We start from the raw sequence: 44,859 nt of genomic DNA on the forward strand, positions 1-44,859 counted from the left end.
ACCGGCCGGGGCTGAAGGCGGGCGAGCGGGTGGCCACGCTGGCGTCGAGACCGTCACGCCGGGGTGGAGCGGACCACCACCGCCTCCGGCGCCGGTGGCGGCGGCGTCGGCGTCGGCCGCTGCCGGGACAGCCGACGCACCGCGGTGTTGAGCACCGCGATCAGCGGCACGGCGACGAGCGCGCCGACGATGCCCTCCAGCACCACTCCGGCGGTCACCGCCAGCACCACGGGCAACGGATGCAGCGCCACCGCCCGACCCATGATCCACGGTTGCAGGACGTTGCCCTCCACCTGCTGCACCACGATCACCGCACCGAAAATGATCAGTGCGGTAACCCAGCCGGCGTCGACCAGGGCCACCAGGACCGCGACCGCGCCGGACAGCGTCGCGCCGACGATCGGAATGAACGCGCCGAGGAACACCAACGCCGTCAGCGGGAAGGCGAACGGCACGTCGAACAGCACCAGGGCGATCCCGATGCCCACCGCGTCGATGAACGCCACCAGCACCGTGGCGCGTACGTAGGCGACCAGGGTCCGCCAGGAGGCACGCCCGGCGTCGTTGACCCGCCAGCGCGCGGCGACCGGAAACATCCCGACCAGGAACCGCCAGATCCGGTCGCCGTCCCGGAGGAAGAAGAACGTGGCGAACAGCACCAGCAGCGCGCCGGTGAACACCTCGACCACGGTGCCGGCGGTCGCGATCGCGTTGCTGGTCAACGCCTGCGAGTTCTCATTGATCCAGTTCTGCCCGGCCTCGATGTACCGGTCGAGCTGCCCGTCGGAGAGATTCAGCGGGCCGTCGCGCAGCCAGTCCTGGATCTGCCCGATGCCGGCCGCGGCGCTGGCGCTCAGCTCCGGCAGGCCCGCGATGAACTCGTTGACCATCAGGGTCAGCGTGCCGACCACCGCGGCCAACCCGCCGATGAGCACCACGGCGGTGGCCAGCGTACGCGGGAACCGGGCGCGCAGCAGCCAGCCGACTGCCGGTGCCAGCAGGGCGGCGAGCAGCAACGCCACAAGCAACGGGACGATGACGACGCGGATGGCGCCGAAGACCCGCAGCAACGCCCAGCCGACGATCCCGATGACGATGAGCCGCCACGACCAGGCGGCGGCGATGCGCAGACCCCTCGGCACGTCCGCGTCGTCGCGGCTCGTCGTGGACACCGCCGCGTCGTCCGCCGGCACAACCAGTTCCGGAATCAGCCGATCCCGCTCGGCCGCCCGCTCGGCGCGCCGCGCGTTCTCCCGCTCACGGGCCGCACGCACCGACTCGCGTCCCGTCGCGTACGCCTGACGCAACCGCTGTCGCAGCTGCCCTAACCGGCTCACGTGCGTACCCCCGGGGTGGTAGGGACCAGGCCGTTCACGGTAGCGGTCGACGACCGCGCCGGCGGGGCCGGCGGGTCAGTCCGGTTCGGTCACGAAGTCGATCAGCCGCTCCATCGCGTTGATCAGCGGCGTTTCCACGTCGGCGAAGCTGTTCACCCGGGACAGGATGCGCCGCCACATGTCGGCCGGTTCGGCGACACCGAGCGCGGTGCATACGCCTTCCTTCCAGGGCCGTCCCGGTGGCACCACCGGCCACGCCGCGATGCCCAGCGCGGCGGGTTTCACCGCCTGCCAGACGTCGACGTAGGGGTGACCGGTGACCAGGACGTGCGGCGAGTTGACCCGGGCCACGATGCGGCTCTCCTTGGAGCCGGGCACGAGGTGGTCGACCAGCACACCGAGCCGGCGGCCCGGGCCGGGGCCGAAGTCGCGTACCTCGGCGTCGAGGGCGTCGATGCCGGACAGCGGTTGCACCACCACACCCTCGATGCGCAGGTCGTCACCCCAGATCCGCTCGACGAGGGCGGCGTCGTGCACGCCCTCGACCCAGATCCGGCTGGCCCGGGCGACCCGGGCGCGTACCCCGTCCACCGCGACCGAGCCCGACGCGGTACGCCGCCGCGCCGCCGGCACCGACGGCCGGGTGGGCCGGCGCAGGGTGACCGGGCGGCCGTCGAGCAGGAACGCCGCCGGCAACAGCGGGAAGTTGCGCCGCCGGCCGTGCCGGTCCTCCAGCACGACCGCACCGGTCTCGAATCCGACGACCGCCCCGCAGAAGCCGGATTCGGCGTCCTCGACCACGAGGTCCGGTTCGGCGTCGACCTCCGGGGTCACCTTCCGCCGCCGCCAGTCCCCCGCCAACACGTCCTCGCCGTACCGCCGCCCCATCCCGTCACGCTAAGCCCGCGACCACCACGCCCCAACCCCGACACACCTCGCCCTACCCTCCCGATCGCGATCATGCAGTTGTGGCACCTGACAAAAGCCGTGAACATCGGCCAATCACCCACCACAACTGCATGATCGGCGCGACGGGGAGGCGGCGGCGCGGCAGTCGAGACACGGACGGGCGTCACCACGTACTCTTTCGGCATGTCCACCCCCGCTGCGGGTGCGGCCATCCTCGCGCCGCGCCGGTCGAGCCGGTTCGTTGCCTGGGTGCGCGCGTGGCGCGCCGGGCTGGTGCCCTTCGACGAGGTCGCCGACGCCGTCGCCGGCACCGAGGAGCACCTGGTCGCCGACGCGCCCGGCACCTGGACCGACGTACCGCTGCGGGAGGCGCTACCCACCCTGGCCAAGCTCTCGCCGGACGAGATCCGCCTGGTGCTGCCGGCGCCGGGTGACCCGCGCGGCCTGCCCGGCCCGGGTGACTTCGCCGGTGCCGCACTGCTCGCCGGCGAAGCCGTGATAGCCGGCCCACTGGGGCTGATCCCCGAGGTACGCGTACACACCTCCGGCTCCGGCGACACCTTCGAGACGGTGCTCTGGCGGGTGCATCCGCTACCGGCGAACGCTCCCGCAGCCTGCCTCACCCTGCCCGGCGCCGCCGAAGCGGAGGCGGAGCTGGCCGCCGCGCTGGCCGACACCACCGCCGCGCTCACCCGCCTCGACGTGGCCCAGTGGCGCCCGGAGCTGGCCGGCGCCCTGGAGGCGTTGCGTCGCCCCGACGGCACCACCGACCTGCCCCCCGGGTTCGACCCGCGCTCGCGCCGGCTGTTCGCCCGCGCCGCCGTGCTAGACCGGGTGCTCGCCCTGGCCGGGCACGCGGCACCCGGCGGCGCGGTCAACAACTACGAGGCCCAGCAGCGTGACGCCGCCCTGCGCCCGCTCACCGCCGCCTGCCGCCAGGCCCTCGTCGCCGCCTGCAACGCCCCCCTCCGCCCCTGACACCCCAGCACCCCAGCACCCCAGCACCCCAGCACCCCAGCACCCCAGCACCCCAGCACCCCAGCACCCGCGCGATCTTGCACTTTTCGTCAGGACAAGAGCGGGTGAATGCCGCATTGCGGCGACCAGAAGTGCAAGATCGCGGGGCTGCGGGGCTGCAGGGGTGGGGGGTGGGGTGGTGTTCAGGGGGTGTGGGCGGTGAGGAAGATCCGGACTGCCTCGTCGGCCCAGCGGTGCAGCGCCGCCTCGGGGAACGACGTGCGGACGGCGAACATCGCCTCGTTGAGCGGGATCGACAGGATCAGGTAGTTCAGGTACTGCGCCGCGAGCATCGGGTCTGACACGCGTAACCGGCCCCGCTCGGCGAGACGGGTGATGGCCCTGGCGAGGGTGGCGTGGCCACGTTCCGGCGCGGCGCGGTGCCACGCCCGGGCCAGTTCAGGAAAGCGGCCCGCCTCGCCGATCAGCATCCGACGCAACTGGAGCAGGTGCGGGGCGGTGACCGTGGCGATGTGCTCGCGGGCGAAGGCCCGCAGGTCGTGCGGCAGGTCGTCGGATTCCGCCAGGGCTTCGACGTACGCCGAGCCGGCCCGCTCGGCCTCGGCGATCGCGCCGGTGAACACCGCCTCGAAGAGGCCGTGTTTGCCGGCGAAGTGCGCATACACGGTCACCTTGGAGACACCGGCGCGGGCGGCGATCCGGTCCATTCCGGCGGCCACGTAGCCGTGTTCGAGGAACTCGGCCAGGGCCGCGTTGAGGATCCCGCGCCGGTTGACGTCCTTTCGCACCCTGCAACTGTACTGTACGGTTCAGTTCATGCCCACGGTCACCGCACAGGACGGCACGCGCATCGCGTACCAGCGCGAGGGTGCCGGCCCTCCGCTGATCCTCATCGACGCCGCCGGGCACTTCCGCGCCAACAGCCCACTCGGTGAACTCGCCGACCTGCTTACGACCGACTTCACCGTCTACCGCTACGACCGTCGTGGGCGTGGGGGCAGCGACGACACGCCGCCCTACGCCCCCGAGCGCGAGGTCGAGGACCTCGCCGCGCTGATCGCCGAGGCCGGCGCACCCACCGCGCTGTACGGGTACTCCTCGGGCTGCCTGCTCGCGTTGCACGCGGCCGCCGCCTGCCTCGACGTGCGACGGCTGGTCCTGTTGGAGCCACCGCTGAACGTCGACGGCGACGAAGCCGACCAACGGGCCTTCACCGCCGAACTGCGCCGACTGACCGGCACCGAGGCGGTGACGTTCTTCCTGACCTCCATCGGCGTACGCGAGCAGTTGCTCGCCGGGATGCGCGACACGCCACACTGGAACGCCATGGTCTCGGTGGCGCACACTCTGGCGTACGACAGCCTGCTCAGTGAGGCCACCGGGCCGACGGTGCTCGCCCGGGTGAGCACCCCGACGCTCGTCCTGCACAGCGCCGGCAGCACCGACGACCTGACCGAGATGGCCGCCGCCACGGCCGGCCTGCTGCCCGCCGCCGAGCAGCGCAGCCTGCCCGGCGAGTGGCACGGTGTGCCGGCCACCACCCTCGCCCCGGTGCTCACCGACTTCCTTCGCCGCGACGCGGCACGCCAGTGACCAGGCGCCGGCTCAGACCTCGTCGATCAGGTCGGCGACCGAGTTGACGATGCGGGAGGGGCGGTACGGGTAACGCTCCGCTTCCGCCCGGGAGCTGATCCCGGTCAGCACCAGGATGGTCTCCAGCCCGGCTTCCAGGCCACAGAGGATGTCGGTGTCCATCCGGTCACCGATCATCGCGGTGCTCTCCGAGTGTGCGTTTATCGTGTTCAGGGCCGACCGCATCATCATCGGGTTGGGCTTGCCGACGAAGTACGGCTCCACCCCGGTGGCCTTGGAGATCATCGCGGCGACCGAGCCGGCGGCCGGCAGAGCGCCCTCCACCGAGGGCCCGGTGGCGTCGGGGTTGGTGCAGATGAACCGAGCCCCGTCGTTGATCAGTCGGACCGCCTTGGTGATCGCCTCGAAGCTGTAGGTGCGGGTCTCCCCCAGCACCACGTAGTCGGGGGCGAAGTCGCTGAGCACGTAGCCCACCGCGTGCAGGGCGGTCGTCAGCCCGGCCTCCCCGATGACGTACGCGGTGCCGCCCGGCCGCTGATCGGCCAGGAACTGGGCGGTGGCCAAAGCGGACGACCAGATCGCCTGCTCCGGCACGTCCAGCCCCATCCGGGCCAACCGGGCCTGGAGGTCGCGCGGGGTGTAGATGGAGTTGTTGGTCAGCACCAGGAAGGGCTTGCCGGAGGCACGCAGCCGCTTGACGAACTCCGGCGCGCCCGGCACCGGCTGGCCCTCGTGCACCAGCACCCCGTCCATGTCGCTGAGCCAGCTCTCGACGGGCTTACGATCCTGCATGTTCATCCCCAGGGGTGTCGTCGGGTTCGCCGCGGCGGTCAGGACGGACGGCGGGACGGGACGCAGCAGACCGTGGGACAGGTGTCCCACATCGGCAGCTCACCCAGCCGACGGCGCAGCTCGGCGCCGTCCGGGTCGATCCGTTCCCGCACCAGTTCCCGAACCATGGTCACGTAGCGCTGGTCGGTGCCGGGGGTACCGGCGCGGACGAAGTCCACCCCGAGCCGCTTGGCCGTGTCCGACGCCTCGGTGTCCAGGTCCCACACCACCTCGAGGTGGTCGGAGACGAAACCGATCGGGCTGACCACCACGCCTGTCACGCCCTGTTCGGCGAGCGTCTCCAGGTGGTCGTTGATGTCCGGCTCCAGCCACGGCACGTGGGGCGGGCCGGACCGGCTCTGCCAGACCAGGTCGTACGGCAGGTCCGGGGCCGCTGCCGCGTGCACCAGCCGGGCCGTCTCGGCGAGTTGGGCGGTGTACCGGCCGCCGTGCGGGCCGGCGCTGTCGGCCGCCGAGGTCGGCACCGAGTGTGCGGTGAAGACGAGCCGGGTGCTGTCCCGCCGCGCCGGGTCGAGCTGGGCGAGCGCGGAGCGCACCGCGTCGACGTGCGGCTCGATGAACCCGGGATGATCCCAGAACTGGCGCAGCTTCTCGATCACCGGCGCGTCCGGGCCGACCGCCGCCCGCGCGGCGGTGATGTCCTCCTGGTACTGCCGGCACGAGGAGTACCCACCGAAGGCGCTGGTGACGAACGCCAACGCCCGTCGTACGCCGTCGTCGCGCATCTGGGCCACCGTGTCGGCGAGCATCGGATCCCAGTTCCGGTTGCCCCAGTACACCGGCAGGTCGAGCCCGTTGGCGGCGAAGTCGGCGCGGACCGCCGCCAGCAGGTCCCGGCACTGCTGGTTGATCGGGGAGACCCCGCCGAAGTGCTGGTAGTGCTCGGCGACCTCGGCCAGCCGCTCCGGCGGGACGCCCCGCCCCCGGGTCACGTTCTGCAGGAACGGCAGCACGTCGTCGGGCCCTTCCGGGCCACCGAAGGACACCAGCACCGCCGCGTCGTACGCCATGGGCCCATTCTTGCCGGTGGCCTGCGGCGTCCCGGCAACGCCCCCGGGTCCCGGTCGTAAACAGACGGGCGACCGCCGCGTCAGGCGCCGACCGCGTGGTAGCCGCCATCGACGTGCACGATCTCGCCGGTGGTCGCCGGGAACCAGTCCGACAGCAGCGCGAGACAGGCCCGGGCGGCCGGTTCCTGGTCGGTGAGGTCCCAGCCCAGCGGGGCACGTCCGGCCCAGGCGTCCTCGAACTGCTCGAAGCCGGGGATGGACTTCGCGGCCATGGTGCGCAGCGGCCCGGCGGCCACCAGGTTGCTGCGGATACCCTGCTTGCCCAGGTGCAGGGCGAGGTAGCGGGAGGCGGACTCCAGCCCGGCCTTGGCCACGCCCATCCAGTCGTACACCGGCCACGCCTGGCTGGCGTCGAAGGTCAGGCCGACCACCGAGCCGCCCGGCGACATCAACGGCAGCGCCGCGACGGCCAGGGACTTGTAGGAGTACGTCGAGACGTGCAACGCCGTCGCCACGTCCTCCCAGGAGGCGTCGAGGAACCCGCCACCGAGGCAGCTCTGCGGGGCGAACCCGATCGAGTGGACCAACCCGTCGAGACCGTCGACGTGCTCGCGGACCTTGTCGGCCAGTCCGGCGAGATGCTCGGGGTCGGTCACGTCCAGCTCGATCACGGGTGCCGGCTCGGGCAGCCGCTTGGCGATCCGCTCCACCAGTGACAGTCGGCCGTAGCCGGTGAGCACGACCTGGGCGCCGTTCTCCTGGGCGAGCTTGGCCACCGAGAAGGCGATCGAGGCGTCGGTGATGACGCCGGTGACGAGCAGCCGCTTACCGGCCAGCAGTCCGGACATTACGCTCATTCCTCCGTGCTCAGGATTCAGTGACCCATGCCCAGGCCACCGTCGACCGGGATGACCGCGCCGGAGACGTACCCGGCACCCTCGCCCGCCAGCCAGGTGACCACCGCCGCCACCTCGTCCGGGCTGGCCATCCGACCCGCCGGGATCGACTTGAGGATCTCGGCCTTGCGCTGGTCGGTCAGCCCGGCGGTCATGTCGGTCTCGATGAAGCCCGGCGCGACCACGTTCGCGGTGATGTTCCGGCCGCCCAGCTCCCGGGTGATCGAACGGGCCACCCCGACCAGACCGGCCTTGCTGGCCGCGTAGTTGACCTGACCGGCGCCACCGGAGAGGCCGACCACCGAGGAGACGAAGATCATGCGCCCCCACCTGGCCCGCAGCATCTTCCCGGAGGCCCGCTTGGCGCAGCGGTATGCGCCGGTCAGGTTGGTGTCCAGCACCCGGGTGAACTGCTCCTCCGACATGCGCAGCAGCAGCGTGTCGTCGGTGATGCCCGCGTTGGCGATCAGCACCTCCACCGGCCCCAGTTCCGCCTCGACCGCCGCGAAGGCCGCGTCCACCGAGTCGGCGTCGGTGATGTCGCAGCGCACGCCGAACAATCCCTCCGGCGCCCCGCTGCCCCGGTGGGTGATCGCCACCCGGTCACCCTGCTTGGCGAAGGCCTGGGCGATGGCCAGACCGATCCCCCGGTTGCCCCCGGTAACCAGCACAGTTCGCGACACGGTGCGTCCCCTCCCAAAGATCGCTGCGGCTTGGAGACTAGGCGCTACCGCACGGTAATCACTAACCGCCGCACGTCATACCGCGGTACCACTGGATGGATCACTCCCTGGTCGCACGACGGAGCCGGCCACTCGAACTACCCTGCCGGGATATGGACCGCAGTACCGTCCGTGCCGCCCTGGCGGGGCTGCGCCGCACCGTGGTGGGACCGGACTATCCGGCACGACGCCGACCACTGGACCGGTTGCGACACCGGCCCCGCACCGCCGCCGTCCTGCGGACGACCGGGCTGCTGGTGCTCCTCGGGCTGGCCCTGATCACCGCGCAGTTCCTGCTGGACACCCGGCGCCTGCCCATCGCCACCGCATGGGTCATCGCCCTGCTCACCGTCGCACCGCTGCCCCTGCTGCCCACCCGACCACTGCTGGCCTGGCGGATCATGTTCATCGGGCAGTTTTTCGGCACCTTCAACCGGCGCACGACGGACGACGCCGTGGTGCTCGGCCCCGCCACGTACGAGTTCTGGCCGTGGAACCCGACACAGATCCTGGTCATCATCGTCGTTCTGACCACCGTGGCGGCCCGGGTCGACCGGGTCGTGCTCGCCTGGACGGGACTGTTCAGCCTGCTCCCGGTCTGGATATTCGTGCCGCCGAGCAACCAGGTGGGCGTCACCCTGCTGTTCGTGGTGCTGCTCATCGTCGGCGACCTGCTGCGGCACAACCTGCTCACCCGACGGGCGCTGGCCGAGCAGGCCGAGGTGAGTGAGTTGGAGAAGGCCCGGCGGGCGGTACTGGAGGAGCGCACCCGCATCGCGCGGGAACTGCACGACGTGGTCGCGCACCACATGTCACTGATCGCGGTGCAGGCGGAGACCGCGCCGTACCGACTCGCCGTGCCCGAGCCGGCCCGGGCCGAATTCAGCGCCATCGCCGAGGCCGCCCGGGCGGCGCTCACCGACATGCGGCGGCTGCTGCGCGTACTGCGCAGCGAGTCGGAGGACCCCCGGACCGCCCCACAGCCGACGCTGGCTGAACTACCCGCGCTGGTCGCTGCCGCGCAGCGGGCCGGCATGACCGTGGAACTGGACAGCGACATCGCCGCCGAGCCACCAGCACCGGTCGGGCTGGCCGCCTACCGGATCGTTCAGGAAGGGCTGGCCAACGCGGCCCGCCACGCGGCCGGCGCCGAGGTGCGCGTCACCGTCCGCGATCGCCCCGGTGCCCTGACGGTACGCGTCCAGAACGCCGCCGGCGGGACCCCGGCCGGCCCGGACGCACGCGGTGGCGGACAGGGACTGACCGGCATGCGCGAGCGGGTCCTCGCCCTCGGCGGCAGCTTCACCGCCTGCCCCACCGCCGACGACGGCTACACGATCGACGCGCTGCTGCCGGCCGACCCGCCGCCATCCGACGAGCCGAAGGACCCAACATGACGATCCGGGTGCTGATCGCCGACGACCAGGCGATGGTCCGGCAGGGCTTCGGCGCCCTGCTGGCCGCTCAGCCGGACCTGCTGGTGGTCGGCGACGCCGCCGACGGCGCCCAGGCGGTCGCGCAGGCCCGCCGACTCGACCCCGACGTGGTGCTGATGGACGTGCGGATGCCGGTGCTCGACGGCCTCGCCGCGACCCGCAAACTCCTCGGCGACCGGCCGAGCGACCGACCACGCGTGCTCATCCTCACCACCTTCGACCTGGACGACTACGTCTACGAGGCGCTGCGCGCCGGGGCCAGCGGCTTCCTGCTCAAGGACGCCCCCGCCGCCGACCTGATCCACGCGGTACGCGTCGTCGCCGGCGGCGACGCGCTGCTCGCCCCGACGGTCACCCGCCGCCTGATCGCCGAATTCGCGGCCCGGCCACACCGACAGCGGCCCCGACCCACGGTCCTCGCCGCGCTCACCCCACGCGAGACCGAAGTGCTGCGGCTGATCGCCCAGGGACGCTCCAACGCCGAGATCGCCGCCGAACTGGTCGTCGCGGAGCAGACCGTCAAGACCCACGTCGGCCGGATCCTGGCCAAGCTCCAGTTGCGCGACCGCGCCCAGGCCGTCGTGCTCGCGTACGAGACCGGACTGGTCGCCGCCGGGGAGTAGCCCCCCGGTGCCAGGTCATCAACGGCTCCCCGGGTTGACGACCGGCACCACACCGCCGACACATCCTGCACCCCACGACCGGGTGGAGGGAGCGCGTGATGGTGGGCAGGGAAGTGGTCCGGCTGTGCCTCGCGGCGATGCTGGCGACCGGACTGGTACGGCCACCGACGGTCCCGCCCGACCCCGCCCCGGCCGGCTTCGTCGAGGCGTACCCGTCGACTGCCGCCGCGATGGAGGCCGCCGGAGCGCCGTACGCCCGCTGGGCCGCGCAGGGTCGGCAGTTCCTGGCCTTCGATTCGCACGGTGACGGCCGGGCCGTCGAGGTCCTCGGTGACCTGGCCACCGCCGATCGGATCGCGGTGCTGGTTCCGGGCGTCGGTACCCGGCTCGCCGACTTCGACCGAGGGCTTGGCGGCGTGCCCCAGCGCGCCCCGGCCGAGCAGGCCCGAGCCCTGCACGCCGCGCTGCGCGCCGCTGATCCGCACGCCCGCGTGGCCGTGCTGGCCTGGCTCGGCTACGACCCGCCCGACGGCGTCACCACGGCAGCCACCCCGGCCGCCGCCCGCCGGGGCGCCGACCAGCTCGGTGACCACCTGCGAACACTGGCCGGGCGGCTACCGGCCGCCCGCATCACCGTGGTGGGGCACAGCTACGGCGCGCTTGTCGTCGGGCTGGCCGCCATGGACGCCCCGCCGCAGGTCACCGACGTGGTCACCCTCGGCGGTGTGGGTGTCGGCGCGGAGCACGCCGACCAGTTCGGCCCGGTCCGCGTCTGGGCGGCCGAGGCACCGGACGACTGGATCCGACGCGTGCCCCAGCTTCGCCTGCCCGGGTTGGGACACGGGGTCCGGCCGGCCGACGACTCCTTCGGTGCGCGGCCGCTGCCGGCCGCCTCGACCGGCCACGACGGCTACCTGCTGCCCGGCGGGCCGACCCTCGCGGCAGTCGCCGAGGTGGTGCTGTGTGGTGCGACCGGCACGGGCCACGCCCGTCCGGACGTCACGGTCACCGCCAGCGACGGTCGCCGCTCCGGCACCGGCGTAGCGGGCAGCGACTCACGATCCGCTGACGCCATCAGCCCGACAGCCTCACCCGGGTGCACGTGGCCACCATCCGGCGGAGATTCGGACCCCGTGGATACCCGCACGGCGGCGGGACCGGCCCGATGAGCGGCCAACACACCGCCCACCGGTCGGCTCGGGATCCCCTCGTCGACGGGCTGCGCGCATTCGCCGTCGCCGGAGTGGTGCTCGGTCACTGGCTCGTCACCGGCCTGGTACTCGACGCGGAAGGCGCGCTGGACCTGGCCAGCCCGCTCACCACGATGCCGACCCTGGCACCGGTCAGCTGGGTGTTGCAGACCCTCGGGCTGTTCTTCTTCACCGCCGGCCACGCCTCCGCCCGGTCGGCTGACCGGCATCCCGGACCCGGTTGGCTGGCGCACCGGCTGCGGCGGCTGCTCCTGCCGGCGATCGCCCTGCTCGGCACCGGGTCAGCCGTACTGCTGGCCGCTGCCGTCGCCGGTGTCCCCGACGGCACCCTGTCGGTGGCGCTGACCCTGGCGATCAGTCCCCTGTGGTTCCTGGCACCCCTGCTGGCCCTGGTGGTGCTCAGCGGTCCGCTGCGCGCGGCCGTACGCCGCTGGGGCGCTCCGCGCTGCGCGGTCACCGCGGCGGCCGTGGTGGCCGGCGCCGACCTGGCTGTGCGGCTGCTCCCGGCCGGCACCTGGATGCCACCGGTGACGGTGCTGGCGGCCTGGGCGGTGCCGTATCTGCTGGGACTGGCCCACGCCGACGGCCTGCTGAGCCGACGGCGTGACGCCCGGTGGCTGGCCGCCACCGGGGCGGTCGGCCTGGCCGCCGTACTCGCCTTCGGCTACCCGGTCAGCGCGGTCGGGGTCCCCGGCGACGGCCGATCCAACCTCGATCCCCCGTCGCTGCTCGTGGTGGCGCTCGCGGTCACCCAGACAGGTCTCGGCCTGATCGCCCGACCGGCGCTGGTCCGACTGCTGTGCCGACCGCTGCCCCGCCGGGTGATCGGCGAAATCAACCGGCACGCGGTACGCATCTACCTCTGGCACCAGCCGGTGCTGGTCGCGGTGGTGGTGTCCGCCGCGCACGGCGGTGCCCCGCTGCCGGGGCTGCACACCGCCCCGGACGACCCGACCTGGCTGCTGGCCCGGATCGGTTGGCTGCCGGTGCTCACCGCCGTGCTGATGCTCCTCGTCCGGCGCCGCGATTCCCGGCTGACCTCGGCGTCCGTCAACGCCGGCCGGCCCGCCGTCGACAGATGAACGGCCCCGGTCCGTCGGCCGGTCGACCGAGTGGGCCGGGCACACAACCCGGGTGTACGATGATCCGCGTTTGCGGGTCGCTCGGCGGCCCGCGTCGCCCCGGAACCGACCCCAGGAGGTGATCGCTGTGCCAGATAGCGATCCTCCCAGTCGTGGCCGGGCCGACAGCCAGCCACGCTGAGCCCCGCTCCGCCTGAGCTGGCCCGCTCCCCCCGCACACCCGTCCCACCGCCCGGTATCGCTGTCGTGGCGGCCGACCGGACGGGTGCCGCCGGAAAGCAGCCCGGTCACGACTTCGCGTGCGCGCGTCCTGATCCACCCCTCTCGCGGTCCGCCCTGCCCGGGCCGCCAAGCCGCCACGTCGGAGCTGTCATGAGCCGCTACGTCGCCCCGCTGGGCTTCACCCTCGCCGCCGTCTGGGTGGCCATCCTGTTCGTCCTGGCCAGCGGCAACCACTAACCCCCGCCGCACCCCCCACCCACCCGCCCACCCCGACCACCCACCCGACCGCCTCCGTTGATCATGAGGTTAGCGGTCGGTTCGATCTTCAAAAGTGCCGCTAACCTCATGATCAACTAGGCTCTGGCGGTGGTCAGATCATGCGGGAGGACCAGAGGAGGCTGAAAGCGCCGGCGCAGAGGGCGAGCAGCAGGGCGATGCCGGCGTACCACTGGGTGATCTCTCTCGGCTCGGTCCGGAAGCCGATCGAGCTGCCCATGTCCTGGTAGACCTGCTTCAGCTCGTTGACCGTGGCCGCCTCGTAGAAGAAGCCCTCGGTGGTCTCGGCCAGCTCGGCCAGGGCGAGCCGGTCCACCGGCACCCGCTGCAACTGACCACCGATGTCGACATGCCCGGAGTCGGTGCCGAAGGCGATGGTGGAGACCGGTACGTTCGCCGCCTGCGCCGCGGCGGCCGCCTCCTCCACCGACCGCCCGGCCGTGCGGAAGCCATCGGAGAGCAGCACGATCCGGGCCGGCGGGATACCGGCCGCCCCGTCGGCCGGCACCGACCGGATCGCCTCCAGACAGGTGAAGACCGCCTCGCCGGTGGCCGTCGCCTCAGCCAGCACCAACCCCTCGATGGCACTGGTCACCGCCGGGCGGTCCTTCGTCGGCGGCACCAGCACGTTTGCCGACTTGGCGAACGAGACCAACCCCAGGTTGTACGTCTCGGGCAGTTCCGCCACGAACTGCATGGCCGCCTCCTGAGCCGCCTCCAGCCGGTTCGGTGGCACGTCGTCCGCCTGCATGGACAACGACACGTCGATGGCCAGCATGATGGTGGCCCGCTCCAGCGGCTCCCGGGTGTCGACCGCGGGTCGGGCCAACGCACCGGCCAGCACCAGCAGGGCCAGCAGGAACGCAGTGGCCGGCAGGTGCCGGCGCCAGCCGAGACCCTTCGGCGCCACGGTACGCAGCAGGTCAACGTTGGTGAACCGCAGCGCGTAGTCGCGCCGGCGCAGCTGCCGCCAGACGTACAGCGCGGCGAGGGCGAGCACCGGCAGCACGGCCAGCAGCCACCAGGGTTGCAGCAGTCGAATCATCGTGTCGTTCCTCGGGTGCGGGCGTGCCGCTGGGCGGCCACGAAGCGCACCATGTCCAGCAGCCAGTCTCGGTCGGTACGCAGTCGCAGGTGGGCGGCGCCGGCGGCGCGCAACGCGGCGGAGATCTCCGCCCGCTGGGCCGCGGCGGCTGCCGCGTAACGGTGCCGCAGGCTCGGGTCGGCGGTCTGCACCTCGTGCAGTTCGCCGGTCTCCGGGTCGATCACCGGGAGCACCCCGACGTCCGGTAGTTCCAGCTCCCGCGGATCGACCACCTCGATCGCGAGCAGGTCCTGTCGGACCCGCAGCTTGCGCAGCGGACGAGCCCACTGGGCCGGCGGGGCGAGGAAATCGGAGATGACCACGGCGACACCGCGCCGCCTGGGCGGGCGGTTGAGCATGTCGATGAGCGCCCCGAGGTCACCGCGGCCGGGCCGGATCTCGGTGCCGGCGATGGCCCGCAGCATGCCCTGGGCCTCCTTGCGTCCGGACCGGGCGGGCAACCGGACCAGTCTCCCCGGGCCGGCCGGGGGCGGCTCCCGCCGGCCACGGCGGGGCACCGGGACGTCGCCGCCGCTGCCGACGACCGCACCGATCCGGTTGCCGCCCCGCACGGTCAGGTGCGTGATCGCGGCGGCCGCCGCGATCACCACGTCCCGCTTGAGCCACCGGCCGGTGCCGAAGTCCAGGCTTGCCGACAGGTCCACCGCCAGCCACGTCTCCAGTTCACGGTCGGCCACGGTACGCCGTACGTGCGGGGTGGTGGTTCGGGCGGTCACCGGCCAGTCCATCCGGCGCACGTCGTCGCCGGGGCGGTACTCGCGCGACTCGCCGGCCTCGCTGCCCGGCCCGGGCAGCAGGCCGGCGTAGTCACCCTGAAGGAGGCCGTCGAGTTTGCGGGTCACCAGCAGTTGCAGCCGGGACAGCACGGCACCGGAACGGTTGGTGGCCGCCAGGCGGTCCGGCTCACCGGGTCGAGGGGTGGTTGAGGTCACGGCCGCTGCCCGGGCCACCCTGAGGTAGGTGCCACCGCTCCGGCGGGCGGGGTGGCCTGCTGCCGGGGTGCCACCGACGGCAGCGGGATGGTCGACATCACCCGGTGCACCACGTGGTCGGCCGGTACGTCATCGGCGAGCGCGTCGTAGCTGAGCACCAGCCGGTGCCGCAGGATGTCCGGTGCGATGTCCTGTACGTCCTGCGGCAGGGCGTAGTCGCGGCCGCGGAGCAGGGCCAACGCCCGGGTGGCCCGGACCAGCCCGAGCGAGGCCCGGGGGCTGGCACCGTACTGGATCAGTTGCGCGACGTCGGGCATGCCGTGTTCCGCCGGCGTACGAGTGGCCAGCACCAGCCGGACCGCGTAGTCGACCAGGGCGTTGTGCACGAATACCTGGTCGGCCTTGTGTTGCAGGGCGATCAGGTCCTCGGTGTCGAACACGGCGGTGGGCTCGGGCGGCGCCACGCCCATCCGGTAGACGATCTCCCGCTCCTCGGCGTCGGTCGGATACCCCACGATGATCTTCATGAGGAAGCGGTCCCGCTGCGCCTCCGGCAGCGGATACACCCCTTCCTGCTCGATCGGGTTCTGCGTCGCCATCACCAGGAACGGGTTCGGCACCCGGTGGCTCTCGCCGCCGATCGACACCTGCCGCTCACTCATCACCTCCAGCAGCGCGGACTGGACCTTCGCCGGCGCCCGGTTGATTTCGTCGGCGAGCAGGAAGTTGACGAAGACCGGACCCAGCTCGACGTCGAACTTCTCGCTGGACTGCCGGTAGATCCGGGTGCCCATGATGTCGGCCGGCACCAGATCCGGGGTGAACTGCACCCGGGCGAACGAGCCGCCGACCACCTTGGCGAGGGTCTCCACCGCGAGGGTCTTGGCCACCCCCGGTACGCCCTCCAGCAGACAGTGCCCGCGGGCGAGCAGCGCGACGAACATCCGCTCGACCATCCGATCCTGCCCGACGATCACGCGCTTGATCTCGAACAGCGCCCGTTCCAGCAGGGTGGCGTCCTGCGCCGGGGTGGTCGGCGGTGTGGTCGCCTGCGGTTGCGCCCCATTCGGCGGCGGGGCGTCGGGCGTGGTCGGCTGGGCCACTGGTCCTCCACAGCGTGATCGGTCGTCGCGGCGTGTGCGGTACCAAGCCTCGCATGCCCGACTGAGTACCGACGGAGGGAGCGACCGATTTCCGCCACGCCGTTCCGGGACGGAGGAATCGCCGATCGCCAGTGGACAAAAGCCGCCCCGGCGTGTGTACCATTCATCCGTCGCCGGGCGGCTTCCCCCGTGGCCGCCCGGCGCTCACTCTTCCCCGCCGTCCTAGACTGAGCGGGATGACCCACCCCGACAGTCCCGCCGAAGCGCTGCCCTGTTCGGCCCGTGGGTGTCGTGTCGCAGCCCGATGGGCACTGCGTTGGAACAATCCCCGCCTGCACGCGCCGGAGCGGCGCAAGACCTGGCTCGCCTGTGACGTGCACCGGTCGTCGCTCGGCGATTTCCTCGGCGCGCGAGGCTTTCTGCGTGAGGTCACCCCGCTGCCGGGATCGCCTACGCTCGAAGAGTGGACGCGTACAACGAAAAGCCGGCCCCGTGAGCGCGAGGAGTGAGCTTGCGAGCCCCACAGTCGCGAACGAAAGGTCGGCACCGTGAGCGCGAGGAGTGAGCTTGCGAGCCCCACAGTCGCGAACGAAAGGTCGGCACCGTGAGCGCGAGGAGTGAGCTTGCGAGCCCCACAGTCGCGAACGAAAGGTCGGCACCGTGAGCGATGACGCGTCTGAGGTCCGGCCGCCGGCTGCGCCGACCAGCCCGCTCGAACCGTGGCCGGACACCGTCCAGTGGCAGTCGATATCGACGGACCTGATCTGGGTGGAACTGCTGCGCCTGGCGGCCGGGGTGGCCGTCGTCTCGGCGGTGCTCGGTGTCGGTTGGGCGCTTACCGGTTCCTGGCCGTTCGGTTTGGCGCTCGGTGCCGTCGGGCTGTTCGCTCTCTGGCGGGTGGTGACCATCGTCCGGGCGGTACGGGCCTGGGGCTACGCCGAACGTGAGGACGACCTGCTGGTCCGGCACGGTCTGCTGGTCCGTCGGCTGTCCATCGTCCCGTACTCGCGGATGCAGTTCGTCGACGTGAGCGCCGGCCCGCTGGAGCGGGCATTCGATCTGGCGACCGTGCAGTTGCACACCGCGGCCGCGGCGAGCGATGCCCGGGTGCCGGGGCTGCGTCCGGCGGAGGCGTCCCGGCTGCGGGACCGCCTGACCGCGCTCGGCGAGGACCGGGCGGAAGGGCTGTGAGCGGGTCGGCCGGACCGGGTCCGGACCGGACCCCACCCACCGCGGACGAGCGGGATCAGGTCGGGGACGCGATCGGCGGCCAAGCTTCCGGCCAGCCCGTCGACCACGCCGAGCCGACGGTGCCCGCCGAAACACCTGCACCCGGCCACGCCCTGCCAGGCGAAACACTTCCACTTGGCCACGCCGTGCCAGGCGAAACACCATTGCCCGGCCACGCCGTGCCAGCGGTGCCCGCCGAGGTACCACCGCCCGGGGCGGGCCCGCCGCTGGGTCCGTACCAGGTAGCCGGGCCGTCATCGCCGTCCGGTCCGCCGCAGCCGCCCACCGGGTGGGCCGGTCCGCCGCCGCAGGATCCGTCGGCACGGCAACGGCTGCATCCGTTGAGTCCCGCGCTGCACGGCGCCAAGTCGCTGGTCGTGGTCATCGCCGGGCTGTCCTGGTCGACCCTGTCCCGGGTCGGGTTCGGCTGGTTCGTCGCGATGGTGATCGTGCTCGCGCTCGGCGCGAGCGTGCTGGCCGTGGTCAGTTGGTACAACACCGGCTACCAGGTGGTGGGCCGGGAACTGCGCATTCACGAGGGGCTGCTCTGGCGGCGTACCCGAGCGATTCCGCTGGAACGGCTCCAGGCCGTCGAGGTGGTCCGGCCGCTGCTCGCCCAGCTCACCGGGCTGGCCGAGCTGCGATTGGAGGTGGTCGGCGGCGGCAAGACCGAGGCACCGCTGGCGTACCTCAGTGTGGCCGAGGCCGCAGCGCTGCGGCAGCGCCTGCTGGCCCTGGCCGATTACCCCTCCGGCGCGGTGCCGGCGCCCCCGGCGCAGCCGGTGCCGGCGGGCGCCGAGCCACCCCCGCCAGCCGGCCGGCCGCTGCACGCGGTGAACAACCGGGACCTGCTGATCAGTCAGCTGCTGACCCCGCAGGCGTTCCTGCTGCCCTTCGGGGTGGCCTTCGTGGCGACGCAGTTCCTGTCCGAGGGGTCCTGGTCCTTCATCGCGGTGGCGAGCACGCTCACCGCGATGGCCGGTGTCCTGCTGCAACCCGTCCGCCGGGTCCTCGACGACTGGCGGTTCCAGCTGGCCCGCGACGACGACCGGCTGCGCATCCGCAACGGCCTGCTGGAGACCAGGTCGCAGACCGTCCCGTTGCACCGGGTGCAGACCGTACGGGTGACCTGGCCGTTGCTCTGGCGGATGAAGGGCTGGCTGCGGCTGCGGCTGGAGGTGGCCGGTTACGCCGCCGGCGAGGCCGACGAGCGCAACCGGCCGGACCGGCTGCTGCCCGTCGGTGACCAGCCGACGGGCGAGATGATCGTTGCCGAGGTGCTGCCCGGGGTGGCGTTGTCGTCGTTGCCGCTGCGGCCACCACCGGCCCGGGCCCGCTGGGTGAACCCGCTGAGCCGCCAGGTGCTCGGTGCCGGCCTGACCGAGCAGGTGCTCGTCGTCCGTTCCGGCCTACTCACCCGCCGGCTGACGATCGTGCCGTACGCCCGGTTGCAGAGCGTCCGGGTGGTGCAGGGTCCGGTGCAGCGGCTGCTCGGGCTGGCCACCGTACACGCCGACACCGCTGGTGGGGCCGGTGCGGCGGCGGCGGACCGGGACCTCGCCGACGCCTGGGCGTTGGCGGCGGAGTTGACCGCCCGCGGCCAGGCCGCCCGCCGCCCCGCCTGACCACCCCACCCCCACCCCACCCCACTCCCCGCGATCTTGCACTTTTCGTCTCGACAAGCCCGACAAAAGGGTCGTGTCGGCGACCGAAACCGCAAGATCGGCGAGGCGTGGGAGGAGGGGCGTAGGCGTGGGCGCGGTCAGCGGCGGGATGGGATGGGGGGTGCCGGTGGGGTGGCGGGGTCGGGGTCGGTGGCGGGGTTGGTCGGGGTGGCGGGGTTGGTCGGGGTGGCGGGGTTGGACGGGGTGGTATGGGCCTTTCGGCGGGCCCACCAGCGTTCGGCCCATCCGACCGCCAGGAAGGTCATCCCGACGTACGCCCAGCCGACCAGCACGTCGATCACGTAGTGCTCGCCGCTGTAGACCAGCGTGAAGGTCATCGCCAGCGGGTACGCCAGCAGCAGCGGCCACCAGCGACGCCGGACGTTAGGCAGGAAGAACAGCACCACGAACAGGGCGAAGGCGGTGTGCAGCGACGGCATCGCGGCCACCGGGTTGGAGGCCAACTGCCCGGCGTTGAGCAGGTTTCCCGCCCCGTGCATGCCGAACGCCTTCCAACCCCGGGTGGAGATCCGGGCGACCTCCTCGATCAGCCCGTTCTGCGCCGCCCACCACGGCGGCGCGGCCGGGTAGAGGAAGTAGGTGATCAGGCCGGTGGCGCAGAGGAAGAACCAGCGACGCATGAACGCCGCCCACCGGCTGCGCTCGACCATCCAGAGCACCGCCGCGGCGGCCAGCGCCGCCACGAAGTGGGAGAAGTACACCCAGCTGACCAGCACGTCCCACCAGCGCACCTCCGGCTGGTACAGGTGCTGCTGCAACCAGACGGTCGGCACCTGACCGTCCATGGCCCAGCCGAACATCAGCCGGTCGGCCAGGATCAACTCGTAGGCGTGCGGCACGGTCCCGTCGTGGTAGGCGAACCCACGCGACAGGTTGTAGGCCACCAGCAGCAGGACCACCGGGACCCAGTCCCGGGCGAAGCGCAGGTGGCTGCGCCACGGACGGGCGGAGTACCAGGCGATGGTGCCGGCCCAGATCCAGAAGAACGCGTACACCGGGTCGGTGGGCAGGCCGATGACGAGCCAGCCCACCACGAAGGCGACGCCCCAGACCGACATCGCGATCACGCGGCGGCGCCCGCCGTCGCGCGGGGTGGGCGGCTCGGTCGAGGCTGGGGGCTGGGGGTCGGTCACGGCAGACATCGCGGACAAGGTTAGCGGCGACCCGCGCCCGACCGGCGGCAGGAGCACCTGCGACGTCGTGGCGGACATGGCGCATCTGCCCGGCCGCGTGGCCCGGGCTCCGCCGAGCACCTACGCTGTGGCCATGCGGGAGCTACCGGATCAAGCCCTGGCCCCGGGTCTGACCGCCCGGGTCGAGTTGACCGTCACCGACGCCGACACCGCCCAGGCGGTCGGCTCCGGCGACGTTCCGGTGCTCGGTACGCCACGGGTACTCGCCCTGGCGGAGGCGGCGACCGTGGCCGCGACCGCCCGCCACCTGCCGAGCGGCTCGACCACCGTGGGCACCCGGGTGGAGCTGGAGCACCGGGCCGCGACACCGGTGGGTCGCACGGTCGCGGCGCAGGCCCGGCTGACCGAGGTCGACAGGCGTCGGCTGGTGTTCGAGGTCGACGTCACCGAAGGCGGGCAGACCGTCGCCGAGGGACGCGTGGAGCGGGTCCTGGTCGACCGGCTCCGGTTCATGCAACGCGCCGGTGGGGCAGCATGACGACCACGGGTCGGTTCGTCGAGGTCGCCGAACGGGTGCTCGTGCTACGTGAGCCGGTGCTCGCGGTCAACGTCACGTTGGTGCTTGGCGACGGCGCGGCGCTGCTTGTCGACACCCTCTCCACCGTCGGGCAGGCGGCCGAACTGGCCGCCGCCGTACGCGCGGTCACCACCGACCCGCTGACGCTTGTGAACACCCATCACCACTTCGACCACTGCTTCGGTAACGCCACGCTCGCCGGTGATCCGCCCCGCCCGGTCTGGGCGCACGAGTTGGCCGCCGCGGCGATCCGCGACGAGCCGGACCGGCTGCGCCGGGAGGCGTACGCGGAGTTGCACCCCGGGCATCCGGAACTCGCCGCCGAGCTGGCCGACACCGCGCTGCTGGCGCCCACCCACACCGTGCGCACCGAGGCGGTCCTCGATGTCGGTGGCCGACAGGTGGTGCTGCGCCATCCGGGGCGAGGCCACACCGACGCCGACCTCGTCGTGCAGGTACCCGACGCCGACCTGCTGGTGGCCGGTGATCTGGTCGAGCAGGCCGGTCCCCCGGCGTTCGAGGACTCGTACCCGTTGCAGTGGCCCGACGCGCTGGCCGAGCTGTCGCGGTCGATCTCACCGGCGACGGTGGTCGTGCCCGGGCACGGCGAACCGGTCGACGCGGAGTTCGTCCGGGCCCAGCACGCCCAACTGGTGGAGCTGGCCTGGCTGATCCGGGCCGGGCACACCGGCGGCGCACCGCCGGAGCGGGTGGCCGCCGACGCCCCGTTCCCGGCCCGCCACGCGCTGAGCGCCGCCCGGCGTGGGTACGCCGAACTCGACGGCACCGCCTGACCTCGTCCCCGCGATCGACGCCGCCGGCCAGCCGGTCGGTGGATTCCCCGGCCAGCCGGGGCTGGCCGTCAGTCGCCGAAGCGCTGGCGCACCTCGGCGCGGGTGGGCATGGCGACCGCGCCGCCGGGACGTTCGCAGACCAGGCCGGCGACGCGCAGGGCGTAGCCGACCCGCTCGTGCCAGCCGGACGGCCCGACCGGCTCGCCGTCGGTCAGCAGGTCGGCGACGAGGGCGGCCATCACCGAGTCACCTCCGCCGGTGGCGTCGATGGCGTCGACCTTCGGGGCGGGTACGCGTACCGGATCGGCATCTGCGGCGGCGACCACCGCGCCGGCGGCGCCGAGGGTGACCACGACCGTGGTCGCGCCGAGTTCGCGCAGGTAGACCGCTACCGACTCGACCGGCTCACCTGGATAGAGCAGTTCCGCGTCGGCGGCGCTGAGCTTGACCAGGTGCGCCCCGGCGGCGAACTCGGCGACCACCTCGCGCAGCCCGGCCAGCGCCTGCGGGCCGGCCAGCAGCCGGGGACGGACGTTCGGATCGAACACCCGCAGCCCCGGGGCCGCCGCCCAGGCCCGGCGGGCGGCGGCAAGCGTCGTCGGTGCCAGCAGCACGATCGAGCCGCAGTAGAGCACGTCGGCGCCCTCGACCAGCGCGACGTCGAGTTCGTCGGGACCGAGCAGCGCGTACGAGGGCGGCTCGCCGTAGAAGCGGAAGTCCGGCTCTGCGCCGGAGAAGGTGGCCACCGCCAGCGTGGTCGGTACCGCGGCGGTGACCGCGCCGGCCAGTCCCACCTGTTCGGTGGTGAGGAAGTCACGGATCCGGTCGGCGAGCACATCGTCGCCGAGCGACCCGACGAACTGCACCGCGCCACCGAGCCGGGCGACCCCGACGGCGACGTTCAGCGGTCCACCGCCGATCGCCTGCCGGTAGACCGGCGCACCGTCGCACTCGGTGTCCAGCAGGTCGACGAGCGCCTCGCCGAGCACCACCGCGTATCCCATCGTCAGGTCCTTCCCTTGGCCGTACGTGATGCCCAGGCTGGCACAGCGGGTGTGCCGGGGCGTGGAAGCCACGGTATTGGCGCGACCTGGGCACTGCGCACCGGGTCCGTCTCACACATCGAGAGGTGGCTATTGCATCCCGCGACCCGGCGTGGTGGGATGATGATGCCGGGTGGCGCGGGGCTGCGCGTCCACCGGCGCCGGGCTTCACATCGCGCGAGGGCATTCACGCGTCGACACTCCGCTGGCGACAGCGTGCCGGCTGGGCCATCCGTCCCCATCCGCACGGTCGCCGCGTAGTCGCATCCGCCCCAACAGCGGGGGCGGCACCAATCCGCCACCCCGCGCGTTCGGCGGGGCGCACCCACGTAATGCGCCCCGCGAGTCAGGAGAACCCGTGCAACGTCCACGTTTGGCCGCGCTCGTCACTGCGGCTTTCACTCTTCTCGCGGGGGCGGTCGTCGTGATCGCCACCCCGAACCCGGCCGCCGCGCACGGCGCGGCGATGACGCCGGGCGCCCGTACCTTCCTCTGCTGGCGCGACGGCCTCACCCAGACCGGTGAGATCAGGCCGAACAACCCGGCCTGCGCCGCCGCCGTCGCGCAGAGCGGGACGAACTCGCTCTACAACTGGTTCAGCGTGCTGCGTTCGGACGCCGGCGGTCGGACCACCGGCTTCATCCCGGACGGCCAGCTGTGCAGCGGCGGGGCCACCGGCTTCCGTGGCTACGACCTGGCCCGCAACGACTGGCCGCTGACGCACCTGACCGCCGGCCGGTCGATCGAGTTCAAGTACAGCAACTGGGCCCACCACCCGGGCACGTTCTACTTCTACGTGACCCGCGACAGCTGGAGCCCGACCCGGGCGCTGGCCTGGAGCGATCTGGAGGCCCAGCCGTTCCTGACGGTGACCAACCCGCCGCAGCGCGGCGCGGTCGGCACCAACGACGGCCACTACTACTTCACCGGCAACCTGCCGTCGAACAAGAGTGGCCGGCACATCATCTACTCCCGGTGGGTCCGCTCGGACAGCCAGGAGAACTTCTTCGGCTGCTCCGACGTCGTCTTCGACGGCGGCAACGGTGAGGTGACCGGCATCGGCGGCAACCAGACCACGCCGCCGCCGAACCCCACCACGCCGCCGCCGAACCCGACCACCCCGCCGCCGAACCCCACCACCCCGCCGCCGAACCCGACCACCCCGCCGCCGGGTCCGGGTGGCTGCACGGCCACCGTCAAGGTGACCAGCAGCTGGTCCGGTGGGTTCCAGGGTGAGGTCGAGATCAGGAACACCGGCAGCTCGGCATTGAGCGGGTGGACCGCGAACTGGAGCTGGCCCGGCGGCCAGCAGATCAGCCAGGTGTGGAACGCGACCCAGACCACGTCCGGATCGTCGGTGACGGCCCGCAACGTGTCGTACAACGGCTCCGTCGCGGCCAACGGCACTACGAGCTTCGGCTTCCTCGCCAGCGGCAGCGGCGCGACGCCGACGGCGACCTGCGCCAGCAGCTAACCACCAGCACCACGAAGGGGGCCCCAGCTGGGGCCCCCTTCCGCTTGTCCGCGTGTCTGTCGGTCAGCGCACCATGGAGCCGACGACGGGCTTGGTCAGCAGGGCCGACTGGTTGCGTTGGATGCCCGGGTCGAGGGTCTTCGCCACGAAGATCGCGTGCCAGATGCAGAAGATCAGCACGGTCCACACCTTGCGGGAGTGGTCGAACTCCTCCCGCTTGTGCTCCTCCAGCAGGCGCAGCGCGTACGACAGGTCGAGCAGGTCGCCGGCGCCGGAGGTGGAGAGCACGTGCCGGGCCCACTCGTACATCTCGCCGCGCAGCCAGACCCGGGTCGGAGTCGGGAAGCCCAGCTTCTTGCGGTTGACGATGGCCGGCGGCACCACACCCTGCAATGCCTGGCGCATGGCGTACTTGGTGGCGTCCGAGCGCGGCGGCAGCTTCAGCTCGACCGGGATCTTCGCCGCCACCTCGAACACCGCCCGGTCGAGGAAGGGCACCCGCACCTCAAGCGAGTGCGCCATGGAGATCCGGTCCGCCTTGACCAGGATGTCGCCGCGCAGCCAGGTGTAGAGGTCGACGTACTGCATCTTGGTGACGTCGTCCAGCTCGGTGCACTCGGCGTAGATCGGCGCGGTCACGTCGGTGTAGCGCACCGACGGGTCGTAGCGGCGCAGCAGGTGCTGCTTCTCCTCCTCGGTGAACATCCGGGCGTTGCCGTAGTAGCGCTCCTCGATCGGCGTGGTGCCACGCTCCAGGAAGCTCTTGCCCTTCACCCCTTGCGGAATCGCCTTGGAGACCGCCCGCAGGCCCTTCTGCACCCCGTCGGGCAGCCCGTTGACGCTGCTCAGCGAGAGCGGCTCCCGGTAGATCGTGTACCCGCCGAAGAACTCGTCGGCGCCCTCGCCGGAGAGCACCACGGTGACGTGCTCGGCGGCCTTCTTCGCGACGAAGTAGAGCGGCACCAGCGCCGGGTCGGCGACCGGGTCGTCCAGGTGCCACACGATCTTCGGCAGCGCCTCGATCATGTCCTGCGGACCGATCTTGGTCGGGATGGTGGTCACGTCGAGGTGGCGGGCCGAGTCCTGGGCGACGTCGATCTCGGAGTAGCCCGGCACGTCGTAGCCGACGGTGAAGGTGAGGATGTTCGGGTTGAACTCGCGCGCCAGGGCGACCACCGCGGTGGAGTCGATCCCGCTGGACAGGAACGAGCCGACCGGCACGTCGGAGCGCATGTGCATGCGTACGCTCTCGCGCAGCGTCTCGCGGATCTCCTGGTAGAGCTTCTGCTCGTCCGAGACCGGAGCGGGCCGGAACACCGGCCGGTACCAGCGCCGCACGTCGATCCGGCCGCCCGGGGTCCAGGTGAGGTACTCCCCCGAGCCGATCCGGCTGATCCCCCGGTGCAGGGTGCCGGGCTCGGGCACGTACTGCAGGGTCAGGTAGTGGCTGAGGTTGGCCGGATCCACCCCGGCGTCCCCGGCGTACGCCGACTGGGCAAACGGCAGCAGGGCCTTCTTCTCCGAGGCGAGATAGAGCCCGTCGGCGGTCTCCAGGTAGTGCAGCGGCTTGATGCCGTAGTAGTCGCGGGCACCGAACGCGCGACGCTCCTGCCGGTCCCAGATGACGAAGGCGAACATGCCACGCAGTCGGGTGAGCACCTGCTCACCCCAGTAGTGGTAACCGGCGACGATGACCTCCCCGTCGCCGTTGGTGGCGAACCGGGCACCGAAGTCGCGGATCAGCTCCTCGCGCAGCTCGATGTAGTTGTAGATCTCGCCGTTGAAGGTCAGCAGGTAACGCCCGTCGGCGTAGGGCAGTGGCTCATGGCTGAGCGCGACGTCGATGATCGCCAACCGCTTGTGGGCGAAGACCCCGTCCGCGTACCGGCCGGAGGCGTCGCCGACCACCTCGACCCCGGTCTCGTCCGGGCCGCGGTGGTGCAGGCATTCCAACGCCCCGGCGATGTTGTCGCGGTGGGCGGCGGCATCGCCGCGCGCACTGAAGAAAGCCAGGAGTCCGCACATGTCCGTCATCTTTCCACGCGTGCTGATCGGCCGTCGCGGCACTGCCGGGCTCACCGCGACGGCCACCGGCGGCTCGGCCCGCGACCGGGTTCGCGGTACCGTCGGACCAGCAATGAGGCGAAGGGAGCGGGGCATGACCGAGGAACAGGAACGCACCGACGGCGAGCCGACCGACGGCACCGAGTCACACGACCCGGATTTCCCCCAGGCGTTCCTGTCGTTCATGCGGCAGGGCTGGCGGGACACCACCCTGCCGGTCGGCCCACGGCCGGAGGTACCCAACTACGCCAAGCGCCGGGCCGCCCTCTCGGCGGCCTTCCCGGGTGAGACGTTGGTGATCCCCACCGGCGGCGAGAAGGTACGCGCCAACGACACCGAGCACCGGTTCCGGCCGGGCAGCGACTTCGCGTACCTGACCGGGGACCACGACCCGGACAGTGTGCTGGTGCTGCGGCCGAACGGCTCCGGCCACGACGCCACGCTGTACATGCGTCCCCGCTCGTCCCGGGAGAACGACGAGTTCTTCCGCAGCCGTCACGGCGAGCTGTGGGTGGGCCGGCGACACACCCTGACCGAGAAGTCGACCGAGCTGGGCCTGCCCACCGCCGACCTGACCGAGCTGGACGCGGCGCTGGCCGAGCTGGCGCCCGCGCGTACCCGGGTGCTGCGTGGCTTCGACACCCGGGTGGACACCGCGGTGCGGCCCTGGGACGGCCCGCGCGAGGAGGGGCAGCCGGCCCGCGACCGCGAGCTGGCCATCGCCGTCTCGGAGCAGAAGCTGGTCAAGGACGAATGGGAGATCGCCCAGCTCCAGGAGGCAATCGACGCCACCGTACGCGGCTTCGAGGACGTCGCCCGGGCGCTGCCGGCCGACCGGGGTGTCTCCGAGCGGCTATTGGAGGGCATCTTCGCGCTGCGGGCCCGACACGACGGCAACGACGTCGGCTACGGCTCGATCGTCGGCGCCGGCGAGCACGCCACGATCCTGCACTGGGTGCACAACCACGGCGTCACCCGACCGGGTGAGCTGCTGCTGATGGACATGGGCGTGGAGGGCCGCAACCTCTACACGGCGGACGTGACGCGGGTGCTGCCGGTCGACGGGCGGTTCACCCCGTTGCAGCGCCAGGTTTACGACGTCGTGTACGCCTCGCAGCAGGCCGGCATCGACTTCATCAAGCCGGGCGTGACCTTCAAGGACGTCCACCTGACCTGTATGCGGGTGCTCGCCGAGGGGCTGGCCGACCTGGGGCTGCTGCCGGTGAGCGTGGACGAGGCGATGGACGAGAACTCGATGGTCTACCGCCGCTGGACGTTGCACGGCTTCGGGCACATGCTCGGCATCGACGTGCACGACTGCTCGAACGCCCGCAAGGAGATGTACCGCGACGGCACCCTGGGCGAGGGGTACGTGCTCACCGTCGAGCCGGGGCTGTACTTCCAGCCGGAGGACGAGCTGGTGCCGGAGGAGCTGCGCGGCATCGGCATCCGGATCGAGGACGACGTGCTGGTCACCACCGCCGGCGCGGTGAACCTGTCGGCGGGTCTGCCGCGCCGGGCCGACGAGGTGGAAACCTGGCTGGCCGAGCAGCGCGAAGCCGGGCCACGGCTGCCTGGCTGACCCCGACCGACACGAACACCTGGCGGGCCCCCGCCGGCGGCGACGACACTGTCGCTCCCGGTGCGGGGCCCGTCCCGGTCTGTCCCGTGCATTGGCGTATGAAGCTGGTCACCCGCTTTCGCCCCGGCCCAACGGACCGACGCACGATGACCCGATCGATACCCAATGCGGGGCTTCTTCGGATACGTCCTTCTTGCGAGGATCCTTCTCATACGGTGGTCATCGGAGGCTGCAACCCGTTTGCAGCTGCTCACACCCGTCCGCACGGTGCGGGGCCAGCCTGGTAGCAGGAAAGGGCGGAAAGCTCTGATGTCTGATGACGTGACCACTTCCAGCGGTGAGCCGTCCCCGGCTTCACCGCGATCAAAGCGAAGCAAAATCTGGGCGACAGCCGGCGTCGCGGGATTGGCCGGCATCGTCGGCCTGGCCGCGCTAGGTGGCCTCGCCGCACGTGACAAGGACGACGGCACGGAGCGCGCGTCGGACGCTTCTGCCTCAATGCCGAAGCAGAACGTCAGCGACGCCGGCAAGGCCGAGGCAGACGCCACGGCCAAGGGTCACGAGGCCGACCCCGCCAAGGGCGAGCACGACTGGGGCGGTCGCGACTGGGGCGGCAAGGACAAGGGCAGAAAAGGCGAAGACGAGCACGGCCGGGCCAAGGAGGTGCCGTGCCGGGCCGAGGCGCTGGTCGAGGCGGTGCACAAGGCCCTCAGGACGCGCGATGACGTGTTGAAGTTGGCCCCGCGCTGCGAGTACAAGCTCACCCGGGAGAGCGACTTCAACGCGTTCCCCGTCATCGACGGGAAGATCAAGATTCTTGGCAGTGACGCGACCCTCGTACACGAGGGCACGCGACTCTTCCGGTTCTTCGAGGTCGCCGCGGGGGGTGACCTGACGCTGAAGGATCTCACTCTTAAGGGCGGCCAGGTCAGCGGCCCGCCGCCGCAGCAGGGCCGGGGCGGCGCCCTGCTCGTGCAGCGGGGAGGTAAGGCCGTCTTGCACAAGACGACGCTGGTGCACAACCGGGCCACCGGACAGGGCAACAGCGGCAACGGTGGCGCCATCTACAACTCCGGCCACGTCACGCTCGAGAACAGCGTCGCCAAGGACAACCACGCCCGAGGACTCGGCAATGGCGGCAACGGCGGCGTCATCTACAACGAGGGCAAGCTCGACATCCGCGACTCCGAGTTGGCGAAGAACACCGCCACGTCGAACGCTGACGGCGTCGGTGGCAGCGGCGGCGCCATCGCCAACTTCGACGGTGGCCACGTCACCGTCTCCCACACCACCATCAAGGACAACGCGGCCAGCAACGATGGCGGCGGCATCAACAGCGAGGCCAGCAACCTTACCGTCACGTTCACCAAGGTCGAAGGCAACACCGGTGGCGACGAGGGCGGCGGCATCTACACCGCCGGGGACCGAACGGCCGAACTCCGCCACCTGCTCATCGCCGGCAACACGGCCAGCGCGGACGGCGGCGGCGTCTGGTACGGCGGCAGCGGCGGCGTCGTCACCGACAGCAAGTTCCTCGACAACATCGCCGGCTTCAACGGCGGCGGGTTGTTTACCGGCATTCTCGTAGACGACGCCACCGCGACCGATGGGGTCCTCCTCAACGGCTCCGGTCTGCTCATCGCCAAGAGCGAGTTCGATGACAACGACGCCCGACAGGGCGGCGGCATCTACCACGACGCCGGTGACCTGACGATCCGCGACAGCAAGATCACCAAGAACTTCGCCGGCGAGGCGGAAGGTGCCGGTGGCATCTTCCGGAACGGCGGCGAGGTCAAGCTCGACAGGACCACCGTCAAGGCGAACCAACCCACCAACTGCGCCGGGACCGTCGAAGGCTGCTTCGGCTGAGCCAGCACAGGAGGCTTCGGGTCCCCTTCCCCTAGTGGAAGGGGACCCCTTCGCTGACCATTGTGATCTTCGGCGGCCCGTCCACGTGCCTCCCGCCCTGTTGGTGCCCTGCGAATGAGATGAGGCGAATGCGGGGTTTTTTCGTATAAACACCTCTCGCGAAGATAACTCCCATACGGTGGTCCTTGGAGGCTGCAACCGGTTTGTGCCTTCTCGCACTGACTTCGGGTAGTGCGACCCCTTCTGGGTAGCAGGAAAGGGCGGAAGGCTCTGATGTCTGATGACGTGACCACTTCCTACGGTGGGCCGCCCCCGGCACCACCACCCCCGGCACCGCCGGGACTTCGACGACGAAAACTATGGCTGGCAGCGGGCGTCGCCGGTCTGACCGGCGTCGTCGGTCTGGCCGCCCTGGGCGGGGTGGCCGCCCGCGACGACGGCTCCGGCCCGTCGAGCAGGACGGACGCGCAGTCCAACGCCCGGCAGAACGTCAGTGACGCCGGGAAGGCCGACGCGACCGAGAACGGCGGCGCCATGAAAGATTCGGCCGGCAACCACGCCGGCCGCAAGGGTGCCGGCCGAAAGGACGGCGGCGCTGGCGACAAGGACGGGGCCCACGAGGTGCCCTGTGACACCGACAAGCTGATCCAGGCCATCGTGCACGCCAACCAGAACCACGGCGCCGTACTCGCCCTGGCCCGGCACTGCACGTACGAGCTGACCCGCAGCGACGACGGCAACGGGCTTCCCGTGATCACCAAGCCGATCACCTTGAAGGGCGACGACAGCAAGATCGTTCGGGCCGCGAACGTCGAGCGGTTCCGCATCCTGAACGTCGGTCGAGGTGGTCACCTGACCCTGAAGGGCGTGACGGTCAAGGGCGGCCAGACCGCTCCGGGCATGACGATCGCGGCACCGGTCAAGGGACTGGAACTCGGCACCGTGAAGCCCGCCGGGGCCGCCCCGGCGGCCGGAGCCAAGGCCAAGGCAGCCGCGGCGAAGCCCACGGCCGACGCGGCCAAGGCAGCCGGAGCCAAGGTTGCCGGGGCCAAGGTTGCCGGGGCCAAAGCGGCCGGGGCCAAAGCGGCACCGGCGGCGAAGCCGTCGCCGGCGGCCAAGACCGGGGCCGCCGGAGCGGACGTTGCTCCGCCGAGCATCGCCGCCGACGGCGTCGACGGGGGTGGAATTCTGGTGCAGCGGGGCGGCACCGCAGACCTGGAGCACAGCCGGATCGTGCAGAACCAGGCGACCCGCAACGGCGGTGGCATCGCGAACTACGGCACCACCACGATCCGCCACAGCACCGTGGAACAGAACAATGCCGGCAGCTTCGGCGGCGGCGTGTTCAGCACGGGCAGTTTGCGGGTCGAGGAGTCGAAGATCGTGTACAACAACTCGGGTGCCGGGGGCGGTGGCATCGCCAACGGTTCCACGCCCAACGGCTTCGCCGGCACGGGTGGCACCGTCTGGATCTGGAAGAGCACGATCAGCCACAACCGGACCGGTGTGCTCGGTGGCGGCGTCTTCATCAACGGCGGCGACACCACCGCCGTCCAGAGCGAGCTCGCCGACAACACCAGCAGCCTCGACGGCGGCGGCCTGGTCGCCCTCGGCGACAGCCGGTTGAGCCTGGAACACACGGTGGTCGCCCGGAACTTCGCGAGCGACGACGCCGGCGGTGTCGGGATCGCCGAAGACTCCACCGCGGTCATAGCCCACAGCGCTCTCAAGGAGAACGTGGCCGCCAACGGAGCCGCCGGCGGCCTGTTCAACGACGGCGCTTCGGTGACCCTCCGGGATTCCGAACTCTGGGCCAACCAGGCGTCGGGTACGGCTGGCTTCGCGGGCGGCATCGCCAACCAGGACGGCGTCACCACGCTGATCCGGACCAAGGTCGCCGACAACGTGGCCACCAACCAGCCCGGCGGCATCTACACCGACAACAACCAGGTGGAGATCGACGACAAGTCCGCGGTCACCGGTAACCGGCCGACCAACTGCGTCGGCAGCCCGGTCATCCCCGAACGCTGCTTCGGCTGAACCTTCGCCGAGGCGAGCGACAGGCAACAGGACAGCACCACCACATAGAGGGGCTCCTCCGTGCCGCTCGGCGCCACGGAGGAGCCCCACCTTCTTCCCACTTCTCCCCCATCAAGTGCCGTCCGAGCAGGTCAGAGCGGATCCGGGCGGAAGCCACCCCGGCGTGCCGATCAGCATGGGGCTGGGCGTCGCTGGCCGCCGACGTACCTAATGTGGGGTTATTTCGGATAAGGCTCTGAGGCGAGGAACCTTCTCATACGGTGGTTCTGGGAGCTACAACCGATTTGTAGCAGGGGACGCTCGCCTGTGCGTGACGACCCTGTCTGGTACGACGAGAGGGCAGAGAGCTCCGATGTCCAACTACGTAGCTAAGAACAACGCCAGCGAGTCGGAGGCGACGCCCAAGCGGCGTCGCAAGCTCTGGCTCGCCAGTGGCGTCGCCGGGCTCACCGGCGTGGTCAGCATTGCCGCCGTAGGCGTCGCCACCGGTGCCGGGGCGGTTGGTACCGATGGTCTGCGCTGGTCCACCGCCCAGCAGGTCAGCAGGGACGGCGACCAGAACGCGGTCGCGCCCGAGGGGCACAAGGGCAAGAAGGAGGACCGGGCCGACAACGCCGCCGACGAGCGTGCCCGGCACGACCAGAAGCGGGACGACGAGAAGAGGGACCACGGCAAGGATGTGCCCTGCAACAGCGACAAGCTGATCCAGGCGCTCGTCTTCGCCAACGAGAACCACGGCGGTGTCCTGAACCTCGCCAAGGGGTGCACCTACACCCTGACCCGGTCCGACGCGACCGACGGCACCGGGCCCAACGGTCTTCCGGTGATCACGGAGAACGTGGTGCTCAAGGGCCATGACACCAAGATCGTCCGGGACGCCACGGCCGAGGAGTTCCGGATCCTCAACGTGGGGCGCGGTGGAAATCTGACCGTCAAGGGCCTGACCATCAAGAACGGCCAGACCAGCGCACTGCCGGTCAACAACGACACGCCGGAAGCCGTCTGGTCGCTGTTCTCGAACTCGGTCGAGGCGACCAAGGCCGCCGAGGCGAAGAAGGAGTACCTGCCGTTGCTCCAGGCCAAGCCGAAGGGCATCGCGCTCAAGGCCAAGGCCGCGAGCGCGCCGTCGGTGCTGGTCGACCCGGAGTCGAACGACGGCGGTGGCGTGCTCGTGCAGCCCGGCGGCACCGCCTCCTTCGAGGAGACGCACATCGTCGCCAACCAGGCCGGCGGCGTCGGCGGTGGCCTGGCCAACTTCGGCAAGGCCAGCCTCTACCACACCACCGTCGCCGACAACACCGCCTTCCTCTACGGCGGCGGCATCTTCAACGCGGGCGTGCTGCGGGTGGCCGCGTCGACCGTGAAGAACAACGACGCGATCATCGGCGGTGGCGGCATCGCCAACGGCGCGGCGTTCATCTTCCGTGACGACATCGACGGCGGTACCGCGTGGATCGAGAAGACCGAGGTCACCAGCAACGAGGTGCTCGGCTTCGGCGGTGGCGTGCTCGACATCGAGGGCAACACGACCGTCCGGTACTCCAAGGTCACCGGGAACACCGCGGTCCTGGCCGGCGGCGGCGTCACCGCGGCCGGTGACGACAGCACCCTCGAACTGGCGCACGTCGAGGTCTCCAAGAACACCACGGTCGGTGTCGGCGGTGGCCTGGCCCTCGGCTTCGGCGCGATCGCCAACGTCGAGGAAACCAAGATCGTCGCGAACAAGGCCGGCTTCTTCGGCGGTGGCGTGTTCAACGGCACCGGTGAGGCGACCTTCCGGCACAGCGAGATCAGCGGCAACCGGGCCGTCGGTCCGCTGGGCGTCGGCGGCGGCATCTTCACCGTCGCCGGTGTGATCGACCTGGAGAAGACCAAGGTGGCGCACAACTTCGCCACTCTCACCGCTGGCGGCGTCTTCAGCTTCCTCGGTGAGGTGAACGTGGACGACAAGTCGGCCATCACGGCCAACAAGCCGACCAACTGCACCGGCACCTTCACCCCGATCCCGAACTGCTTCGGCTGATCAACGCGGTACCGGCTCCCGCCGGACCGAGGTGAGGGGACTTCGGCCCCGCCGGAACGATCCAGACGGATCGGACCGGCGGGGCCGGAGCCTACTCTGCGTCGTGTCGCCGGAGCGGTACTACCGCTGGACGAACACCGTCACGCTGCGCGCCGGCACGGTGAACGTGCCGCTGGCCCGGTCGAACGACGCCGTCCGCAGCACCGGGTCGGCCGAGGAGCGCAGCACCGGATGCAGCGCCACGTCGGCCCCACGCAACCCGGTCACCCGCTGGGTGGCGGTCTCCGGAGTGGCGTTGAAGACCACCGTCACCGATTTCCACGCCCCACCGAGCCCACGAGCGTCCAGGGTCATGGTGAGCACCCCCGGCGTCTCGTCGGCGCCGGACAGCGGGAAGGCGACCCGCTGCTGCACCTGCTTCGCGGTGGGCAGCCCGAAGACCGGCGACGAGGCCCGGATCCGCAGCAGCTCGGCGTACCGGGCGTCGGTCAACTCGACCGCCGCGCAGTCCGGCACCAGCAACGGATCGGCCAGCAGCGGCTTCGCGTACGGCCACTTGTCCCGGTTGTCCTCGGCCGGCGGTAGCCCGATGCCGAAGCCGTTGCCCTGGGTGCAGTCCCAGCGGATCTGGTTGAACCAGTCCCCCGAGTTGTACGAGTTGCGGTCCAACGACTTGGACCGCAGCCGCTCGGTGCCGGTGGTGACGAACCCGGTGCCCTGGCCCATCACCACAGTGCTCAGGGCCAGAACCTGCATCCGGGCCCGGTCCGTCGCCGAGGTGTCCTGCGGCAGTTTGTACGCCAGCGCGTCGTACAGAATCTCGTTGTCGTGCGCGTCGACGTAGGTGACCGCCTCCCCCGGCGCTGCGGTGTAGCCGGCCGGTGAGCCGTTGTAGTCCACGTCTGCCCCGGTGACCTGCCGACCCGACGAGTCGGTGAAGCGGTAGCCGCGTAGGTTGCCGGTCAGGCCCACCTTGATCAGGTCGTGCTGGAGCAGCAGCCGCGCCCGCTGCTCGTCGGCCGACCTGTTGACCGGGTCGCCGTTGGGGTCGGTGAACAGGCCGGAGGCGAAGCCCTGCTGGCGAGGGTTCTCGTCGAACGGGCCGCCGCCGCGTACCGCGTCGCGCAGCCGGTCGTTGAACGTGCCGATCCCGGTGCCGGCCATGTTGGCCTGCGTGGCCTGCACGAAGCGGGCGTCGTCGGCCACCTCGCCGAAGTTCCAGCCCTCGCCGTAGAGCAGGATGCTCTTCCCGTCCACCCCGTCGCGGGCCATCGTCAGCTTGTCCAGCGCGGCGCGTACGGCCAGGATGTTCGCCTTCGGGTGGTGGCCCATCAGGTCGAACCGGAACCCGTCCACCTTGTACGCCTTCGCCCAGGTGACAAGCGAGTCCACCACCAGCTTGCCCATCATGGCGTGCTCGGGTGCGGTGTTCGCGCAGCAGGTGGAGGTGGCCACGGTGCCGTCGTCGAGCAGCCGGTGGTAGTAGCCGGGCACGATCTGGTCCAGCACCGACTTCGGGTCGGTGCCGGCGGCCGAGGTGTGGTTGTAGACCACGTCCATGACCACCCGCAGGCCCGCGTCGTTGACCCCGGCCACCATCTGCCGGAACTCGGTGGTGCGCCGGGCGCCCTCCGGCTCGACCGCGTACCCACCCTCGGGGACGGTGTAGTGCAGCGGGTCGTACCCCCAGTTGTAGCCGTCGGTCTCCCGCACCGCCGCCACGCATTCCTGCTGCCGCTCCGAGTCCGGCGGCAGGGCCGCCAGGTCACAGTCCGGCTGCCGCTGGTCGGCCCGGCGTTCGGGGATGGTGGCGAAGTCGAACGCGGGCAGCAGGTGCAGGTGGGTCACCCCGGCGTCGCTTGTCGCCTTCAGGTGCCGCATGCCGGCGGTGGCCGGGTCGGTGAAGGCGAGGAAGGTGCCCCGCCGTTGCGCCGGCACGGTGTCGTCGGCGATGGAGAAGTCCCGCACCGACAGCTCGGAGATCTGCACCTTCGCCGGGGGCACCGCGGCCGGCTTGCGCAGCCGCGCCCAACCCGCCGGGGCGAGCTTCGGGTCGGTCAGGTCGACGATCTGGCTGTGCGTGGAGTCCGCCGCCAGCGCCACCGAGTACGGGTCGGTGACCGACGCGGTGACCAGTTGCTGCGTCGCCGGCTGCCACGCCTGCACCCGGTAGCGGTAGTACTTGCCGCTCCAGGACCGCTGTCCGCGTACCGACCACACGCCGGTGCGGTCGTCACGGCGCATCGCCACCGGTCGCGCGGTGGCCGTCGGCGAGTCGTACAGCTCCAGCGACACCGTCCGGGCGGTGGGTGCCCAGACCGACAGGTTCGGTACGCCACCGGTGAACGTGGCGCCGAGTCGGGCGGAGGTGGCCGGCGCGTACACGTCGTCCAGCACACCCGGGATCTGCACGCCGGTGGCACCGAGCAGGGTGCCGTCGGCGGCCCGCTCGGTCACCAGCAGCTGCCCGCGCAGCGCGGCCGGCACCTTGGCCAGATCCCGCCGGTCCAGGGTGAAAACGCGGTGGTCCCACAGGTGCGGGAAGGCCGCGCGCTGGGCCTCGGTGAGCCCGTTGCGCTGCGCGGTCAACGGCAGCGAGGTGTACGTCCCGACCAGCTCGCCGTCGACCACGCGTACCCCGCCGGCCGGCGCGGTCACCAGGGCGTACGCCCGACCGTCGGTGGGGCCGGTGCGCCAGGCGACGGTGGACCGGTCGATCCAGTGCGCCCGCTGCTTGCCGATGTCGGTGTCCCTGCCGGTGCCGGTGGCTGTCGCCGGCAGCAGCCGGCCCGGTGTGGCGGCGAGCAACCAGACCTCCCGGCCGGCGTCGGCGAAGTCGAGCCGCTGGTCCTGCGGCAGGTCCTTCTCGTCGCCGCGATGGATGATGTAGTTGAGGCCGGTCGCGCCCTCGGCAAGCGGCACCCGGAACTCGGCACCGAAGGAGTCGACGCGGGTCGGCGGCATCGGCTTCGCCCAGTCGGTGGGGGTGGCCGCGCCGTCCCACAGGTGCAGGCCCCAGCCGTCGTAGTCGCCGTCGGGCCGGTGGTAGTGGATGACCGCCGTACCCTCCTCGACCGGCGGGGCGGGTTCGCCCGCGGCCTCCTCCCGGGTCAGGTACGTCGCCGGGTCGCCCTGCTTGACCCAGACCTCGCCGGTCTGCGTCACGTCGACGGTCCGGTCGTTGTCCACGTCCTTGTTGCCGTCGGCGTCGACCACCAGGAAACCGACCGTCTTCGCTCCGGGCTTGAGTTTCACCCAGGCGAACCGTCCGTACGCGTCGGTGCCCGCGAACGGCTGCCCCTGCGGCCACTCGGTGGCGTACTCCGAGTCGATGTCACCCCAGGCGTACAGCCCCCAGTCGTCGTAGTCGCCGTCGGGGCGCTGGTGGTGGACCACCAGCCAGTCCCGCGACGAGCCGGACTCTTCCGGGGTACCGACGGCGGCGGTGGATCGGGCGGACGCGGTGCGGCCCCGACCGTCGCGGACCACCGCCTTGTACTCGACCTTCGTCCCGGCGGCCAGACCGGTCAGGTCGTGGTGCACGGTGTACGGCGCGCGGTGGGCGGAGCCGAGCAACGTCCACTTCCCGCCGGCCACCCGAGCCGCCATCGTCACCCGGGCCAGCGGGTCGCCGGTGACCTGGGCGGTCACCTCGGCTCGGGTGGCCGGCGACCCGTCGGGGGCGGTGATGGTGATGCCCGGCTTGGCGTCGGGCAGCGCGACCGCCTTACCGGCCCGGTGCACCACCGCCGACAGTGGCGGCACGGTCAGGGTCAGCTTGCCGTCGCCGGCTGCCACCGGTCGGGTGGTGGCGCCGTGAATGCCGGTGAAGGTGGCGCCGGCCGACCAGGTGTCCACGGTGACAGTCTGCGCGGTGGTGGCGTTGTTGACCGCCACCAGGTACTCGGTGCGGTTGTCCGGGTCGAACCGGGAGAAGGCGAAAACGCCGGGCCCGTCGGCGGCGTGCCGGGTGACCTGCACACCGTCGCGCAGGGCCGGATGAGCCTGCCGCAATCGGCCCAGTTCGGCGATGGTGCGGTAGAGCGGGTGTGTCCGGTCGAACTGGTCGACCGCGTGGGTGCGGTCGGTGCCGAGCAGGTCGTCGTCGAGGTAGTCCGCGGTACGCGAGGCGAACATCGGCTGTCGGGCGTCCTTGTCGCCGCCGGCCCCGGTGAAGCCCTGCTCGTCGCCGGAGTAGATCACCGGCTGGCCGCGGGTGAGGAACATCAGCTCGTGGGCGAGTTGGTCCCGGCGCAGGTGGGTGGCCGGGTCGGTGGATCCGTTGGCGATGAACGAGCCGATCCGGCCCATGTCGTGGTTGCCGAGGAAGGTGGTCAGCCGGCCGGCGTGGGTGTCCCGGGCGGCGTAGAGGTCGTCGCGGGCGTAGAGGTCGGCCAAGGCCTTGGCTGATCCGTCGTTCGCGGTGTAGCCGCGCGCCGCCTCCTGGAAGCCGAAGTCCAGCGTGGCGGGCAGGCCGCCCTGCCGTACGTAGCTGGAGGTGATCTCCGGGTCGGCGCTGTACACCTCGCCGAACATGAAGAAGTCCTTCTTGCCGGCGCGGGCCGCCGCCTGCTGCACGCCCTGGCTGAACTGTGGCCAGAAGTCCATGTTGACGTGCTTCACCGTGTCCAGCCGGAATCCGTCGACTCCGGTGGACCGCACCCAGTCGGCGTAGATCTTCGTCATGCCGCGGACCACCTCGGGCCGCTCGGTCCACAGGTCGTCGAGGCCGAAGAAGTCGCCGTACTCGCTGTTCTCGCCGGCGAAGGTGGAGTCACCGCGGTTGTGGTACATGGTGGGATCGTTCAACCAGGCCGGGACCTTGACCTTCGCGTCGGCCCGGGTCTCGAAGATCGGGGTGTACGGGAAGGAGCCACCGTCGACCTTCGGAAAGTCCCGGCTGCCGTCGGCGTAGTTGCGATCCTCGAACGGCCGACCCTGCGCGTCGCGGTAGGGCGCGGTCGCCTTGTCGACGTAGGTGTACGTGTCCTCTTCGTAGCTGATGACGTCGGCGGTGTGGTTGACGATGACGTCGAGGTAGACCTTGATGCCACGCCGGTGGGCGAGCTGGACCAGCTTCTTCAGGTCGGCGGGGCTACCGAAGTGGGGGTCAACCTGGGTGAAGTCGGTGATCCAGTAGCCGTGGTAGCCAGCCGACACGTCGTCGCCTTCGCCCTGCACCGGCCGGTTCTTGAAGACCGGGGCGAGCCAGATGGCGGTGGTGCCAAGCCCTTCGATGTAGTCGAGTCGCTCGGTAAGTCCCTTGAGGTCACCGCCCTGGTAGAAACCCTTGTCCGTGGGGTCGTACCCGGTGCGCAGCCGGTCCCCGGTGAGGCCGCCCCGGTCGTTGCGCGGGTCTCCGTTGGCGAACCGGTCCGGTAACACGAAGTAGAACTGCTCGGCCTCCACCTGGCTGCGGCCGGCGGCGAGCAGGGCCGCGGCGGAGGGTTCGGTGTGCCAGGTGACGGCGCCGGTGGCGCTCGGCGCCCCGATGCCGGCCGACCGGCCGGCCGCGGCGGCGGGGGTCACCGCGACGGGGGTGCCGACCAGGGTGACGGTGAGCAGGAAGACAAGGGCGAGCAGGAATGTGCGTGGTGTCGGCGGGGGTTTCATCGACGGCCTTCCTCTGGTCGCTGATTGGCCCGCACGCTAGCCCTTGCCGAAAGATTCTGCAATACCTTGCAAATATCCCCGCAACAAGGCAGACACTTGCGCAAGACGGGTCGCCACCCGCCCCTCGTTGGCCGCTAACGGCTGCGGCAGGTGCGTCCGGAAACGCTGCAACTCGCGGGGCGGGAATCGGCCGACTCAATGTGGAAGCGCAGGTAAACCGACGATCCGCCGGCCAGGTCCGGCCCGCTGCGGTAGGTGAGCGTCCCACCCGCACCGTCGAACGTCCCCTGTGGAACTCCCTCCAGCCAGGCGGTCACCACCCGCCCGCCCGGGTAGTCCACCCGCGCCACCCAACCCACACCGCGACGGGAGGTGTTGCGGATCGACACCTCGGCGATGAAGCCGCCCTGAAACGTGTGCAAGACCTGGTAGCGCGCGTCGATCGGCGCGGGCGGCGGTGCCGGCGTACGGGACGGTGCGACCGATGGCGGCGCGGCCGGCGGCGGCGACGTCGTGAGCGACGCGCTGGGGGTCGGGCTCGGCGGGTCGGTCCGGCGCGGGGACAGCCCCGGCACCGCCTGCGACGGCGGTGCCGGCACCTCACGACCCGCCGACGAGGCACGCTCGGGTATCGGCGCCGCGGCAACCGGTGGCGGTCCCGGCGGCACCGGCTGAAAGTCCGGCCCGGGCCCCCGGTACGCACCGACCGCGATGACGAGCAGCACCACCATGATGACGACCCCGATCGACACCAGGATCCACGGCGAGGAGGCCACGGCGGTGGAGCCGTGCGGCGGAAACTGGCGGGGAGCGCGACGCGTACCGGACATGTCTCTCCTCAGCGGGCAGCCCGGCAAGCGTAACGATCTTCAGCCGCGCCGGAAAGTGCCCGACGAATCACCAACTGTCCTAACCGATCCCGCAGCCGGTGCCGTTGACCGTGCACTGTGTCGGATACTCCCCGCCCCCGGTACGCGTGAACCGCAGTTGCACCGACTGCTGGGCCCCGGCGGCGAGCTGACCGGTTCCGCTGAGCAGATACCAGCCACTACCTCTGATGGTCACCGAGACCCCGGGGCCGCTGGAGGCCCGGATCCCGGTGACGCCGCCACTGAAACGCAACTCCACCTGCCAGTCGTCCGACCGGCTGGTGCCGTTGCTGACCACCAACTGGGCCTCGAAATGATCCGCGTCGCCGCTGTCCAGCACCCGGTAGCTGGCGGTGATCGCCCCATCCCCGTCGGCCGGCGCCGCCGGGGCGGACGCGCTCGGTGACTGGCTGGCGTCCGGCCGCGCGGGCGTTCCGGTACGCGATGGATCGTTCGGCGCTGCCGGCGACCCGGACGGCGTGGGTGAGCCGGTCGGGCTGACCGAAGCCGTCGCGGTTGCCGAGGCGGAGGGGTCGGTAGAGGTGGTCGAACCTGCCGTAGGCGCTGCCTCCGGGCTCTCCCCGGCGGCTGTCGGCAGACTCATCGGGGGGCCCGGCGTCCATGCCGACGGACGTTCGGGACCGCGGAACGACAACAGTGCGACCACCAGCAGCACCGCCAGCACCGCGACGCCGACCAGCACCACCACCCAGGGCGCGGAGGCGATCATCCTGGACAGGGCGTGCCCACCGACCATCCCACCGGTGGCGTCACCGTTCCGGTCACCGGTGGAATCACCACTCTGGTCACCGGCGGCCTCATCGTTCCGGTCACCGGGGACATTGTCGTTCCGGTCACCGGCGCCGGCACGGTTGCCGTCGCCGTACTGGTCACCGGTGGCATCGTCGTTGGCATCACCGGACGGCCGCACTGACATTGAGGTCCCCACTCGTCGTCGCCGACGGGCCAGCCTAGTCACGCCGGGCCGGGGCGCGAAACGGGCAGGTGCCGAAGCCGCCCGACCCGGCCGACGCACCGGACGCGTCGACCCTGCGCACCTGACCGGTCGGCGGCCAAGGTCGTACCGGTGGCTCAGCCCGTCCGCACGACAGTGCAGATGGCCGGCCCCTCCTCGGTGCTACGCAGCAGGTAGCGGTACCGTTCGCCGGGCACCTGCCGGCCCTGGCTGTCCAGGAACTCCCAGCGCACCGCCACCTCCACGAGCAGGGCGGATACCTGCTGCACCTGCTCGATGTCGGCGTGCGCCGCGACCAGCTCACGCTCGGTGTAGTCCGGCGCGGCACCCACGAAGGACAGCGCGACGGCGGCCGGGGAGTTGAACGAGAAGCTGTAGGTGTCGGCAACCACCAGCCCGGGCAAGGCGTAACAGCTGGCGATCGCCGGTAGGTCGCCGACGGTCAACGCCACGCCGTACCGGTCGAAGAAGTCGGTAAGCAGGTCGAGATCGGTGGAAGCAGTCACGCCGCAAGCAATTGCCGGGGCGCGCCGCGACGAAACCTCAACGCGGTGGAATCCGCACCTCGATCTCACTGCCCAGCCGGGCACCCCCGTGCAGGCCCAGGTCGTCCCCGCTCCAGAACCGGCCGGGGTCGTACCAGTTCGGTCGGCGTCCGACCGGCAGCAGACCCATCGCCTCGTAGGTGACCGCTACGACCTCCGCGCAGTACGCGGTCTCCAGGTCCAGGTCCCGTGCCGCTCCGGCAGGCGGATCTGGCTGCGGGCCAACGGCCGGGACGCGCCGCCGGGACGCCGGCAGCGGCAACCTGGGCGACGGTACCCGCCCGCGCAGCCATCGCCAGGCCAGTTGGGCGGTGGACGGAAACGGTGTGCCGTCCAGCCGGGCGATGGTGCGCAGCACCGACCGCTCCATCTCCGCGTCGGCCGGCGGCTCGAGCTGGCGCAGCCAGCCACGCTGGCCGTACCGGTTGGCCCAGATGCAGACCGCATCCCGCAGGTCGTGCAGCTGCACACCGCGTTGGTGGGTGCCGGTCCACAGGTCCGGCAGCGACCGACCAAGCTCGGCGTGCCACATCAGCGGTGGCATGTCGTCCAGCACCACCGCCATGCCCACATGGTTGACCGGGCTGTTGGTGGTCAACTGGATGGCCCGGTCGGGCACGCTGCGGCCGCGGAAGACCCACAGATCGCCGGTACGGGTCAGCTCCACCGCCTCGTCCAGGCTGATGCTCATAGGGGACTACCCTAAGCGGATGCGGCGACGGATGCGGTGGTGGAAGGTCCTCGGGTTGGCCGGTCTGGCCGGTGTCGCGGCCTCCGGCGTGGTGATCGCCCGGGCGGAACGGCGGCGGCGCGCGTACACCCCGGAGGAGATCCGGGCCCGACTGCGGGACCGGCACGCGGAGGCCACCTCGACCTCCCCGGCCGACGAGGCCGGCTGAGTCGTCCTCAGTCCACTTCGACGTGGTTGCGGTCCCAACGGCCGCCGACCGGTTGGCTGTCCAGCCGCAGCGCTCCCTCGACGTTGCCGGCGAGGTCGTTGTCCTCGACCCGGCAGGAGACGCACGCGCCCCGATCACTGATCCACATCCCGTAACTCTGCGTCGGGTCGTCGCGGTTGTCCCAGATCCGGTTGCCGCGCACCATCGCCGACTCGAAATGGGCGTTCACCGTGAATCCGGCCCGTACCGGTGCCGCCGCCGGCAACTCGTAGCGCGTGCCGGGTGGTGGCACGTCCTCGTTCCAGGCGATCGCCGCATCGGGGCGCAGATCGGCCAGATCCAGCTCCATCTCGGTGTTGCCGACCACCAGTGCCAGTCGGGAGCCCACCCGGAGCAGCTTTCCGCGATGCCCGTCGGGTGTCCACACCGCCGCCCGGTCCGACACGGCACGCCGGCCGTACCGCACCGACTCGCCGGAGCCGGTGGCCGCCGGGGCGCATTGCCGCCCGTTGCTCCGGATCCGGTTGTTCGTCACCGTCGCGTCGACCATCGGCCGGTCCACCCGGATCCCGTCCAGACCGTTGTCCCAGAACTCGTTGCTGTCGATCACCACGTCCGACGCCGGGCCCTCATAGCCGTTGCCCAGACTGTGCTGGTGGTATCCGTACCATCCGTTGCCGCTGATCCGGTTGCCCCGGATCGTGTACGGCCCGGGGGTGTTGCCCATGCTGATCCCGTCGCGAACGTTGCGGTCGATCACGCAGTCAGTGAGGATGCCGCCTCGGCCGGCGATGCCCGCCGTGCCGTTGGCGGAGACGTCGAAGCCGGCTTCCAGGTTTCCGGTGATCGTGCAGGCGGAGACTATCAGGCCGTCGGCACCCCAGTCCGATATGCCGAACCGGTTGGCCTGGCTGTGGCAGCCGATGATGCGGTATCCGCGCGGCGGCGTCCAGTACGGCTTCTGCAACTCCAGGAAGATCCCGTTGGTGCCGTTGCCGAGCGTGGTGCAGTTGCTGATGGTGCAGCGCTCCACCGGACCCCAGCCGCCGATGCCGATGCCGATGCCCGCGCCACCCATCTCCTCACCGTTGTCCAGGCGTCCGCAGCCGACCACCACCACGCCGTCGATCAGGCTGTCCTGGAGAAAGTCGCAGCCGAGTCCGGTGGCACCGGTGTGGTGGATGTAGAGATTGCGAAAAACACCCCGCACGACGTACTGGAGACCGAGCCCTTTGGCCAGATAGCTGTACTCGGCCATGGCCACGCCCGAGCCGTCGATCTCGAAGTCGGCGAAGGTGCAGTCGGCGATGTGCCGGTCCCGGTCGGCGCCGTGCTGCACGGTCGTCCAGAAGGCCAGTGGTGTCGGGTCGGCACGGTTACCTTCGTTGCTCAGCACGAACCGGGTGGCTCCGGGCCCCGCACCGATCAGTGACACCCCGCTGCGCCAGACCGTGCCCGCGTCCCGGATCGAGTAGATCCCCGGCGGGCAGTAGATGACCCGCGCCCGGCTGTCGGCTGCGTACCCCTCACCCAGGCGGTCGACCAGGGCAGACAGCGCAGGTTGGTCGTTGGTGACCCCATCGCCCCGAAGTCCGAAGTCAAGCGCGTCGCACCACAGCGGCGCCCCGGCGACCGGCGACAGACGCTCCCGGATGGCGACGGACCGGTCCTGCTGCCGCACGGACTTCTCCCCTCGGTCGTGACCTGCTGACCGCCGCCGCTTTCCCCGTCACCCCGCCCGAAAACGCCCCACCTGCGGGGTCACGCGGGCGGGAGCCGATGACGGCCTGATATCACATGTCCGCTATCAGGTGTTTTGTGGTGGCCGGGGTCACCTCGCCGGCGGAATCGCGGGCCCGGCCCGGTGGTTATACATGGCGTAACCGCGAGTGCCTCCGAGCGCCGCCCCCGGCCCGGTCGGAATGACCCCCCACCGCCGGGCGTTACACCCCCGGGCAACGCCGAGGCAGCCGCCTCCCGCGAGGCCCCCCGGAATGGCCCCGGCCCGCCCGGCGTTACATCCCCGGGCAACAGCTTCCCCCGCGAGGCCCCCGGAATGGTCCCGGCCCGCCCGGCGTTACACCACCTCCCGGGCATCACCTGCCGGGCACCGAACGCCGCACAGCGCGTAGCACGTCTCCCCTTTCCGCACGGCC

At 71.3% G+C, this 44,859-nt stretch carries 38 protein-coding genes; 19 read left to right on the plus strand and 19 right to left on the minus strand.

Going from position 1 to position 44,859, the window contains the following annotated elements; genetic code table 11:
• Positions 1 to 53 precede the first annotated feature (53 nt).
• Both ACFY2A_RS25760 and ACFY2A_RS25765 read right to left on the minus strand, forming a co-directional pair.
• The gene (locus ACFY2A_RS25760) at positions 54 to 1,337 is read right to left on the minus strand and encodes an AI-2E family transporter (RefSeq protein ID WP_387175257.1); all 1,284 of its coding nucleotides are present in this window, start codon (positions 1,335 to 1,337) and stop codon (positions 54 to 56) included.
• 75 nt (positions 1,338 to 1,412) lie between these two features.
• Positions 1,413 to 2,225: a DUF3097 domain-containing protein gene (locus ACFY2A_RS25765; RefSeq protein ID WP_387175259.1), complete on the minus strand. Its 813-nt coding sequence runs from the start codon at positions 2,223 to 2,225 to the stop codon at positions 1,413 to 1,415.
• 204 nt (positions 2,226 to 2,429) lie between these two features.
• Here ACFY2A_RS25765 and ACFY2A_RS25770 point away from each other — a divergent pair, with 204 nt between their 5' ends.
• A complete protein-coding gene (locus ACFY2A_RS25770) occupies positions 2,430 to 3,224 on the plus strand; it encodes a hypothetical protein (protein ID WP_363925244.1) in 795 nt (264 codons plus the stop codon).
• A 182-nt stretch (positions 3,225 to 3,406) separates the two neighbouring features.
• Here the strand turns inward: ACFY2A_RS25770 and ACFY2A_RS25775 are convergent, their stop codons facing one another.
• Positions 3,407 to 4,012: a TetR/AcrR family transcriptional regulator gene (locus ACFY2A_RS25775; protein WP_387175260.1), complete on the minus strand. Its 606-nt coding sequence runs from the start codon at positions 4,010 to 4,012 to the stop codon at positions 3,407 to 3,409.
• Positions 4,013 to 4,040: 28 nt separating this feature from the next.
• On the opposite strand from ACFY2A_RS25775, the gene ACFY2A_RS25780 reads away from it, so the two are divergent.
• Positions 4,041 to 4,817, plus strand: a complete 777-nt coding sequence (locus ACFY2A_RS25780) for an alpha/beta fold hydrolase (RefSeq protein ID WP_387175262.1) — start codon at positions 4,041 to 4,043, stop codon at positions 4,815 to 4,817.
• A 12-nt stretch (positions 4,818 to 4,829) separates the two neighbouring features.
• On the opposite strand, the gene ACFY2A_RS25785 is transcribed toward ACFY2A_RS25780, so the two are convergent.
• The 4 genes from ACFY2A_RS25785 to fabG form a co-directional block, all read right to left on the minus strand.
• Positions 4,830 to 5,699 (minus strand): HAD-IIA family hydrolase, encoded by an 870-nt coding sequence (locus tag ACFY2A_RS25785; protein WP_387175264.1) that lies wholly within the window; start codon positions 5,697 to 5,699, stop codon positions 4,830 to 4,832.
• Positions 5,648 to 6,679 (minus strand): ferrochelatase, encoded by a 1,032-nt coding sequence (locus ACFY2A_RS25790; protein ID WP_387175266.1) that lies wholly within the window; start codon positions 6,677 to 6,679, stop codon positions 5,648 to 5,650. The genes ACFY2A_RS25785 and ACFY2A_RS25790 overlap by 52 nt, the downstream gene beginning before the upstream one ends.
• 80 nt (positions 6,680 to 6,759) lie before the next feature.
• Positions 6,760 to 7,527: an enoyl-ACP reductase FabI gene (gene fabI / locus ACFY2A_RS25795; RefSeq protein WP_363925267.1), complete on the minus strand. Its 768-nt coding sequence runs from the start codon at positions 7,525 to 7,527 to the stop codon at positions 6,760 to 6,762.
• 26 nt (positions 7,528 to 7,553) lie between these two features.
• Positions 7,554 to 8,258, minus strand: a complete 705-nt coding sequence (fabG, locus tag ACFY2A_RS25800; RefSeq protein WP_387175269.1) for a 3-oxoacyl-ACP reductase FabG — start codon at positions 8,256 to 8,258, stop codon at positions 7,554 to 7,556.
• Between the two features lie 152 nt (positions 8,259 to 8,410).
• Between fabG and ACFY2A_RS25805 the strand changes: the two genes are divergently transcribed.
• The 5 genes from ACFY2A_RS25805 (at position 8,411) to ACFY2A_RS25825 (ending at position 13,108) form a co-directional block, all read left to right on the plus strand.
• Positions 8,411 to 9,694 (plus strand): sensor histidine kinase, encoded by a 1,284-nt coding sequence (locus tag ACFY2A_RS25805; RefSeq protein ID WP_387175271.1) that lies wholly within the window; start codon positions 8,411 to 8,413, stop codon positions 9,692 to 9,694.
• A complete protein-coding gene (locus ACFY2A_RS25810) occupies positions 9,691 to 10,356 on the plus strand; it encodes a response regulator transcription factor (RefSeq protein ID WP_204026917.1) in 666 nt (221 codons plus the stop codon). The genes ACFY2A_RS25805 and ACFY2A_RS25810 overlap by 4 nt, the downstream gene beginning before the upstream one ends.
• A gap of 98 nt (positions 10,357 to 10,454) precedes the next feature.
• On the plus strand, positions 10,455 to 11,525 hold the full coding sequence (locus ACFY2A_RS25815; RefSeq protein WP_387175273.1) for an alpha/beta hydrolase: 1,071 nt from the start codon (positions 10,455 to 10,457) through the stop codon (positions 11,523 to 11,525).
• On the plus strand, positions 11,522 to 12,649 hold the full coding sequence (locus ACFY2A_RS25820) for an acyltransferase family protein (protein WP_387175275.1): 1,128 nt from the start codon (positions 11,522 to 11,524) through the stop codon (positions 12,647 to 12,649). The genes ACFY2A_RS25815 and ACFY2A_RS25820 overlap by 4 nt, the downstream gene beginning before the upstream one ends.
• A 246-nt stretch (positions 12,650 to 12,895) precedes the next feature.
• Positions 12,896 to 13,108 (plus strand): hypothetical protein, encoded by a 213-nt coding sequence (locus ACFY2A_RS25825; RefSeq protein WP_387175277.1) that lies wholly within the window; start codon positions 12,896 to 12,898, stop codon positions 13,106 to 13,108.
• 133 nt (positions 13,109 to 13,241) lie between these two features.
• On the opposite strand, the gene ACFY2A_RS25830 is transcribed toward ACFY2A_RS25825, so the two are convergent.
• The 3 genes from ACFY2A_RS25830 to ACFY2A_RS25840 are packed head-to-tail and all read right to left on the minus strand — an operon-like array spanning position 13,242 to position 16,287.
• On the minus strand, positions 13,242 to 14,192 hold the full coding sequence (locus ACFY2A_RS25830) for a VWA domain-containing protein (RefSeq protein ID WP_093407400.1): 951 nt from the start codon (positions 14,190 to 14,192) through the stop codon (positions 13,242 to 13,244).
• Entirely contained in the window at positions 14,189 to 15,202 is a 1,014-nt protein-coding gene (locus tag ACFY2A_RS25835) for a DUF58 domain-containing protein (RefSeq protein WP_387175279.1), read from the minus strand. The genes ACFY2A_RS25830 and ACFY2A_RS25835 overlap by 4 nt, the downstream gene beginning before the upstream one ends.
• On the minus strand, positions 15,181 to 16,287 hold the full coding sequence (locus tag ACFY2A_RS25840; protein ID WP_387175281.1) for an AAA family ATPase: 1,107 nt from the start codon (positions 16,285 to 16,287) through the stop codon (positions 15,181 to 15,183). The genes ACFY2A_RS25835 and ACFY2A_RS25840 overlap by 22 nt, the downstream gene beginning before the upstream one ends.
• Before the next feature lie 236 nt (positions 16,288 to 16,523).
• On the opposite strand from ACFY2A_RS25840, the gene ACFY2A_RS25845 reads away from it, so the two are divergent.
• From ACFY2A_RS25845 to ACFY2A_RS25855, 3 genes are all read left to right on the plus strand, one after another.
• The gene (locus tag ACFY2A_RS25845; RefSeq protein WP_387175283.1) at positions 16,524 to 16,796 is read left to right on the plus strand and encodes a hypothetical protein; all 273 of its coding nucleotides are present in this window, start codon (positions 16,524 to 16,526) and stop codon (positions 16,794 to 16,796) included.
• Positions 16,797 to 16,947: 151 nt separating this feature from the next.
• Positions 16,948 to 17,478 carry a PH domain-containing protein gene (locus ACFY2A_RS25850; protein WP_387175285.1) on the plus strand — a complete coding sequence of 177 codons (531 nt, stop codon included), beginning with the start codon at positions 16,948 to 16,950 and terminating at the stop codon, positions 17,476 to 17,478.
• 218 nt (positions 17,479 to 17,696) lie between these two features.
• Positions 17,697 to 19,142: a PH domain-containing protein gene (locus ACFY2A_RS25855; protein ID WP_387175287.1), complete on the plus strand. Its 1,446-nt coding sequence runs from the start codon at positions 17,697 to 17,699 to the stop codon at positions 19,140 to 19,142.
• 137 nt (positions 19,143 to 19,279) lie between these two features.
• On the opposite strand, the gene ACFY2A_RS25860 is transcribed toward ACFY2A_RS25855, so the two are convergent.
• Positions 19,280 to 20,344: a phosphatase PAP2 family protein gene (locus tag ACFY2A_RS25860; protein ID WP_387175289.1), complete on the minus strand. Its 1,065-nt coding sequence runs from the start codon at positions 20,342 to 20,344 to the stop codon at positions 19,280 to 19,282.
• Positions 20,345 to 20,468: 124 nt separating this feature from the next.
• Between ACFY2A_RS25860 and ACFY2A_RS25865 the strand changes: the two genes are divergently transcribed.
• Positions 20,469 to 20,873, plus strand: a complete 405-nt coding sequence (locus ACFY2A_RS25865; protein WP_363925229.1) for a hotdog domain-containing protein — start codon at positions 20,469 to 20,471, stop codon at positions 20,871 to 20,873.
• Positions 20,870 to 21,706: an MBL fold metallo-hydrolase gene (locus ACFY2A_RS25870; protein ID WP_387175291.1), complete on the plus strand. Its 837-nt coding sequence runs from the start codon at positions 20,870 to 20,872 to the stop codon at positions 21,704 to 21,706. Before ACFY2A_RS25865 ends, ACFY2A_RS25870 begins: the two co-directional genes overlap by 4 nt.
• 68 nt (positions 21,707 to 21,774) lie before the next feature.
• On the opposite strand, the gene ACFY2A_RS25875 is transcribed toward ACFY2A_RS25870, so the two are convergent.
• Complete coding sequence (locus ACFY2A_RS25875; RefSeq protein WP_387175293.1) at positions 21,775 to 22,710, minus strand: PfkB family carbohydrate kinase; 936 nt, start codon at positions 22,708 to 22,710, stop codon at positions 21,775 to 21,777.
• 397 nt (positions 22,711 to 23,107) lie between these two features.
• Here ACFY2A_RS25875 and ACFY2A_RS25880 point away from each other — a divergent pair, with 397 nt between their 5' ends.
• Positions 23,108 to 24,223: a lytic polysaccharide monooxygenase gene (locus ACFY2A_RS25880; protein WP_363925226.1), complete on the plus strand. Its 1,116-nt coding sequence runs from the start codon at positions 23,108 to 23,110 to the stop codon at positions 24,221 to 24,223.
• 63 nt (positions 24,224 to 24,286) lie between these two features.
• Here ACFY2A_RS25880 and asnB read toward each other — a convergent pair whose 3' ends face one another.
• Complete coding sequence (asnB, locus tag ACFY2A_RS25885; RefSeq protein WP_363925225.1) at positions 24,287 to 26,248, minus strand: asparagine synthase (glutamine-hydrolyzing); 1,962 nt, start codon at positions 26,246 to 26,248, stop codon at positions 24,287 to 24,289.
• Positions 26,249 to 26,381: 133 nt separating this feature from the next.
• Between asnB and ACFY2A_RS25890 the strand changes: the two genes are divergently transcribed.
• The 4 genes from ACFY2A_RS25890 to ACFY2A_RS25905 all read left to right on the plus strand — a co-directional run bounded on the left by ACFY2A_RS25890 (position 26,382) and on the right by ACFY2A_RS25905 (position 33,801).
• Positions 26,382 to 27,869 (plus strand): aminopeptidase P family protein, encoded by a 1,488-nt coding sequence (locus ACFY2A_RS25890; RefSeq protein WP_387175296.1) that lies wholly within the window; start codon positions 26,382 to 26,384, stop codon positions 27,867 to 27,869.
• Between the two features lie 240 nt (positions 27,870 to 28,109).
• Complete coding sequence (locus ACFY2A_RS25895) at positions 28,110 to 29,738, plus strand: right-handed parallel beta-helix repeat-containing protein (protein WP_387175298.1); 1,629 nt, start codon at positions 28,110 to 28,112, stop codon at positions 29,736 to 29,738.
• 273 nt (positions 29,739 to 30,011) lie between these two features.
• Positions 30,012 to 31,778 carry a right-handed parallel beta-helix repeat-containing protein gene (locus ACFY2A_RS25900; protein WP_387175300.1) on the plus strand — a complete coding sequence of 589 codons (1,767 nt, stop codon included), beginning with the start codon at positions 30,012 to 30,014 and terminating at the stop codon, positions 31,776 to 31,778.
• 352 nt (positions 31,779 to 32,130) lie between these two features.
• The gene (locus tag ACFY2A_RS25905) at positions 32,131 to 33,801 is read left to right on the plus strand and encodes a hypothetical protein (protein ID WP_387175302.1); all 1,671 of its coding nucleotides are present in this window, start codon (positions 32,131 to 32,133) and stop codon (positions 33,799 to 33,801) included.
• 120 nt (positions 33,802 to 33,921) lie between these two features.
• Here the strand turns inward: ACFY2A_RS25905 and pulA are convergent, their stop codons facing one another.
• The 3 genes from pulA to ACFY2A_RS25920 all read right to left on the minus strand — a co-directional run bounded on the left by pulA (position 33,922) and on the right by ACFY2A_RS25920 (position 41,013).
• Positions 33,922 to 39,414, minus strand: coding sequence for a pullulanase-type alpha-1,6-glucosidase (gene pulA, locus ACFY2A_RS25910; RefSeq protein WP_387175304.1), 5,493 nt, complete (start codon positions 39,412 to 39,414; stop codon positions 33,922 to 33,924).
• 134 nt (positions 39,415 to 39,548) lie between these two features.
• The gene (locus ACFY2A_RS25915) at positions 39,549 to 40,244 is read right to left on the minus strand and encodes a cellulose binding domain-containing protein (RefSeq protein WP_387175306.1); all 696 of its coding nucleotides are present in this window, start codon (positions 40,242 to 40,244) and stop codon (positions 39,549 to 39,551) included.
• A 79-nt stretch (positions 40,245 to 40,323) separates the two neighbouring features.
• The gene (locus ACFY2A_RS25920; protein WP_387175308.1) at positions 40,324 to 41,013 is read right to left on the minus strand and encodes a hypothetical protein; all 690 of its coding nucleotides are present in this window, start codon (positions 41,011 to 41,013) and stop codon (positions 40,324 to 40,326) included.
• Between the two features lie 12 nt (positions 41,014 to 41,025).
• Here ACFY2A_RS25920 and ACFY2A_RS25925 point away from each other — a divergent pair, with 12 nt between their 5' ends.
• Positions 41,026 to 41,217: a hypothetical protein gene (locus ACFY2A_RS25925; protein ID WP_387175310.1), complete on the plus strand. Its 192-nt coding sequence runs from the start codon at positions 41,026 to 41,028 to the stop codon at positions 41,215 to 41,217.
• Between the two features lie 158 nt (positions 41,218 to 41,375).
• On the opposite strand, the gene ACFY2A_RS25930 is transcribed toward ACFY2A_RS25925, so the two are convergent.
• Both ACFY2A_RS25930 and ACFY2A_RS25935 read right to left on the minus strand, forming a co-directional pair.
• Positions 41,376 to 41,765 (minus strand): hypothetical protein, encoded by a 390-nt coding sequence (locus tag ACFY2A_RS25930; RefSeq protein ID WP_387175312.1) that lies wholly within the window; start codon positions 41,763 to 41,765, stop codon positions 41,376 to 41,378.
• Positions 41,766 to 41,802: 37 nt separating this feature from the next.
• Complete coding sequence (locus ACFY2A_RS25935; RefSeq protein ID WP_363925217.1) at positions 41,803 to 42,495, minus strand: hypothetical protein; 693 nt, start codon at positions 42,493 to 42,495, stop codon at positions 41,803 to 41,805.
• A 19-nt stretch (positions 42,496 to 42,514) separates the two neighbouring features.
• Between ACFY2A_RS25935 and ACFY2A_RS25940 the strand changes: the two genes are divergently transcribed.
• The gene (locus ACFY2A_RS25940; RefSeq protein WP_363925269.1) at positions 42,515 to 42,703 is read left to right on the plus strand and encodes a hypothetical protein; all 189 of its coding nucleotides are present in this window, start codon (positions 42,515 to 42,517) and stop codon (positions 42,701 to 42,703) included.
• 7 nt (positions 42,704 to 42,710) lie between these two features.
• On the opposite strand, the gene ACFY2A_RS25945 is transcribed toward ACFY2A_RS25940, so the two are convergent.
• On the minus strand, positions 42,711 to 44,384 hold the full coding sequence (locus tag ACFY2A_RS25945; RefSeq protein ID WP_387175314.1) for a right-handed parallel beta-helix repeat-containing protein: 1,674 nt from the start codon (positions 44,382 to 44,384) through the stop codon (positions 42,711 to 42,713).
• Between the last annotated feature and the right edge of the window lie 475 nt (positions 44,385 to 44,859).

The organism is Micromonospora sp. NPDC000442, assembly GCF_042898635.1.
Classification (GTDB): Bacteria; Actinomycetota; Actinomycetes; order Mycobacteriales; family Micromonosporaceae; genus Micromonospora.

Bases quoted from the DNA above. Each gene is read 5' to 3' on its own strand.
- ACFY2A_RS25845 (WP_387175283.1), top strand. From the start codon at position 16,524: ATGACCCACCCCGACAGTCCCGCCGAAGCGCTGCCCTGTTCGGCCCGT.
- ACFY2A_RS25830 (WP_093407400.1), bottom strand. From the start codon at position 14,192: ATGATTCGACTGCTGCAACCCTGGTGGCTGCTGGCCGTGCTGCCGGTG.
- ACFY2A_RS25765 (WP_387175259.1), bottom strand. From the start codon at position 2,225: ATGGGGCGGCGGTACGGCGAGGACGTGTTGGCGGGGGACTGGCGGCGG.
- ACFY2A_RS25815 (WP_387175273.1), top strand. From the start codon at position 10,455: ATGGTGGGCAGGGAAGTGGTCCGGCTGTGCCTCGCGGCGATGCTGGCG.
- asnB (WP_363925225.1), bottom strand. From the start codon at position 26,248: ATGTGCGGACTCCTGGCTTTCTTCAGTGCGCGCGGCGATGCCGCCGCC.
- ACFY2A_RS25820 (WP_387175275.1), top strand. From the start codon at position 11,522: ATGAGCGGCCAACACACCGCCCACCGGTCGGCTCGGGATCCCCTCGTC.
- ACFY2A_RS25865 (WP_363925229.1), top strand. From the start codon at position 20,469: ATGCGGGAGCTACCGGATCAAGCCCTGGCCCCGGGTCTGACCGCCCGG.
- ACFY2A_RS25805 (WP_387175271.1), top strand. From the start codon at position 8,411: ATGGACCGCAGTACCGTCCGTGCCGCCCTGGCGGGGCTGCGCCGCACC.
- pulA (WP_387175304.1), bottom strand. From the start codon at position 39,414: ATGAAACCCCCGCCGACACCACGCACATTCCTGCTCGCCCTTGTCTTC.
- ACFY2A_RS25890 (WP_387175296.1), top strand. From the start codon at position 26,382: ATGACCGAGGAACAGGAACGCACCGACGGCGAGCCGACCGACGGCACC.
- ACFY2A_RS25920 (WP_387175308.1), bottom strand. From the start codon at position 41,013: ATGATCGCCTCCGCGCCCTGGGTGGTGGTGCTGGTCGGCGTCGCGGTG.
- ACFY2A_RS25875 (WP_387175293.1), bottom strand. From the start codon at position 22,710: ATGGGATACGCGGTGGTGCTCGGCGAGGCGCTCGTCGACCTGCTGGAC.
- ACFY2A_RS25780 (WP_387175262.1), top strand. From the start codon at position 4,041: ATGCCCACGGTCACCGCACAGGACGGCACGCGCATCGCGTACCAGCGC.
- ACFY2A_RS25860 (WP_387175289.1), bottom strand. From the start codon at position 20,344: ATGTCTGCCGTGACCGACCCCCAGCCCCCAGCCTCGACCGAGCCGCCC.
- fabI (WP_363925267.1), bottom strand. From the start codon at position 7,527: ATGTCCGGACTGCTGGCCGGTAAGCGGCTGCTCGTCACCGGCGTCATC.
- ACFY2A_RS25935 (WP_363925217.1), bottom strand. From the start codon at position 42,495: ATGAGCATCAGCCTGGACGAGGCGGTGGAGCTGACCCGTACCGGCGAT.
- ACFY2A_RS25770 (WP_363925244.1), top strand. From the start codon at position 2,430: ATGTCCACCCCCGCTGCGGGTGCGGCCATCCTCGCGCCGCGCCGGTCG.
- ACFY2A_RS25790 (WP_387175266.1), bottom strand. From the start codon at position 6,679: ATGGCGTACGACGCGGCGGTGCTGGTGTCCTTCGGTGGCCCGGAAGGG.
- ACFY2A_RS25905 (WP_387175302.1), top strand. From the start codon at position 32,131: ATGTCCAACTACGTAGCTAAGAACAACGCCAGCGAGTCGGAGGCGACG.
- ACFY2A_RS25810 (WP_204026917.1), top strand. From the start codon at position 9,691: ATGACGATCCGGGTGCTGATCGCCGACGACCAGGCGATGGTCCGGCAG.
- ACFY2A_RS25900 (WP_387175300.1), top strand. From the start codon at position 30,012: ATGTCTGATGACGTGACCACTTCCTACGGTGGGCCGCCCCCGGCACCA.
- ACFY2A_RS25915 (WP_387175306.1), bottom strand. From the start codon at position 40,244: ATGTCCGGTACGCGTCGCGCTCCCCGCCAGTTTCCGCCGCACGGCTCC.
- ACFY2A_RS25870 (WP_387175291.1), top strand. From the start codon at position 20,870: ATGACGACCACGGGTCGGTTCGTCGAGGTCGCCGAACGGGTGCTCGTG.
- ACFY2A_RS25940 (WP_363925269.1), top strand. From the start codon at position 42,515: ATGCGGCGACGGATGCGGTGGTGGAAGGTCCTCGGGTTGGCCGGTCTG.